This window comes from Betaproteobacteria bacterium (assembly GCA_009377585.1).
In the GTDB taxonomy this organism is placed as follows: domain Bacteria; phylum Pseudomonadota; class Gammaproteobacteria; order Burkholderiales; family WYBJ01; genus WYBJ01.
Map to the genome: position 1 here is coordinate 47,057 of WHTS01000010.1, position 43,496 is coordinate 90,552.

Genomic DNA, 43,496 nt, shown 5'->3' on the forward strand with positions numbered 1-43,496 from the left:
TGTAGCCGAAATCGGAGGCGGTCTGCCGGATCCTGCGCCAGTGTTCCTCGGTTGCGCCGATCGTCCCCAGCATGACGTCGGCGTGACCGACGATGTACTTGGTGGCGGCATGGATCGAGATGTCGACGCCCTTCTCGAAGGCACGGAAGCAGTACGGCGTGGCCCAGGTGTTGTCGGCCAGCACCGGGATCGAGCGCGCGTGCGCCGCCGCGGCGATGGCCGGGATGTCCTGCATCTCGAAGGTGAGCGAGCCGGGCGATTCGCAGTAGACCAGGCGCGTGGTCTCGCGCAGCAGCCGCTCGATCGCGCCGCCGAGCGCGGGATCGTAGAACTCGGTCTCCACGCCCATGCGCTGCAGGCGCCCGAGACAGAAATTGCGCGTGGGCCCGTAGACGTTGTCGGCGACGAGAATATGGTCGCCGCTGCGGGTGAAGGCGAGCAGCGACACGACGATCGCCGCCAGGCCCGAGCCGACCGCGCACACGCGCGCTGCGCCTTCGAGTTGTGCCAGCGTCTCTTCCAGCGCGAAGCGCGTGGTGGTGCCCGAGCGCCCGTAGCGCACGCCGGCGAAGCGGTCGCTTCGATCTTCGTGCGACTCGACGTCCGGATAAAGGATCGTGGACGCGCGGATCACCGGCACATTGACGGCACCGTCGAAACGCTCGGGCGAGCGCCCGGCATGGCTCAGGACCGTGTCCTTGCGCATGTTCGGCGGCGGCTTCTGCCATTTTCCGGCCACGTCTTCGCTCCCCCAATATCCAGGATGCGGTTGACTCGATGTGCGAACGCCGATTGTAGCCGGGATGCGGGCCCGGGTTAACCCGCTTTTAACCCGCTTGCATGGTGCCGAGCGCGCCTACCGCCCGGAACAGGTTTTCGATCGTGGCGCGCTCGATCCCGCGCGTGATGAAGACGATGCGCGAGCGCCGGTCGTCGTCGCTCCACGCCGGCAGCTTGGCGGGCGGATGGAAGATGTGCTGCACGCCCTGCACCACCACCGGCCCCACTTCGCCTTCGACATTGACCAACCCCTTGACCCGCAACAGGTCGGGACCGCGCAGCGACGTGAGCACCGTCATGCAGGTCTCGAACGAGGCCCACGTGAACGGTCTTTCGAACCAGAGGCAGAACGACTCGATGCCGGACGTGTGCCCGGCCTGCGGGTGAAGCCCGCTGCCGCGTTTCGGGCCGGCAAGCGGGCCGATCCAGCGCGAGAGTTTGTCGGCCGAGACGGTGCGCGTCGTGAGGCCGACGTCGATCAGCAACGCCGGATCGACCTCGCCCTGCACGACCTCGATCAGCATCGCCTGAGGATTGATGTCGGCAAGCCGTGCGCGCAGTGCCGTGACCTGCTCCGGCTTGGCGAGATCGGTTTTGCTCAGAAGCAGCCGGTCGGCGATCGCGGCCTGCTTGAGCGGCTCGTTCAGCGTATCGAGCTGCTGCAAACCGTTGACCGCGTCGACCAGTGTGACCACGCAATCGAGGCGGAATTTGTCGGCCAGCAAGGCATCGCTCGCCAGCGTCTGTACCACCGGCGCGGGATCGGCGAGCCCCGTGGTCTCGACGAACACGCGATCGAACTGGATCACCTCGCCATGCAGCCGCTTGGTGAGGATGTCGCGCAGCGTCTCCTGCAGATCGGTGCGCACCGTGCAGCACAGGCAGCCGTTGTCGAGCAGCGCCATGCGCTCCGAGGAGGTTTCGAGCAGCTCGTGATCGATCGATTCCTCGCCGAACTCGTTGACGATCACGGCGGCGTTGCTCATCCCCGGGTGGCGCAGCAGCTTCTTCAGCACCGTTGTCTTGCCGCTGCCGAGGAAGCCCGTAATAACGCTGATGGGAATGCGGCCGGCGAACGGGTCGCGCCCTCCGATTGCCAGTGATGCTTCGCTCGTCATGTCTGCTGGAAGCCTTCCGTTTACCACCCCGTCCGCGACACCGTCGCGTCCCGCCCCTCCTTCGCAGGAGGGGAACTCATCCCCGCTCTTCGGCAGGAGGGGTCACCAACTCCCCTCCTCGTCGAGGAGGGGTGGCGCGAAGCGACGGGGTGGTGGGGGCGGTCCTAGATCTTCATCTCCACCGCGTACAAACCACCCGCGAACCGGTCGACGCAAAACACGATCCCGCGGTCGTCCCAATAGACGTCGTTGATCTGCACTGAGCCCTTGGGGGACATCTTGGGCGCGCCGGGTACAAAGTACGCCACCTCCGCCGGCTGGTACGGGTTGGAGGTGTCGTAGGCCCGCATGCCGCCGTTGAAAAACGTCGCGAGCACGATCCGGTCGTCGCGGTGGGCGCATTTCACCGGCGGGTTCTCGTGCAGGTTGTGCGAACCGAAGCGACCGCCGCGCTTGGCGAACACGTCCACCGGCGGCAGCGGGAAGGTCGCGATCGGCGTCGGGTTGGTCTCGTCGCGATTGTCCACCACCCAGGTCATCTTCGGCCAGTCGGCGCCGTCGTCTTTGGTGCACTCGTCACTGACGATCAGCAGATCGCGGCTGAGCAGCGGCATGACGGTATGGGTGAAGCCGGTGTTCGGCGGCGCGTAGCGCCAGTTCGACACCATCTTCGGATGCGCCTTGTCCGAGATGTCCAGGATCACCGCACCGCCGTCGATGTAGCCGACGTAGGCGCGATCGGGCCGCTCGGGATAGACGTTGGTGTTGTGAGCACGGTATCCAGAATCGAATTTCGGCATGCGCCGAACCGGCGGCTCGCTGTCGCCCTCGCGCGTGCCGGGATACCACCAGCGGCCGACCTCGGTCGGCTTGGTCGGGTTGCGCACGTCGATGATGCGGTAGAACTGGTCGTCCTTGGGGTTGCGCGGCTGGAAGTCAGGGGCGCCGGAGGCCATGTGTATGGTTTCGCCGTCGACGAACCACAGGCAGTGCGTCCCGCGCGAGTGCGGCCCGGAGGCGTCGAAGTGGGCGATCGAGCGCGGCTTTTCCGGCACGCTCACGTCGAACAGCTCGAACCCTGCCGGCTTCACCCCGACCTGCTTGGTCTGGTAGGCCACCGCGAGGATGTCGCCGGAGACCTCGAGCGAATTGGAGCGCATCTGCGCGTGCGGCAGATCGGTCTGCACGACCACCTTCGGCGTGCGCGGATCGGTCACGTCGACCGCGGTGAAGTTCTTCGGCGCCGACTCGTGCGCGAGCCACATGATGCGCCGGCCGTCCTTGGCCATCTGCATCGCCACGCCTTCGCCGACGCCGCCGAAACCGTCCAGCTCGTGATGCGACAGCAGCGTCATGTTCAACGACAAGGTGCGATCGGCCTGGCTGCCGACGTTCATGCTCGTGCTCATGGCATTCATCCCTTTCGAGTTCGTCTGCGTGCTCCCGTCGCCGGACGCGCCACCGAAGGCGCCAACCCGGCCATCTCCTTCAATACCGCGCACACCGCCGCGGTGTCCTGCTTATCCCGGCCCTGCGCCAACGCGGCGCTGTAGATTGCGCGCGACGCATCGAACAGCGGCGTCGGGCAACGCAAGCCCGTGGCGAAACCGCCGATGATGTCGATGTCTTTCTGGTACACATCGCACTTCATGGTCGGCCGTTCGTAGTCGTCCGCCAGCATGAGCGGCCCGCGTATCTCCAGCATACGCGAGGTTCCGGCGCCATTGCTCAGAGCCTCGAGCATCAGCTGCGGCTCGAGGCCCGACTTGATGCCGAGCGTCAGCGCCTCGGCGGCCGCCACGTTGTGTATCGTGACCAGGTGGTTCGCCACGTACTTCAACTTCGACCCGGCGCCGAACTCGCCGACGAACCACACCTTGCGGGCGAAGCCCTCCAGCACCGGCCGGATTCTGCGCACGTCCGCCTCGGGTCCGCTCGCATAGACCGCGACGTCCTTGTTCTCCGCCTGCGCGCCGGTGCCGCTGATCGGACAATCGAGCATGCGAATGCCGTGTTGCGCCAGGCGCTCGCGCGCATCGGTCTTGCGCTCGAGCGGCATGGTGCTCACGTCGGCGACGATCAGGCCGCTGCGGCCCCCCTGCGCGATGTCGCGCCGGCCTCTCTGCGCATTGTCGCGCGCGCCTTTCTGCGCGGTGTCGCGCCGGCCATTCTGCGCGATGTCGCGCCGGCCTTCCTGCGCAATGCCGCCCGGGCCGAAGTACGCGGCCTCGTAAGCTGCGTAGCTCGCCAGCGCGGTGATGACCACTTGGGCCTGCGCCGCAACCGCGGCTGCCGAATCGAGCGGCCGACCGCCGCGGCTGCGCAGCAACGCCTGCTGCGCCGCGTCGGTGTCGAAACCGCAGACATCGAAGCCGGCAGCCAGCAGATGCTTGGAAAACGCGCCTCCGATGATGCCCAGGCCGACGAATCCCACGCGCAAGGCCTGCGGCTGCGCCCGCGACTTCGGCTGCGCCATCGCTCGTCTCGCTCCCCTTTCAGTTCGCCTTGCGCTCGACCCGGGCACGCACCTGCTCTTCGGGGCTCATGGAATCCAGCTTCTGTTCGAGCCAGGCGGTCGAGCACACGGCCGCATATCGGGTCGAAGGCGCGCATGCGGCGAGCGACCAGGTGCTGCCGCGCGGCAAGTGCGCGATGTCGCCCGGGCCGCAGCGCTTGCGCTCGCCCTCGACTTCGATGTCGGCGCCGCCGCGCAGCATGTATACGAAGCGCTCGGGCGCGGCTCCGCTCGACAAGTGCGGCGTGAGCAATCGGCTCTCGAATTGTTCGAAGCGGTAGAAAGGCATGCGGTCGTGTCCTGATGCCAGCGGGCAGGATCCGGCGTCGAGGCCGGAAGGTCGAGCGTGGCGGCACTGTAACACGCGCTGCGGCAGCCGGGCTAGGCGTGCCGGGGTCATGAAGTGCGTGTACGTGCCGGCCACGACGCCAGCCAGGCGTGCTGCCGCCGGATGGTGGTGGACATCGCAGTTCGGCAGCCGCTACCATGCCTCGCCGGAGGGGGCGATGGTTATTTCCTGCGTAGCATCCTGTCTTTGGTCGAAGCTCTTTTCCTGGATTCCCGCTTTCACGGGAATGACGGCATTGCACGGCGATGCTGGAGCGCACGGGCTGCCGCACGTCGAGCGCGACGCCTGCGGCGCGGAGGACGACCCGACATGACGGCGGCCGAGGCGACGCGCGAATTCCTGGTCGGCATCGACATCGGCGGCACCTTCACCGATTGCGTGGTCATCGACCGGCGCGGGAGCGTGCATTCGGTCAAGGTGCCCTCGACTCCGGACGATTTCGCGCGCGGCATGATCGAGGCGTTGACCGCGGGCGCGGCGCTGCTCGATATGGAGCTGGCGACCTTCTGCCGCTCGATCGCGTTTCTTTCCCACGGCACCACCGTCGGCACCAACGCCATCATCCAGAGCCGCGGCGCCCGCGTGGGCCTCATTACCACCCGCGGTCACGAGCATGCGATCCACATCATGCGCGGCTCGCGCGGCTTCACCGGCCGGGACATCCGCAAGGTGGTTCATTTCCCCGAGACGGCGAAGCCCGTCCCCATCGTGCCCAAGCGCCTGATCCGCGGCGTATCGGAGCGGGTTGATTGCTTCGGCCGCGTGGTTGCGCCGCTGAACGAGGCCGACGTCGAAGCGGCCGTGCAGGAGCTCGTGGCGAGCGGCGTGGAAGCGATCGCGCTGTGCTTTCTGTGGTCGTTCAAGAATCCTTTGCACGAACGCCGGGCGGCCGAGATCGTGCGCGCGGCTGCGCCGGATCTCTTCGTGACTTGCTCGATCGACATCGCGCCCAAGTGGGGCGAGTACGAGCGCGTCGCCGCAACCGCCTTCAACGCTCACCTCGGGCCGATCATGTCGGGCTACATCGCCCGGCTGGACGGCGCGCTCGCGCAACTGGGCTATCGGCAAGGACTGCAGATCTCGCAGTGCGGCGGCGGAACCATCCCGGTGGCGCGCGCACTGGAGGCGCCGCTTCTCACGCTCGACTCCGGGCCGGTCGCCGGCGTCACGGCATCGCTCTTTCTCGGCAACATCATGGGTGAGCCCAACGTCATTACGACCGACATGGGCGGCACGTCGTTCGACGTCAGCATCATTCACCAGGGCCGTCCCGCCTATACCTTCCTGAGCAATCTGCGGCAGTACGACTTCTTCCTGCCCAAGGTCGACATCCAGGCGATCGGCAGCGGCGGCGGCAGTCTGGTTCGGGTCGATGCCGAATCGCAGCGCATCAGCGTGGGACCCGACAGCGCGGGCGCGTTCCCGGGGCCCGTATGCTACAGCCGCGGCGGGACGATGCCGACGGTGACCGATGCGCAGCTCGTGCTCGGCTACCTCGACCCGGACAACTTCGCCGGCGGGCGCATGCGGCTCGACCGGCGGGCGGCGGTCGCGGCGATCGACGCCTGCGCCGGACTGCTCGGCATGACGGTGCTCGAATGCGCGGCCGGGATCTGCCGCATCGTCGAGCTGCAGATGGCCGACGTCATCCGCAAGACGACGGTGGAAAAGGGCTTCGATCCGCGCGATTTCGTCCTCTTCGCCTTCGGTGGCGCAGGTCCCGCCCATGCAGGCGTGTTCGCGCGCGAGCTCGGCATCCGACGCGTCGTGGTGCCGCAGAAGAAGGCGGCGTCCACCTGGTGCGCCTTCGGCGCCGCCGTGGCCGACGTGCTGCACATCCTCGAGCATGCCGAGATCCTGGCCACGCCGTTCGAAGCCGCGCGCATCGATGCGATCGCCGCCGCGCTGGAGCACGAGGCACGCGAGCGGCTGCTCAGCGAGGGCGTCGCCACCGAGCGGCATCGCTTCGAGCTCGCCATCGACATGCGCCATCACGGTCAGATCAACGAGGTCGAGGTTGCGCTGGATGCAAGCCGAATGGCTGCCGATTGCGAAAGCGATCTGCGCCGTCGCTTCGTCGCCCGCTACGAGCAACTGTACGGCCGGGGCTCGGCACTCGCAGGCGCTCGCCTGGAGATCGTGACGATCCGCCTGCGAGCACGAGCCCTCACGCCTCGGCCGCAGTTCCTGCCGATGCCGCTTGCCGACGCGGCGCCGCCTGCCGAAGCCCGGCGCCCCGCACGCGACATCTGGTGGCCTGGGGCAAAGGCGCTCGTTCCTACCGCCGTTTACGACGGCGAGCAACTACTGTGCGGCAATGCGTTCGCCGGCCCGGCCATCATCGAAACCCGCGACACCACGGTAGTGGTTCAGCCGGGCACGCGGCTGCGCGTCGACGAGCTCGGCAATTTCGTCCTGACTTTCGAGAGCACGCCATGACGGCTGCCCGCTTGAGCGCCCTGCCCGCCGAGCCATTCGATGGCCGCAATCGGCCGTATGTCCCGCCGCGCGAGCTTCGCATCGCATCGAGTCTCGAGCTGCATCGGGACTGCGCCCCCGAGATCGATCCGGTGACCTACGAGGTCGTGCGCCACGCGCTGTGGAACGTGAACGAGGAGCACGGCGCCACCATCCAGCGCCTCTCCGGCTCGCCGGTGGCGATGTACGCGCTCGACCTGAACCCTTCGATCCTCACCGAGGATGCCGAATTCGTCTTCTTCGGCCCGTACATGCAGTACATGTCGGGCGTCACCGACACGCAGGTGAAGTGGACCCTCGAATACCGCAGCGACAATCCCGGCATCCGCGAGGGCGACATGTTCCTGGCCAACGACCCGTGGGTGGGCGCGGCGCACCAGCAGGACGTGATGCTGCTCTGCCCCGTGTTCTGGGAAGGTGCGCTGTTCTGCTGGGTGACCAACTGCCTGCATCAATACGATATCGGCGGCATCACGCCCGGAAGCTTCTGCCCTGCGGCGCGCGACGCGTTCGACGAGGGCATTCTGATCCCGCCGGTGAAGATCGTCGAAGGCGACCGGGTCAGGCGCGATATCGAGGAGCTGTATCTGCGCGCGTCGCGCAAGCCCGCCTCGGTCGCGCTCGACTTCCGCGCCCAGCTCGCCGGCAACACCACCGCTCGTGACCGCGTTCTCGCACTCATCCGCCGCTACGGAGCGAGCACGATCAAGGCGGTGATGAAACGCATCCTGGACAACGGCGAGCGCGCATTCGTGCGCAAGCTCGGCCGCTTGCGCGACGGCATCTTTCGCGAGCGTACCTACGTCGAATGCTGTCGCCCGGGCGACCGCTCGACCTACCGCGTCTGCCTCGAAGTCGAGAAGCGAGGCGACACGCTGGTCTTCCGCAACGACGGCACCGCGCCGCAGGAAGGCGCCATGAACGCCACCTATTCGGGCTGGCGGGGCTCGATGCTGGTGGCGCTGAACGAGCTGATGTGCTGGGACCAGTATTTCTCGGTAGGCGGCGCGCTGCGTCATTGCGAATTCGATCCCACGCCCGGAACGCTCAACTGCGCGGACTTTCCCGCCTCGGTGTCGACCGCGCCGGTGCAGGCGATGGAGATATCGCTCTATCCCGCCTACAACGTGCTCTCGAAGATGATCTACAGCGATCCCGAGATGCGCGCCGACATCATGTGCATCGGCGGCACCAGCCAATGGCCGGCGACGGTGTTCCGCGGCATCGACCAGTGGGGCGAGCGCTTCGGCTACATCCTGGTGGATCCGATCGGTGGCGCCATCGGCGCCTTCGCCCATGCCGACGGGATATCGACCGGCGGCCAGTCGCGCACCCCGATCTGCAAGCTGCCCAACGTCGAGCATACCGAGCAGTCGTTCCCGGTGCTGTTCCTATACCGCAAGGAGGTGACGGATTCGGGCGGCGCCGGCCGCTGGCGCGGGGGACTGTCGGCCGAATCGTGCTTCGTCGCCCACGGCACGGCCGAGATCGTGCACGACACATTGTCGTCGGGCAATGCGATCCCGACTTCCGCGGGCATGATGGCCGGCTACCCCGGCGCGGTGAACCGGTACCGGTTTGTTCGAGAAAGCGACGTGGCTCAACGGCTCTCGGCCTCGCACCTGCCCGCCGACATCGATGAGCTCGAAGGCACCGAGGAGGTGCTGCAGCTGCGCCAGCAGAATTTCGTCCAGCGGCCCGGCGACGTGTATGCCGTGTTGTGGTCGGCGGCGGCCGGATTCGGCGATCCGCTGGAGCGCGACCCCGAACGGGTGGCGGCGGACGTGGATCAGGACTCCGTCTCCCCCGCTGCCGCGCGCGATACCTACGGCGTCGTCCTGAACCCCGACGGCAGCCTCGATCGGAAAGGAACCGAAGCGTGGCGCGCCGAACTTCGCCGCCAGCGGCTCGCCCAGGCGACACTTCCCGGATCCCCGCCGCAGCGCCTCGACGGCGAAGCGCGGTTTCGGGCCACCGAGAATCTGGCGGTGCGCGTGCAAGGCGGTCAGGAACGATTCAGCTGCGCCGGCTGTGCGACCGACCTGGGCCCGGTCGGCGCCAACTACAAGCTCGCCTGCGCCCGCTACGACGCGCCCATCGAAGCGGCCAATCCGATCGTCGGCGACCCGGCGCGATTCATCGATGCCCGGCCGGTTTTCCGCCAGTTCTTCTGCCCGGGCTGCGGCCGTTTGATCGAGAACGAGGTCGCGCTCGAAGACGAGCCGGAGCTGCACGATATCGAGCTTCTCGCCTGAATTTTTTTGTCCGGACATGGCGCAGGCGCGTGCTACAATTTTTTCCCGTTTCGGATAGCGGCACGGCGCAGCCCCGTACCGCTGCTGATATCGCCCTGACTGGAGGAACGACGTGTCAAATTTCGGGATGGTGGGTCTGGATTGGCAACAGCGGGTCAACTGGGAGCGCCTGCGCAACTACCGCCTCGAGCGCGCGCGCGAGCGCATGAAGGCGCACGGTCTGGGCGCGATGCTGCTCATGTACGACGAGAACGTCCGCTACGTCACCAGCACGCTGACGCCGGGCTGGAATCGGCTCAAGCCCGGCCTGCGCTATGCCATGTTGTGCGGCGACGACAAGCCGGTGCTGTTCGAGCAGGGCGACATCGGTTTCCAGATCGAGCGCCATTCCCCCTGGATACCGAAGGAGAACGTGCGCTGGTCCTACGCCTGGATCAAGGGCGCGGCCGGTCCCGCATCGCTGCAGCAGGTGCGCAAGTTCACCAATGCGATCAAGCAGGAGATGAAGAAGAGCAACGTCGCGGGCATGAAGCTGGGCGTGGACTTCATCGACATCAACATGATCCAGATCTTCAAGGACGAGGGCATCGAGTGGACCGACGGCATGTCGCCGATGATGGAAGCGCGCGCCGTGAAGAACGTCGACGAGCAGGAATGCCTGCGCATGGTCGGAGCGATCGGGGATGCGGCACACTGGGAGTTCATGAAGTTCCTGCAGCCCGGGCGCACCGAAAACCAGCTCACCGCGCACATCATGGAATATCTCTACAACATTCCCGGCATGGAAGACGTCGAGGACGTGATCGTCTCTTCCGGTCCGAACACCTGGCCCAACTGGCGCAACTTCTCGGATCGTATCGTCAAACCCGGCGACATCGTCTTCATGGACCTCGCCGCGCTCACCTGGAACGGCTACAAATCCTGCTACTACCGCACCTACTCCGTGGGCAAGGAGCCGACCCAGGAACAGAAGGACGTGTATGCGACGGCGCTCAAGTGGCTGTACGACTCGATCAAGGAAGTGAAGGTCGGCGCGACCACCCGCGACATCGCCTCCAAATGGCCTTCGGCGATGGACACCTGGGGTTACAAGGACGAGGACCAGGCCGCCGCCAACCTGTGGGGCCACGGGCTCGGACTGGCGCAGTACGATCCGCCCGTCATCTCGCGCATCTGGTCGCTGGACCATCCGATCGACATACAGGAAGGGATGGTCTTCGCGCTGGAGACCCAGCACGGCAAGATGCACCAGTGGGGCGTGCGCATCGAGGAGATGCTGATCGTGCACAAGGACAAGATCGAGATCATTTCCAGCTTCCCGGTGGAGCAGATCACCGTCGTGGATCCGATGCCGGGCTATTCCACCCTCGCCGGACGCTGACCGCACTTTCCTGGCTGACCAGCTCCCCTCTCCCCCCGGGGTGAGGGGCTGGGAGCCGACTCTCCCTCACCCTCGATCCCTCTCCCGGAGGGAGAGGGACGCAAACCTACTGGTCCACAACCTCTCATGTCGAATTACATCCTTCAGCTCGGCTCAGCGGAATCCTGCGACGCAAGCCGCGTCGGCCCCAAGTCCGCCAACCAGGCTGCGCTGAAACGAGCGGGTTTTCCGGTGCCGGGCGGTTTCTGCCTTGCCGCGGACGCGTATCGCGCGCAGATCAAGGCGCTCGGGCTGGAGAATTCGGCACGCAGCGCGTTCGCCACCGAAGACGGAATGCGCGCTCGCCGCTACGCGCTCGACATGAAGCTGGGGCTGCTCGACAAGCCCATCATCCCGGAGATCCTCGAGCCGCTGCTCGCAGCGCGCCGGCGCCTGGCCGACGAAACCGGCGCGCTGCTCGTCGTGCGCTCGTCCGCCCTGGTCGAGGATCGCGAGGGCGCGAGCTTCGCCGGCCAGTTCGAAAGTTTTCTCGGTCTCGAGGACGAGCAGGAGTTCATGACCGCGGTGCGTGCGTGCTGGGGCGCGTTGTGGGCGACGCGGGCGCTGCGCTACATGGCGACGCACGAGCTCGACCCAGCGGATACCGCGATGGCCGTGCTGGTGCAGCCGCTGATCAGCGCGCACGCGGCCGGCGGCGGCATGAGCCAGACGGCCGACGGCGGCATGCTGCTGAGCGCCACATGGGGGCTGGGCTCGTCGATCGCGCAAGGCGAGGTGACGCCCGACCGCTACCAGCTGAGCGCCGAGGGCGAGGTGCTGGAAACTATCGCCGGCCGCAAGGACCATAGCGTCGGCTGCGTGCATCGGGCCGAGCCGATGGCGCAGCTCGTGCCCAAGGCGTTGATGACCACGCCCTGCCTCGATGTGGTCCAGGCAAGCGAGCTCGGACGGATGATGAAGCGCATAGCCGAGCTCATGACCATGCCGGTCGAGATCGAGTGGGCGCTCGACGGCGAAGGGTTCAAGCTGCTGCAGGCGCGCCCGCTGCACATGCGCCCCGCGCAGGAGACGGACAAGGCGTGGCTGCATCATCCGCGGCTCAACGGTCATCCGGCCGGCATCGGCTGGGGCGAAGGCCGCGCCGTGGTCGTCAATTGCGAATGCGAGCTCGCCCGTGTTGCGCCGGGCGACATCCTGGTCACCAAGGTGGCGGGACCTGCGCTGAGCCAGGTGCTGCCGCGCGTTGCCGGGCTCGTCTCCGAGCTCGGCGGCAGCACCTCGCACCTCGCCTCGCTCGCGCGCGAACGCGGCATTCCGATGGTGCTCGGCGTGCACGAAGCGACGCAGCGCATTCCCGACGGCGCCCGCATGGCGGTGGACGGCGTGGCCGGCGTCGTGCGCTGGATGGGCTAGGCAGGCTGACCCCGTCATGCCCGCGCACGCGGGCATGTTGTCGCGCCGACGCGCGCCGTGTCGCGGGCAAGAATTGACGATACAATCGACGCAACTTTTCGAACTCTTTTCTAGCGGCCTCGTAGCATTCGACCAGCGAGCATGCGTCCGAGGATCTACATCACCCAGCCGATCGCGCCCGGCGCGATGGAACGCCTGCGCACCCTGGGCGAGGTCGATCTCAATCCCGACCCACTGCACATCCCGACCGAGCAGGAGTTGATCGCTGCGCTAAAGCGCTGCGACATTCTTCTCTGCCTGCTGCACGATCGGATCACGGCTGCCGTCATCGCGGCCAACCCGGCTCTGCGCGCGATCGCATCGATGACGATCACGCCCGCCAACATCGATGTCGCGGCAGCCACCGAGCGCCGCATCCCCGTGACGGTCATTCCGTCCTCGCTGCTCGACGATTCGACCGCGGATCTCGCCTGGGCGCTGCTGATGACGGTTGCGCGGCGGGTCTCCGAGTCCGACCGCAAGGCGCGCGCGGGCATCATTCCCGGTGCGCAATCGATGTATTTCACGGGCGCGGATGTCTCCGGGCGCACGCTCGGCATCCTGGGTGCCGGCGGCGTGGGCAAGGAAATGGCGCGGCGCGCGCTCGGATTCAAGATGCCGGTGCTGTACCACGATCCCAGGCGCCTCGCGCCCGAGCAGGAACGCAGCCTCAATCTCACCTGGGTGAGCTTCGACGATGTCCTGCGCCGCTCCGATTTCGTGTCGCTGCACGTCGCGCTCACCGAAAAGACGCACCACCTGATCGATGCACGCGCGCTGTCGCTGCTGCAGCCGCATGCGTTCCTCATCAACGCATCGCGCGGGCCGGTCGTCGACGAGCAAGCGCTCATCGCGGCGCTGGAGAACGGGAAGATCGCCGGGGCGGGCCTGGATGTGTTCGAGACCGAGCCCGACATCGATCCTCGCCTGCTTGCGCTTCACAACGTGGTGGTGACGGCGCACATGGGCAGCGCCACCCTACGGCTGCGCGCCGCAATGGCCGATGTGGTGGTCGACAACGTGGCCGCCATCGTCGCGGGACGCCAGCCGCCGAATTGCTGGAACGCCGAGATCTACGCAGGCGCGTGACACGGGAGAGAATATGAGCGACAAGGCGAAGGTGGTGTTGACCGACTACGTCTGGGACTCGCTCGCGGTCGAGCACGAGATCCTGGACGGGGTTGCGCAATTGACCGCGCTGCAAACCAAGAAGCCGGACGAGTTCGTTGCCCAGGCCGCCGACTGCGATGCGCTGCTCAACACCTATGCCGGCCCGATCACGGCCGAGGTGATGGCGCAGATGCCCCGGTGCAGGCTGATCGCCCGCTACGGCATCGGCGTCGACACCATCGACCTGGAAGCGGCCACGGCGGCCGGCATCATCGTCACCAACAATCCCACCTACTGCATCGAGGAAGTGGCCGAGCATGCCATGGCGATGGTGCTCGCCTGCGCCCGCAAGGTGGTGTTCTACGATCGGCTGGTGCGCGACGGGCGCTGGGAAGTGCCGCCCGGAAAGCCGCTTTTCCGTCTCGCCGGCAGCACGCTGGGGCTGGTGGGGTTCGGCAACATCGCGCGCCAGGTGGCGCTGCGCGCGGGTGCGTTCGGCATGCGCGTGCTCTACCACGATCCCTTCGTGCGCGAGACGCCAGCGGGGATTCCGGGCGCGCCGAGCGAGCTCGAGGCGATGCTCGCGCAGGCCGACATCGTCTCGCTACACCCGCCGCTCACACCCCAGACGCGTGGCATGTTCAACGACGCGCTGTTCGCGTGCATGAAGCCGAGCGCCTTCCTGGTCAACTGCTCGCGTGGCCCGATCGTCGATACCCCGGCGCTGGTGCGCGCGCTCGATGCACGCAAGCTTGCAGGCTGCGCGCTGGACACGACCGATCCCGAGCCGCTGCCGAATCCGCATCCGCTGCGCGGGCGCGATAACGTGATCGTGAACCCCCATGTTGCGTGGTACAGCGAACAGGCGATGAAGGGACTGCAGGCGGGCGCGCCGAACGAGGTCCGGCGCGTGCTGCGCGGCGAGTGGCCGCTCAATGTGGTCAACCCGGCAGTCAAGGGACGCAACCGCGCGGGGCTTTGAGCCGGGCCGGCGGCTCCGACTCCGGCAGCACGCCGATCGCATTCGGTCGAGGCAACGAGGTGAGCGCATGATGCAAGCACTGGAACTGCAACCGGCGCTCGATCGCGAGGACGCGCTGGAACGCGCGCGCCGGCTCATCCCCGAGCTCAGGGAGCGCACCGCCAAGACCGAGGCGCTGCGCCAGCTGCCGCCGGAGACGATCCACGAGCTGCATGCCACCGGGCTGTTCCGTATCCTGCAGCCACGGCGAGTTGGCGGCTCGGAGCTACCGTTTCGAACCCTGGTCGAAGTCTGTGCCCTCATCGGCCAGGGTTGCGGGTCGACAGCGTGGGTCTATGCGAATCTCGCCAGTCATCACTGGATGCTGGCAATGTGGGATCCGAAAGCACAGGACGAGATCTGGGACGAGTCGGCGGATACGCTGATTGCCTCCGCCTTCGTTTTCCCCGCAGGTCATGCGTACCGCGTCGACGGTGGCTATCGTCTTTCGGGCCGGTGGAAGTTCTCCAGCGGCATCGACCCGAGCCGCTGGTCGATGCTGGGCGCCGTGGTGCACGACGAGGCGAGCGGCGAAGGCGAGTACCGGATGTTCCTCGTGCCCCAGTCCGATTACCGGCCGATCGACACCTGGTTCGCCGCGGGCCTCAAGGGCACCGGCAGCAAGGACATCGAAGTTCAGGACATCTTCGTGGCGGCTTATCGTACGCTCGCGGTTTCCGATGCGCGCGGCGGCGCGACTCCGGGGTCAGCCGTCAATCCCGGGGCGCTCTACCGGCTTCCCGTGTTCGACATGTTTCCCTACGTGGTCGCGGGCACGTCGCTCGGCATCGCCGAAGGCGCGGTCGCGAGCTTTACCGCCGAGACGGCCAACCGGTTGGCGGCGTATTCCGCCACCCGCGTGGCCGACTATGCGCCGGTGCAGATTCGTCTGGCCGAAGCATCGGCGGCGATCAACGCTGCCCGCCTGGTGATGCTGGACCGGTGCGAGCAAGCAATGGCGATCGCGCGTCAGGGCGAGATACCGCCGCTCGAGACCAAGGTCGCGTTGCGGCGCGACGGCGCCTACGCCGCACGGCTGTGCACGCGCGCGGTCGACTTGTTGTTCGAAGCTTCGGGGGGCGATGCCCTGTACGACCAGCGCGCCATCCAGCGGGCATTTCGCGACGTGCACGCGGCGAACAGCCACAATGCCCTCACCTGGGATGTCGCCGCCTCGCTCTACGGCAAAGTCGCGCTCGGCATTCGCATCGATCATCCGACCATCTGACGAGCGACCATGATTCGCACGCTCGTGGCCTCCTCCCCTGCCCAGCGGATAACCGTAGCAGAAAATCGATGAACGAAGGCAGCGATACGAAATCCGTCGGATTCGACATGCGCGACTTGCGCAATGCGTTCGGCATGTTCGCGACCGGCGTCACCATCGTGACCACGTGCACGCCCGAGGGCCGTCCGGTCGGGCTCACCTGCAACTCGTTCGCCTCGGTTTCGCTCCAGCCGCCCCTGGTGCTGTGGAGTCTGTCGCTCTACTCGCCCAATCTGCAGGTTTTCCTGCAGGCGCCCCGCTTCGCGGTCAACATCCTGGCCTGCGACCAGTTCGAGCTGTCGCGGCGCTTCTCCTCGCCGGTGCGCGACCGGTTCGAAGGCGTTTCCTGGGCGAGCGGTGAAGGCGGCGTGCCGCTCATCCCAGGCGTTGCCGCGCACATCGAGTGCCGCAACGAAACGCGCCACTATTCCGGCGATCACGTCATCCTGATCGGCCAGGTGGTCCGCTACGCGTATCGCGACGTCGAGCCGCTGATATTCTCCCGTGGCCTGTATCGCTCGCTCGGCGCCTGCCTGACCGGTGACGGCTCCTGCTGAAGCGGGCCAGCCCGGATATTTCAACTGGCTCGCAACTCGACTCGCCGTTCGCCGATGCGAACGTATACGTTCGCGAATTCCCGGCGAACTCCCGTGCCCCGATGAAATATCCGGGCTAGGACGCGGGGCGCGGCGCTGCTTTGGGACGCGGCAGCGCGCGCTCGAACCAGTCGAGGATGCGCTCGCCGGTCCAGAACACGACCCCGGGTCGACTTTGCAGCGTCTCGAGCACCTGCTCGAAATACTTGATGCGATGAGGCACGCCCGAGATGTACGGATGCACCGCGATCGCCATGATCTTCGGGCGCGTCTTGCCTTCCTCGTATAAGCGCTCGAACTGGTCCGCACAACGGGAGACGAACTCGGCGGCGGCGTGGTGCTGCACAGGCATCATCGCGATGTCGTTCAGCTCCACCGTATACGGCATCGCGGCCAGCGGCCCATGGGCCGTGTCGATCCAGACGGGCTCGTCGTCGATCACCCAGTCAGCGATATAGCGCACTCCGGCTTCGGCGAGGTATTCCGGGGTGTAGAGCGTCTCGGTGAGCCCCGGGCTCAGCCATCCCACGGGACGCTTGCCGCTGAAGCGCTCCAGGATATCGAGCGAGCGGCCGATCATGGCCCGCTGATCGGACTCGGAATGGATCGGGCGCTGATCGTAGCTGTGACCCATGAATTCCCATTTGCCCTCGCGCGCGGCTGCGGCGACCTGCGGATAGACCTCGCATACGCGCGCATTGCAGGTGAGCGAAGGGACGATGCCGAGCCGATCGAGTGCGGCCTTCATGCGCCAGAACCCGACCCGCATGCCGTACTCGTGCCACGACCAGTGCGGCACGTCGGGCAGTTGCGTCAACCCCGTCGGCGGCGGCAGCACCTGCCGCGGCATCAGGCGGCCAATGTCCCACACTTCGACGTTGACGATGATCCATACCGCCACCCGGGCGTTGCCGGGTAACTTCAGCGACGCTCGCTCGACGATGGGCGAATAAGTCAGTCGGTCTATTGGTTTCATTGCCTGCTCTTTGCGGTCGAATCGAGCCGCAGGCTAGCACGCACGGCTGTTGCAACCAAGCGCTCTTCGCTTGTTCGATGACGAAGCCATGGACATGTTTCGGCACATGCCCGTTGCCGCAACGGTCGCGAGCCTCTATGCTGGGGCGATCGTCAAGTCGGAGGCCAGAACATGATTCGAATCGCCGCGGCAATGATGCTGTTCCTCGCGTCCCCGGTCCTGTATGCACAGAACGCGAAACCCGCCCTCGAGCACATCCGGGACAGCAAGACCATCACGATCGGCTACCGCACCGACGCGTTGCCGTTTGCGTACGCCGATCAAGCGAAACAACCCGCGGGTTACAGCGTGGAGCTGTGCAAGCGGGTCGCTGCCAGCATCGGACGCCAGATCAAGGTCCAGCCGCTCGCCATCAAGTGGGTGGCGACGACGTCCCAGAACCGCCTGGAGCTCGTGCGAGAGCGACAGATCGACATGGAGTGCGGCTCGACCACCGCAACGCTGTCGCGCATGGCGCAGGTCGACTTTTCGAGCCCGATCTTCGTCGACACGACCGGCTTGCTGGTTCGCCGGGCGTCGGGTGTATCCACTTTCGCGGGAGTGGCGGGAAAGAAGATCGCGGTGGTCGCAGGAACCACCAACCAGAAAGCGCTCGAAACAGCGATGAAGCGCCAGGGCGTGAAGGCGACCGTCGTGGCGATGAAGAATCGGGAGGAGGCGGTTGCGGCGCTGGAGGCCGGCTCGATCGATGCGTTTGCCGGCGACAAGATTCTGCTCCACGGGCTTGCCCGGAAAGTGAAGGATCCGGCTCAGTACGGCGTCATGGAGGAGGACCTCGGCTTCGAGCCGTATGCGATCGCGCTGCCGTATGGGGACGCCGCGATGCAGCTCGCGGTGAACCGTGCGCTTTCGGAAATCTACACCAGCGGGGCCATTGCCGAGATCTTCCAGGCTGCATTCGGTCCGGATACGAAACCGACGCCCGTCCTGCTCGTCATGTACGGGATTGCGTCTTATCCCGAATAGCCGGAGAGTAGCCTGCAACGTCGTGCCTCGCGTGCGGCCATCGTCTGCCAGTCTATCGAAAAAAGCCCCGCATCCCGGGGCTTTTTTGTGGCGTAGCTGGCGCATTCAGTGCCGCGAGCGGGCACTCAGTGCTACAAGCTCAAGCTGAACAACTCGCGCTTGAGCACGAACTGGCGCGGGAGGCGCGACTTGAGCTTCTCGAACAGCTCGCCGTGCGCATCCAGCTCCTCTTGCCAGACCTTCGTATCCACGCTCATCAGCTCGTTGAACTGCGCGCGGCTGACGGCCTCCAGCCCCTTCCACTCGATGTCCTCGTAGCGCGGCATCCAGCCAAGCCGGCTTTCCTTCGCTCCCACCTTGCCGTTGACCCGCTCGACGATCCACTTCAGCACGCGCATGTTCTCGCCGAAGCCTGGCCACAGAAACTTGCCGCTCTCGTCCAGGCGGAACCAGTTGACGCCGAAGACCTTGGGCGGGTTCTCCACCACGCGGCCCATGCGCAGCCAGTGATTGAAGTAGTCGCCCATGTGGTAGCCGCAGAACGGCAGCATGGCAAACGGGTCGCGGCGCACGACGCCCACCTTGCCGGTGGATGCTGCCGTGGTTTCCGAGCCCATGGTCGCGGCCATGTACACCCCGTAGTCCCAGTTGAACGCTTCGACCACGAGAGGCACGCCGATACTGCGCCGTCCACCGAAAATGAACGCACTGATCGGCACCCCATCCGGATTTTCCCATTCCGAGTCGATCGACGGACACTGCCCTGCCGGGACGGTGAAGCGCGCATTCGCATGCGCAGCAGGACGGCCGCTATCCGGCGTCCATTCCTTGCCCAGCCAGTCGATCAGGCGCGCCGGCGGCTGTTTGGTCATGCCCTCCCACCATACGTCGCCTTCGGGCGTCAACGCCACGTTGGTGAAAATGACGTTGGCCTTGAGCGTGTCCATCGCGTTCGCGTTGGTGCTGTAGGAGGTCCCCGGCGCCACGCCGAAGAAACCGGCTTCGGGATTGATCGCGTAGAAGCGCCCGTCCTTGCCGGGCTTGATCCAGGCGATGTCTTCACCGACCGTGGTCGTCTTCCAGCCCTCGAACGCCTTGGGTGGAATCAGCATCGCCAGGTTGGTCTTGCCGCAGGCGCTCGGGAACGCCGCCGCGACATAGGTCTTCTCGCCTTGCGGAGACTGCAGGCCGAGGATGAGCATGTGCTCGGCGAGCCAGCCCTGCTCCTTCGCCAGCACGGAGGCGATGCGCAACGCAAAGCATTTCTTGCCGAGCAACGCATTGCCGCCATAACCGGAGCCGAATGACCAGATCGATTTCTCTTCCGGAAACTGGACGATGTACTTCTCCGGATTGTTCGGCCAGATATCGTCCTTCTCGCCCGACTTGAGCGGCCGGCCTACCGAGTGCAGCGCCGGCACGAACTCGCCCTTGTCGCCGAGCACGTCCCAGACGGCGCGCCCCATGCGGGTCATGATGCGCATATTCACCACGACGTAGGGCGAATCAGTGATCTCGATGCCGATATGCGCGATGTGCGAGCCGAGCGGGCCCATCGAGAAGGGAACGACGTACATCGTGCGCCCGCGCATGCAGCCATCGAAGAGCTTGCCGAGCTTCGCCTTCATCTGCGCCGGATCGATCCAGTTGTTGTTCGGCCCGGCATCTTCGCGGTTGCGGCTGCAGACGAAAGTTCGATCCTCCATTCGGGCGACATCCGAGGGATGGGAGCGCGCCAGATAGCTGTTGGGCCGCAGCTTCGGATCGAGCTTGATGAGGACACCGGAGGCGACCATCTGGCTGCACAGCCGCGAGTTTTCGTCTTCGCTTCCGTCCACGAAATGAACGTCGTCGGGCTTGCACAACGCCACCATGTCACCGATCCATGCCCGCGCCTTGGCGTTGACGACATAGTCCGGGAAGCTGACGATTTCTGTGGCGACATGAGCAGCCGCGGTTTTTGGGGTCATGAAACGTCTCCGGATGCGGAAAGTTCTTGCGTTGGCTGAAATAGAATTTTACACCCATCGGCATGCAAAACCAGTGCCGTGATTCACATGTCATTTCAGGGCGTTAGTGCGATGTTTTGATGTGTGCAAAATGCATTTCCCGGGCAGGGGGTGTGCCGCGGCAAAATCCGGAGTCCATTCAATGGTCCTGCTGGCTTGACAACCGCAGAGCTCCTCGAAGCCACGGCAGCGCCGTTGTTAGATGGGGCGATTGTGCCGGTGGGTGGAAAAGAAATTAAGCACCGTTCGTGCCCGCACTTCCCTGCGCGTGCACAAGCTCATACGCCCGAATACGGCGCGCTGGCAGGGCATCCCTCCAGCGCGAAAATCAAAGCCGGTTCGACTCGCTCAGGGCATAGATCTCGGGCAGGTTGCGCCAGGCGCCGTGAACGTCCATGCCGAAGCCGAACACGTATCGATTCGGCAACGTGATGCCGACGAAATCCGCCGCGATCGGCTTGCTGCGCCCGATCGACTTGTCCGCGAACACGGCGCAATGGACATCCTTCGCCCCCTCGGCCACCAGCCCGTCTCGGATCGCGGCCAGCGTGATGCCTTCGTCCAGGATGTCGTCGAGCACGAGCACGGTGCGGCCCTGAACCGGTATGCGCGGGCGAACCTTCCATTCCAGGCTTCCGCCGCGGGTGGTATCGCCGTAGCGCGTCACGTGGACATAGTCGAGCTCCAGCGGGAACGCGAGCAGCGGCAGCAGATGCCCGCTGAATACGACCGCACCGCCCATGACCGTCAGCACCAGCGGCGTGCGATCCGCAATGCGTGCCGCGATCTCGCCAGCAAGGCGCTGCAGGGTGGCGTCGATCTCGGCTGCGCGCACAAGCCGCTCGGCCGAATGCAGTATCCGCCAGGCTTCATCGGGACTCAGCATGCCCTCATCGTCCCAGCAGTTGCAGCAACTGCGCTTCATCGATCACGGCCACACCGAGCTCCTCGGCCCTGGCAAGCTTCGACCCGGGATCGGCCCCGGCCACGACATAATCGGTCTTCTTCGACACGCTGCCGCTCACCTTGCCGCCCGCGCCCTGAATCATGTCACGCGCTTCGTCCCGACTGAGATTGGGCAGCGTGCCGGTGAGCACGAAGGTCTTGCCGGCTTCGGGGCCGTTCGAGCTCGCCTTCTTCGGCTTGCCTTCGGGCCAGGCGACGCCCGCCTTGCGCAGCGCATCGATGACTTCCCGATTGTGCGGTTCGGCGAAGAAGCGCGCGATGCTGGCGGCGATCACGGCGCCAACTTCGGAAACCTGCAGGAGCGCCTCCTCGTCGGCATGCACGATGCCGTCCAGGCTGCCGAAGTGGTTGGTGAGATCGCGCGCGGTCGCTTCCCCGACATGCCGTATTCCGAGCGCATACACCAGCCGCGGCAGGGTCGTGCGGCGGCTGCGGTCGATCGCCGCGCACAGATTGGCGGCGGACTTTTCGCCCATGCGATCGAGCGAGGCGAGCTGATCCACGCTCAGCCGATAGATGTCGGCCGGCGTGTGCAGCATCCCCCGCTCCACCAGCTGATCGACGATCTTCTCGCCGAAACCGTCGATGTCGATCGCCCGGCGCGAGGCGAAATGCAGCAGCGCCTGCTTGCGCTGCGCCGCGCAGACCAGCCCGCCCGCGCAGCGGCTCACGGCTTCATCGGGCTCGCGGTAGACATCCGAGCCGCACACGGGGCAGTGCTTGGGCATGTGGAAGATGCGCGCATCGGCCGGCCGGCGCTCGGTCAGCACGCGCACGACTTCCGGGATCACGTCGCCGGCGCGGCGCACCACCACGCTATCGCCGATGCGCACGTCCTTGCGCCGGACTTCGTCTTCGTTGTGCAGCGTGGCGTTGGTCACCGTCACGCCGCCGACGAACACGGGCTGCAGCCGCGCCACGGGGGTCAGCGCCCCGGTGCGGCCGACCTGCACTTCGATCCCGGTCACGGTCGTGGTGGCCTCTTCGGCCGGAAACTTGTGCGCCAGAGCAAAGCGCGGGGCGCGCGAGACGAATCCGAGTGCCGCCTGCTGGCGCAGCGAATTCACCTTGTAGACGACCCCGTCGATGTCGTACGGCAGCTCGGCGCGCTGCTCGCCGATCTCTCGGTAGTAGCCGAGCAGCCCTTCGACACCGCGGACGACGCGTCGCTCCGGCGCTACGCGGAAACGCAACTCGTGCAGAAATTCGAGCAGATCCGAATGCTTCGCGGGTGGCTCATAACCCTCGGTCGCCCCGATGCCGTAGGCGAAGAAGGTGAGTGGGCGCGCCGCGGTGAGTTTCGGATCGAGCTGGCGCAGCGAGCCCGCGGCCGCGTTGCGGGCATTGACGAAGGTACGCTCGCCGCGCTCGCTCTGGCGCTCGTTGAGCTGCGCGAACGAGCGTTTGAGCATGAGGACTTCGCCGCGAACTTCGAGCAGGCGCGGTGCACGCTTCGAGTCGAGTGTGAGCGGAATGGCCCGGATCGTGCGCAGGTTCGTGCTTACGTCCTCGCCGGTATAGCCGTCGCCTCGGGTTGCGCCCTGTACGAAGCGTCCGCCCTCGTAGGCCAGCGTAACGGCGAGTCCGTCGAACTTCGGCTCGCACGAATACTCGATGCGGCTGGCATCCAGCGCCTCGCGCACGCGCCGGTCGAAGCCCTCGACTTCGTCTTCGCTGAAGGCGTTGCCGAGCGAGAGCATCGGCACGCGGTGCGTGACCGCAGCAAGCTGAGTGAGCGGCGTGGCGCCGACGCGCTGCGTGGGCGAATCGGGCGTGATCCACTCGGGATGGGTCTGCTCGATCGCCTCCAGCTCGCGAAAGAGCGCGTCGTACTCGGCGTCGGTGATCTCCGGCGCATCGAGCACGTAGTAGAGGTAATTGTGGTGCACAATCTCCTTGCGCAGCGCTCTAGCATGACTGCGGCTGAGCCGCGCCCGATCCATCAGGAGAAAAGGCGCGCCGCCAGCGCTCCGCCGGGGGGAATGCCCTGGGCTTCCATAGCGGCGTGCACCGACTTGAGCTGCGCGCGGATGACCTTCAAGCCTGCATCGGTGAGCTCGGCCCGGTTGTCGTCCACCACGACCGCGTCGAGCTTGTGCGCGAGATGGCGCGCAAGCTCGATCATGCGCTCGAACACCCGCGACCCGCCGCTCACGCGCGGGACGTCCATCGAAAGCGTGAAGCCCGCAACCGGGCCCGAGCGCAGCCGTTCCGCGGTGAGTGCGGCGCCCTCGATGTCGTCGGCGCAGAGCAGGATGCGGCCGTCCTCGGCGCGCAGTACGAAGCGTCCGCTCGGTTCGAGCGCGAAGCCCGCCGATTCCAGCAGACCGCGGACCTTGGTGCCGGGCAGCGCAGCGCCGCTGCGCGGTACGACGTTGCAACCGACCGATACGTCCACCTGGCTACAGAAGCGATCGATATCGGCGGCGAGCTTCGCGGCCTGATCGATATCCGCGCAACGGCATGCGCCGCCGATGCGCTCCGCCAGCTGCAGCGCGAGGTCGCGCAAGCTCGACAGCTGCACCCGATTGATCGCGCCGGCGCGATCGGCCAGCTGCAGCGCAGCCTGCACGCGCGTGATCGCCGAGCCGCCGCTGCCGGGCAGCGCGACCCAATCGCCGCCTCGGGCGCTCCACCCATGCACCGCAACCGGCTTGCCGATCGCGTTCACCGCTTTCGCAAATCGCTCCAGCGTCGCCACACCGATCGGTTCCGGTGCTTCGATGCTGCACACATAATCGATCGCCACGTCCACCGGCGGTGCGTCTGGAACGGATACCGCAGCCGCAGCTGTCGCGGTTGTCGTTGCGGCGGATGGGTGCGCATGCATTGCGACGGGCTCGGAGGCCGGCTCGGTAACCGGTTGCAACGACGGCTCAGCGGGCGGTTCGGAAGGCGGCTCGGCAACACCCGCCTCGTCCGCCGGCACGCCGAAGCTCGGCTCTATGCGCTCTTCATCGGCTCGCGCCGTAGGCGTGGTCGGGTCGCCCATCAGGACGTCTTCGGGCGGCTGCGCGAAGCGGCTTTCGACCCGGCGGCGCAGCTGCAGCTCCTGGAAGCGGTTGAACGCGTAAACGCCAGCGACCACCAGGATGCCGACAACGATCAGGCCGAGCTGCAAATCGCTCATGGCGAAGAGTCCTGTCGAAGGATCAGGCTGCTTGTTTCTCGGTGAGCTTCAGAGCCTCTTCGATGTCGACCGCGACGACGCGAGATACTCCCAGCTCCTGCATGGTAACCCCGATCAGCTGCTCGGCGATCTCCATCGTGAGCTTGTTGTGACTGATGAACATGAACTGGGTTTCCGCCGCCATCTTCCTCACCAGGGCGCAGAAGCGCAGCGTATTCGAATCGTCCAGCGGCGCGTCCACTTCGTCCAGGAGGCAGAACGGCGCCGGGTTGAGCTGGAACATCGAGAAGATGAGCGCCAGCGCGGTCAGCGCCTTTTCGCCGCCCGAAAGCAAATGGATCGAGCTGTTGCGCTTGCCCGGGGGCTGCGCGATCACCTGGATGCCGGCATCCAGGATCTCGTCGCCGGTAAGGACCAGCTTGGCATTGCCGCCGCCGAACAGCGACGGGAACATCTCGCCGAAATGCCGGTTCACGGCTTCGAACGTGGCCGCGAGCAGCTCGCGCGTCTCGCGATCGATGCGCCGGATCGCGTTCTCCAGGGTATCGAGCGCCTGCTCCAGATCGGCCGACTGGGTGTCGAGGTAGATCTTGCGCTCGCGCGCGGCCGTGAGCTCTTCCAGGGCGGCCAGGTTGACCGCGCCGAGCGCGGCGATCTCTTCGTTCAGGCGCACGATGTCGGCGTTCAGATGGCTCGAGCGCACGCCCTTCTCCAGCTGCGCGCGCAATGCGCCCTGGTCGGCGCCGGCTTCGGCCAGCTGTCCCTCGAATTGCTCCTCGGTCAGTCGCGCCTCCTGCGCCTTCAGGCGCAGGTCGTTGGTCTTGTCGCGCAACGGATTCAAGCGTTGCTCTGCGCCGAGGCGCTCCTGCTCGATCTGGCGCAGCTCGTTCTCCAGCCCCTGCTGCGCATCGCGCACCTGCGCGAGCGCCTGCTCGCGCTCGCTGCGCACGCTCAATGCGCCTTGCAGTTCGCCGACCAGCGGGGCCTCGTCGAAGCGCGCCTGATCGGCTTCGAGCTCGGCGCGCTGCTGCTGCAGGCGCGCGCGCTGCTGCGCGAGATTTTGCAGCGTCGCCTGCAGATCTTCGATACGCTGGGCACAGGTTCGCTGCGTGAACTGCGCAGCCTGCGACTCCTTTTCTGCCTCCTGCAGCGCTTGTCGTTGCGCCGCGACTTCCTGCTCGCACAGGCGATACGCCGCTTCGGCTTCCTGCATGCGCTGCGTGAGCTCGGCGCGCACCGCTTCCAGGCGTGACAGCTCGGCTTGAGCCGCGCTGCGATGCTCGCTTTCCTGTCCGCCCTGGGTGCCGATCTCGGCCACCTCGGCCTCGATCTGTGCCCCGCGCTGGGTGGTGCGATCGGCCTGTTCCGACAGGCGCAGAATTTCCAGCTCGAGCCCGTGCGCGCGCTCCTGCGCGGTGTCGATCTCGAAGCGCAGCGATGCGATGCGGTTGCGCAGCGCGGCCAGCGCCTGCTCGCGCTCGTCGGCGCTGCGCCGCCGGTCGTTCAGCACCGCCTGCTCGGCTTCGATCTGCGTGCCGATGTCGTCGATCTCGCGCTGGCGCGACATCACCCCGTGCAGCTCGTTGTCCGGCGCATGGAAACTCACGCTGTGGCGGGTGAAGACGTGACCTTCGCGCGTGACCAGGATCGCCCCTGCCGGCGCCTGATGACGCAGCTCCAGCGCCGCTTCGGCCGATTCGGCGACATAGACGGTGCCGAGCCATTCCGGAACGACCGCCGCCACGGCGGCGTCGAGACAGCGCACGAAGGCAAGCAGCGGCTGCAATCCCTGCCACGGTTCCAGACGCGGCGCCTCGGCGCCGTTCTCGGCGCTGAAAATCGCCAGCTTGGCAGGCGGACTTTCGCGCCACCACGATTGGCCGGGCTCCATGCGCTCGACCGCGACGGCGTTCAGGCGCTCTTCCAGCACCGCTTCGAGCGCGTCTTCCCAGCCCTGCTCGATGCGCAAAGATTGCCACAGTCGGCGGTGGCCTTCGAGCCCATGCTGTTCGAGCCAGGCCTTGATGTGTTCGCCGCGCGCAAGCCTGGCCTGCAACGCCGCGAGCGCCGAGCGGCGCGCGTCCAGGGCCGTAACACGGCTGGCGGTAGTCTCGGCCGACTGCTGTGCTTCGCGGGTTGTCTGCTCGCGACCCGGTAATTCGGCCTCGTCGCGCTCCAGTGCTGCGCGCAGCTGCTGCAGCTCGCGATCGACCTCGGTCGACTCGGCGCGCAGGCCGGATAAAACGGCGCCGTCCGGCGCGACCAGGGCCGCGTGCTCCTGCTGCAGGCGAGCGCTGCGGCCTTCCAGCTGCTGCAGCAGCTTGTCGGCGTGCTCGCGACGGGTGGCCTGAACCTGCCGTTCCTGTTCGCAGCGCGCGAGCTCGTCGCGTGCGCCGCGCACGGATTCCTGGGTGTCGCGGAATCTCGCCTCTGCAACCGGCAGGCGTTCTGCCTCGGCCGCCACGCGTGCGGCCAGCCCGTGCGAGTGCTCGTCGGCTTGCGTGAGCTGCGCGCGCCAGTCTTCGCAGCTCGCCTCGGACTGCGCGAGCTGCGCCTCGCACTGCTGCAGATCGGCATCGACCTGCGTGAGCTGCGCTTGCACACGAGCGCGGCTGTCGCGCAGGAACTGCAGTTGCTGCTCCAGCCGTGCGACTTCCGATCCCGCCTGGAAGAACTCCCCCTGGGCCTTCGATACCCGGTCGTTGGCCGCGTAGAACTCGACCCGCAGCGACTCGGAGCGCTTCTGCGCGTCGGCCAAGCGCGCGTTCTCCGCTTCGGTCTCGACCAGGATGCGCTCCAGCTCGCGCGCGAGCCGAGCGCCCTGGGCCTGCGCCTCCTGCTTGCGCACGAACCACATGAGCTGGTGCGTATTGCTCAGGGCGTCCTGCAGGCTGCGATACTTCGCCGCCACCTCGGCCTGGTCCTGCAGTTTCTCCAGCTGCTTGCCGAGCTCTTCGCGAATGTCGGTCACCCGCTGCAGGTTGTCGCGCGTATCGCCGATGCGAAGCTCGGTCTCGCGCCGGCGCTCGCGATACTTCGACACGCCGGCGGCTTCTTCCAGGAACACCCGCAGCTCTTCCGGCTTGGCCTCGATGATCTGCGAGATCATGCCCTGCTCGATGATGCCGTAGGCGCGCGCCCCGACGCCCGTGCCGAGAAAGAGATCGGCCACATCGCGCCGGCGCACGTGGATACCGTTGATGTAGTACTCGGAAGCCCCTTCGCGCTCGAGCACGCGCTTGATCGCGATCTCGGCGTAGGCCGACCATTCGCCCGCGGCCTTGCCGAGGCTGTTGTCGAAGATGAGCTCGACCGAGGCGCGATGGCCGGGCTTGCGCTCGCCCGCGCCGTTGAAGATCACGTCCTGCATGGTTTCGCCGCGCAGGTGCCGGGCCGAGCTTTCGCCGAGCACCCAGCGCACGGCGTCGATCACGTTCGATTTGCCGCAGCCGTTGGGACCGACCACGCCGACGATCTGGCCTGGAATCGGAATGTGCGTCGGGTCGACGAACGATTTGAACCCGGCGAGCTTGATTTCCTTGAGGCGCAAGTGCGTGCTTCTGGACTTATAATGGCGCGGTTGTGGAGCTCGCCCGCGCATGAGCTTTGGCGCATGTATTTTCACCATGGCCAAAGCGGCGGCGCAAAGCAGCGACGTTGAGCGAGGGCGATTTTAACCGATTTGGTTCGCGTGTTAACCCCGAACATTCATGCCGACGCGACCAAGCCGACGCCTGCAGAGCTTTCCCAATCCGCAACCCGCGCGCGACTACCGGGTGCACATGGAAATCCCGGAGTTTACGTGCCTGTGCCCGAAGACCGGGCAACCGGATTTCGCCACGCTCGTGCTCGACTACATCCCCGATCGGCGCTGTGTCGAGCTGAAGAGCCTGAAGCTCTACATCTGGTCGTATCGCGACCGCGGCGCGTTCCACGAAGCCGTAACCAACCAGATTCTCGACGACCTGGTGCAGTCGATCGCGCCGCGCTACATGCGCCTCGAAGCGCGCTTCTACGTGCGCGGCGGTATTTTCACCACCATCGTGGCCGAGCATCGCGCCCGCGGCTGGTCCGCGCCGCCGCCGGTGGCGCTCGATGCCATTTCCCCCCAGCCGAGCGGCCGCGCCGGCTGAGGCCAGAGGGCCACGATGGCGCTCGAGCGGCAAACGCCTCGATGGCACTTCGTCCTCGCGGCTGCTAGCGTGCGTCGGCTGGCCGTGCTCGGCGTCGTGCTTGCCGGCGTTGCGAGCGCAACGACGAGCGCCGCCGAGCGCGTTGCCGCCCGCATCGGCGTGGAGGAGATCCGCTGCGAGGATTTGCACGCGACCGACGCCCGGACATGCGCGGCCGAGCTGCTGCGCGAGATTCGAGACCGAGCCGGGCACCGTTTCGTCGCCACGCAGGGATTGCAGGCAACGGCGGACGAGATCGAAGCGGTGCGCGCCCACGAGCGCGCCTTCGCCCGGCACGATCGGGCGCAACGCGCGCAAAAGCTGGCGGAGCTCGAAGCCCGGCTGGTTCACATGGGCGCCGAAATGAGCGCTGCCGAGCATGAGCGCCTGGTCGAGTTCCGCGCGGTCTTGCGGCGGCTGGCCGCGTACGAGGCCGATGTGGCGCGCGGCGCGCTAGCGCCGCCGGAACTTTCGACGGCGACCGTCGCGCACTGGATCGAACAGGCAAAACTCGACGCCGCCCTGTACCGCCGCTACGGCGGATCCGTCGGCCTGAAAGCAGCCGGCGCTTACGCCCATTCCGCGCGCGCCGAGTTGGTGGCCGACTACATGCGCCACGAAAACATCGAAGTGCCCGATCCGGAAGTCGAGCGCCACCTGCTGGCGGCGCTGTGGGCACCGCCGTCCATCGTTTATCGCGGGGCCACGCCGGATTTCACGCCGTTCTGGATGCGCCCGCTCGTTCCTTCGTACGTCGGGCCGTGACGCCCGAGCCGGGCGCCGCCACGTCGATTCCCGCACGCCGCGCATGGCGGCCCATATAATCGCGCCATCTCCCGCCTCGGCCGAGCGCACGTGAATCCCAGCCTGAACGATCTGCAGCCCTATGCGTTCCAGCGTCTCAACGACCTGCTCAAGGGGGTGCAACCCAATAGCGGCTTAAGCCCGATCCGGCTCTACATCGGCGAGCCGAAGCATCCGACACCACAATTCATCCGCGACGCCCTGAGCGCAGGGCTCGACGGGCTCGCGCTCTATCCCAGCACCCTGGGCGAATCGAGCCTGCGCAAGGTAATCGCTGGCTGGATGGAGAAGCGCTACGGGTTGCCCGGCGTCGACTACCGGACGCAAATCATCCCGGTGAACGGCAGCCGCGAAGCCCTGTTCGGTCTCGCGCAGGCGGTGGTGGACCGGACGCGGCCCGATCCGGTGGTGGTAATGCCCAATCCCTTCTACCAGATCTACGAAGGCGCGGCGCTTCTCGCCGGCGCGCGGCCCGAGTTCTTCAACACCACCGCCGAGGGCGGCTTCGCCACCGCCGAAGGCGCCTTCGCATTGAACCCGGGCCAGATCTCCGATTCAGTGTGGGCGCGCACGCAGCTCACATACGTCTGCTCTCCGGGCAATCCGACCGGCGCAGTCATGACGCTGGCAGACTGGCGGCAATTATTCCGGCTCTCCGACCGCTACGGCTTCGTGATCGCATCCGACGAGTGTTATTCGGAGATCTATTTCGACGAGGGCTCGGCGCCGCTCGGCGGCATGCAGGCCGCGCGCGCACTGGGCCGGGACGGCTTTCCGCGCCTGGTGATGCTCTCCAGTCTCTCCAAGCGCTCCAATTCGCCCGGGCTGCGCTCGGGATTCGTCGCGGGCGATGCGGCGGTGCTCAAGCCTTATCTGCTCTATCGCACCTACCAGGGTGGCGCCATGCCGCCGGCCAATTTCGCCGCGAGCCTGGCCGCCTGGCAGGACGAGGCGCACGTGGTCGAGAACCGGCGCCTGTACAAGGAAAAGTTCGATGCGGTGCTCGAGGTGCTGGGCGACGCGGTTCCGGCCCGGCGTCCGCAGGCCGCCTTCTACCTGTGGCTGCCCACGCCGATCGCCGATACCGAGTTCGCCCGCCGCTTCCATGCCGAATACAATGTCAGCGTTCTGCCGGGGAGCTATCTCGCACGCACGGCGCGAGGCGTGAATCCAGGGGAGAATTACGTTCGCATCGCGCTCGTGGCATCCACCGCGGAGTGCGTCGAGGCTGCGCAGCGGCTGCGCGATTTCTATAAAGGCCTGTAGCCCGCCATGGACGACTTGCAGCGCACGATCGAAGACGCCTTCGAGCAACGAACCACGATTTCCCCGGCCAGCGCCCCCGCCGCGGTCCGCGATGCGGTCGCCACGGTGATCGAGGGCCTCGATCGCGGCGAGCTGCGGGTCGCGGAGAAGTCGGGCGAAGACTGGGTCACGCATCAGTGGATCAAGAAGGCGGTATTGCTTTCCTTCCGCCTCGAGGACAACGTGCTGACCGAAGGCGCTGGCACGCGCTATTACGACAAGGTGCCGTCGAAGTTTGCGCAGTACACGGCCGAACGCTTCTCGGTCGAGGGATTTCGCGTCGTGCCGCCGGCAACCGCGCGCCGCGGCGCGTATGTCGCGCGCAACGTGGTGCTCATGCCCTCCTACGTCAACATTGGCGCCTATGTCGATGAAGGCACCATGGTCGATACCTGGGCCACCGTCGGCTCGTGCGCGCAGATCGGGCGCAACGTGCACCTGTCGGGCGGCGTCGGAATCGGCGGGGTGCTGGAGCCGTTGCAGGCCAATCCGACCATCATCGAGGACGACTGCTTCATCGGCGCCCGCTCCGAGATCGTCGAAGGCGTGGTGGTCGGCGCCGGCAGCGTCATCTCCATGGGCGTTTTCATCGGCCAAAGCACCCGCATCTACCATCGCGACAGCGGCGAGGTGAGCTACGGCAGGATCCCGCTCGGGTCGGTGGTCGTTCCCGGGTCGCTGCCCTCGGCCGACGGCAAGTATTCCTTGTACTGCGCAGTCATCGTCAAGCAGGTGGACGCCAAGACCCGCGCCAAGACGAGCATCAACGAGCTTCTGCGCGGCGATTGAGCGCTTGCCCCGCGCCGGCGCCGCCGCCAGGGCGGGCCTGCGCGGGCGGGCCCGGGCTTCAGTCGCCACGGTCGAGGCCGTTACTGGAGGTTGTCTTGGAACAGCCGGGAAATCGGGAGAACGGCATGGTACTCACGCCTTTGTTCAAGCTCATGGCCGAAAAGCAGGCCTCGGACATGTTCTTCACGGCCGGCTCGCCGATCCAGATCAAGATCCAGGGTGAGGTGATGCCGATCAACGCCCAGGTCCTGGACCCCGCGGCCGTGCAGAAGTTGGCCTACGAATGCATGACCCCGGAGCAGATCAAGATCTTCGAAGCCGAGCTCGAGATCAATTTCTCCCTGATCGAGTCGGGCGTGGGCAGTTTCCGCGTGAACGCGTTCCGTCAACGCGGCGCCGTGGCGATGGTCATCCGTCATATCAAGGTCGCGATTCCGTCCATCGAGGAACTGCGCCTGCCGCCGGTGCTCAAGGACGTGGTGATGGAAAAGCGCGGCCTCATCATGGTGGTCGGCTCCACCGGTTCGGGAAAATCCAGCACGCTGGCGGCGATGATCAATCATCGCAACCAGTCCAAGTCAGGACACATCCTCACCATCGAGGATCCGATCGAGTTCATGTATCGGCACGCCAAGAGCATCGTCAATCAGCGCGAGGTGGGAATCGATACCCGTTCCTATTCCAACGCGCTGGTCAACGCGATGCGAGAGGCGCCGGACGTGATCCTGATCGGCGAGTGCCGCGACCGCGAGACCTTCCAGGCTGCACTCGCCTATGCGCAGACCGGCCACCTGTGCCTCACCACTGTGCACGCGAACAACAGCTACTACGCGCTCAACCGCGTCATCAATTTCTTTCCGCACGATGCCCGCAACAGCCTGCTGATGGACCTGGCGGTAAGCCTGCGCGCGATCGTTTCGCAGCGCCTGGTGCGCGACCTGCAGGGCAAGCTCTGCCCGGCGGCGGAAATCCTGATGAACACCAAGCACATCCAGGAGCTCATCAAGAGCAGCGAGATCGATCAGATCAAGGACGCGATGGAGCAAAGCCTGGCGCCTGGGTCTCAGACTTTCGAGCAATCGCTGTACGGGCTCTACACCCAGGGCGTCATTGCGCTCGATGAAGCGCTTGCACACGCCGATTCGGCCACGAACCTGTCCTGGCTCATCGACAATGCAAAGGGAACGAGCCCCGAATCCAGCCGCAAGACAGCGCAGGCGGACGACCTGTCCAGCATCCGGCTCAACATCTAGCCCGGATCCCCCGTCAGCCGACGCCATCCGCAGGCGCCCGATGCAAGACCGGCTCGGTGCGGTGCGCCTGGAAGACGAGTACAAGGAAGCGGCTGCGCGCTTGCGCACGGTGCGCGACCTGGTCCGCTTCGGTGTCTCGCGCTTCAACGAAGCCCGACTTTCCTACGGTCACGGCACCGACAACGCGCTCGATGAAGCGTTCTACCTGGTGCGCCACGCCCTGCACTTGGCGCCCGCTCAGGCCGAATCGTTTCTCGACGCGCGCCTCGCGCGCAGCGAAGTCCGAGCCGTTGTCGGTCTGCTGCAGCGAAGAGTGCGCGAGCGCCTCCCCGCCGCCTATCTGACGCACGAGGCGTGGATCGGCCCGCATCGCTTCCGCGTCGACGCGCGCGCGATCGTTCCGCGCTCCTACATCGGCCATTGGCTGCTGGGCGAGCTGTCGCCCTGGATCGAGCAACCGGAGCGCGTCGGGCAGGTGCTGGAGCTCTGCACCGGATCGGGCTGCCTGGCGGTGCTGGCCGCGCTTGCCTTGCCGCACGCGCACATCGATGCGCTGGACGTGTCGGCCGAGGCGCTGGAGGTAGCGCGGGACAACGTCGGCGACTACGGATTGAACGAGCGCATCGAGCTCATCCAGGGCGATCTGTTCGCGCCCATCAAGCGGCGTCGTTATGAGCTCATCATCGCCAATCCGCCCTACGTGCGCTCGGCGGTCATGTCGCAGCTGCCGCCCGAGTACCGCCACGAGCCGGCGCTGGCATTGGCGGGCGGCGACGACGGGCTGGATGTCGTGCGGCGCATTCTGGCCGCAGCACGCGCGCATCTGCGCCCGCATGGGCTGCTCGTCATGGAGGTGGGCCATGCCCGGCCCGCTGTCGAAGCGGCCTATCCCCGCACGGCCTTCACCTGGATCGAGCTGGACGGCGTGGACGATGCGGTCTTCGTGTTGAATCGCCCGCAGTTGCCTGCGGCGCGCGCGGGCGGCTGAAGCGCTGCGCCGGCCGTTTTCCTGCAGGCTGCGGCGTCGGGCTCGATGGCTTGGGCTCGAGCTGCTGCAGGGCGCGTTCGACTTCCTGCGCATCGAGCCGCAGCCAGTGACCGCGTTTGAGTCGCGGCGGCAGCTCGAACGGACCGAAGCGCGTGCGCATGAGGCGGCTCACGGTGATTCCGGCTGCCGCGAACATCCGCCGCACCAACCGATTGCGTCCTTCGCGCACGCGCACGCGATACCAGCGGTTGGTGCCCTCGCCGCCCTGCGGCTCCAGCAGCTCGAACCGGGCCGGACCGTCATCGAGCGCGATGCCGCTGCGAAAGCTTCGTATCTGCTCGGGCGTGAGGCTGCCGACGATGCGCACGGCGTAGTCGCGCGGCTGCTGAAAACGCGGGTGCGTCAGGTGATTGGCCAGCTCGCCGGAATCGGTGAATAGCAGCAGGCCACAGGTGTTGAAGTCGAGCCGTCCGACCGCGAGCCAGCGGCCGCGCTGAACGACGGGAACGCGATCGAACACGCTCGGCCGTCCTTCGGGATCGCGCCGGGATACGATCTCGCCCTCGGGCTTGTGATAGAGCACGACGCGCGTCTCGCGCGCCTGGCGCGCGAGACGCGCGAGACGTCTTTGCGCCAGCGGTTCGCCGGCCACCACGATCCGGTCTGCGGGTCCGACACGCAGACCGAGCTGCGCTACCCGGCCGTTAACCATAACCTGACCTGATTGAATGAGCTCTTCCATCGCCCGCCGCGATCCGAGGCCCGCCTCGGCGAGCCGCTTCTGCAATTTGCTGGTGGGCGTCTCCTGGCTCGGATGAATACCGCGTGCTGCCGCCGCGAGCCCAGGGCGATGTCCCTGTCCCGGCCGGCTGCCTGCCGGTGCCGGACCCCGGGGCCGGAAGCGCGCCCGAGCCTGACCCGGTCCAGCGGCTTCGCCTGGTTCGTAAGCTGCGGCGCGGCTCCTTGCCCTGGGGCCGCCCGGGCCGCGCGGAGCATCGGGGCTGCGCTTGGCGGGCCTGCGGAATGGCCGCTTGGACGGCCTGGTCAATGGCCGCTTGGCGTTGCGTGAAGACATGAATGGAGGCGAGCCCAAGGGCGGAGATGCAACCGCGGCGCTTTGCCTTCGGCCGTGCAGCTCGTGGCGGGGGTGGAGGGGTACGGCGGAGAATACCAGATCGAGGCGCCTGCCCCGCCCAGACCCTTTGCCTGATCCTTGGGCGATTGTTGCCTGATCCTTGGGCGATTCTTGCCGGGCCTTACCCAAGCCCCTTCCCCAAGCCGACAATGCAGAATGCACAATAGCTTCCGATTCCCGCTATCTCGTGGCGCTGCCTGCTCTTGCGGCACGCATGTGCCGGCACAAGAGCTCGATCCCTTGCAGGATGCGTGGGGTCGCCCGGTGCAGCGAGCTCGGGTCGACCGTGAAGAGGCGGCCCGACCCGACCGCACGCAGCGTCGTCCACCGCCGCCAACCGGCCAGCGCGTCCGGCCCGTCCGGGATAGCGGCGGCCACGATCGCATCCGGATCGGCCAGCAATACCGCCTCGCGGCTCGGCCGCGGCAGCCAGTGACGGTTTGAGGCGAAGACGTTCACCGCCCCGCAAACGCGCAGCGCATCGGCGATGACGTGCCCGCTGCTGATGGTCAGCAGCGGTCGATCCGCCACCTGGTAGAACACCCGCACCGGAGGTTCACCACCATGCGCGGCCCGGATACGAGCGAGATCGCGGCGAAAAGCCGCAGCGCGAGCTTGCGCCAGCGCCGATGTGCCAGCCAGAACGCCCAGGCGCTCGATGGTGCTCGCAATGGCATCGAGATCCTGCGGCTCGTTCTGGAACACAGCCAGGCCGAGCGCGCGCAGCCGTGCCAGCTGCCGTTGCGGGCTCCCGCTGGTCCATGCCACGACCAGATCGGGCCGCAGCGCGACGATCCGTTCCAGATCGAGCGCGTGCGCATCGCCGATGCGAGGGATGGACCTTGCTGCCGGCGGATGGTCGCTGTAGGCAGCCGCCCCGACGATCGCGCCGCCCGCGCCCGCCTCGAACAGCAGCTCGGTCAAATGCGGCGCCAGGGCGACGATACGTCGCGCCGGCTGCTCGAGGCGCACGCTTCGACCGCTGTCGTCGATCGCTGCGACGGCGGCGGCGACCCCTGTCTCGATTAACGACAGCGCGAGAAGCGGCAGCGTACCCAGCACGACAAACCGGGCCAATCGTCGCGCAGCGATCATGACCATCGCGGCACGAAACCGGACGCATGCGTCGAGTGCGCCCATGCCAACGGAAAGCCGAACAGGTGCGACAGTCGATCCGCATCGAGCACGCTGCGCGCCACCCCGCAGCTGGCGCCTCCCTGCCCGTCCAATAACAGCGCGTGTGTGGCGAAGCGCACAGCCAGGTTGCAATCGTGGGTTGCGAACACGAGGGTGCGGCCTCTCTCGCGCGCGAGCGAAGACAAGTGCTCGAACATGGCCGCCTGATGCGCGAGATCCAGGTGAGCGGTCGGCTCGTCGAGCAGGAACAGCTCCGGGTCCTGAGCCAACAGCGTCGCCAGCGCAACGCGTTGCCGCTCTCCGCCCGAAAGCGTGAGCACGTCGCGCTCGGCGAACCCGCTCAGATCGACCCGCGCCAGTGCATCGGTCGCACGCCGCAGATCGTCCTCGCTTTCCCAGCCGAAGCGGCCGATGTGCGGATGGCGTCCGACCAGCACGGTTTCGAGCACGCCGGCGCTGAACGCGTCGCTATGTTCCTGCAGCAGCAAGCCCCGCACGCGCGCGGCTGCACGCGGATTCCATTGCGCCCACGGGGTGCCGAAGAGCGCGACCGAACCGGCATCGGGTGCGCGCAGTCCCGCCAGGGTATGGAGCAGTGTGGACTTGCCGCTGCCGTTGGGACCGAGCAGGCACCAGCGCTCGCCGCTCCCAATATTCAGGCTCAGACTCTCGATCAGGATCCGAGCGCCAGCGCGCACGCGCAGTTCGTGCATGGCGAGCGCAACGGTCGTTTGGATGCCGTGCGGATTCATGACTGTTGCGGGCGCCGTACGACGAGCCAGATGAAGGCCGGTACGCCCGCCAGCGCCATCACCGCACCCACCGGAAGCTGCGTGGGCGCGACAACCGTCCGGGCCAGCGTATCGGCCAGTACCAGCAGCGCACCGCCGCCCAGCACACAGGCCGGGAGCGCCAGGCGCTGATCGTTGCCGGCCATGATGCGAACGGCATTGGGCACGATCAGCCCCACGAAGCCGATGGTGCCCACGGTGGTGACCGCGAATGCGGTCGCGGCCGAAGCGAGCAGCATGAGGGCGAGGCGCAGCCGATGCACGGAGACGCCGAGCGTGCGGGCCGCATCGGCTCCGCGCATCAGCACGTTGCAGTCGCGGCCGAAAGCCAGCGCCAGAGCGAGCAGCAGCGCCAGCGCGATCGCGGGCGGCGCGAACGCCTCGGCACCGTCGAGATCGCCCATCAGCCAGAACAGCATCCCGCGCAGGCTCGCGTCCGGCGCCAGCGCGAGCACGAGCATGATCGCCGCCGCCCAGCCGGTCGCGAGAGCCACACCGATCAGCAACAGACGCAGCGGCTGATCGGCTTCGCGCCCGGTCGCGGGGACGAGCAGGCTGCGGCTGCCCAGCGTTAGCACGAGCGCGACGGATAGCAGAGCGCCGCTCCAAGCACACCCGATCACCAGCGACGCCTGCAATCCCAGCAGCATGGCGCCGAGCGCCCCCGTCCCCGCGCCTCCGGCGAGCCCGAGCACATAAGGGTCGGCGAGCGGGTTGCGCAACAGGATCTGCATGAGCGCGCCGGCAAGCGCGAGCAACCCGCCGGCCGAGAACGCCGCAAGCGCGCGCGGCAGCCGCAGGCCGAGCACGATATCGGCGTGAATTCCCTTCTCCGAGCCGGTGAGAATGGCGGCGAGCCGATCGAGGGGAATCCACTCGGCTCCGCTTGCGACGGCGAGCGCGAGCGCGCCGAGCGCAGCCAGTGCAGCGATCCCGATGCCTCGCAGCGCCGATGCACGACTCACCGCGGCTCGTTCCTCACAGCCCGTTGTACTCCAGCGCAACCCAGAACGAGCGCTCCGGCAGCGGATAGGCATTGAAGCGATCGGCCACGAACTGGCTGCGTATCGCATAAGCGAAATATTTGCGCTCGAACAGATTCGTGATGCCGATGCTTGCCGCCCATGCGCCCATGCGGTGCTGAAGCTTCAAATCCGCCACCGTGTAGGCGGGAATGCGGCGCCCGAACGTGTTGCCTTCGTCGTTCTCCATGTACTGCGCCGACACGTACGCCGCTCTAGCATGCAGCCGGGTATCGGGCCCGATCCGCCAGTCGAGCGCGAGATCGAGCTTGTGCTTCGGCACCAACGGCACCGTGCGCCCGGCCAGGTCGATGTCGGTCGTGGTGAAGGCCGAGCCCGGCAGCACGCCAGAACGGAAGCGGGCGCGGGTGAAGGTATAACTGCCGAAAATCTGCAACGACGAACCGAGTGCCTGGCGCATCTCCAGCTCGAAACCGGTCCGCCGCAGCGGCGGCAGGTTGCGGTTCCCCACCCCGGTGGAGAACGGGTCCAGGTGGATCTCGTCGTCCACGTCCATGCGAAATATGCTCGCCTGCAGCCACGGCAGCTTCGGACCCAGCGCCATGCCGACTTCGTAGGTCTTCGCGCGCTGCGGGCGCAGGAACTGGAACTGCTGCGTGAACGCGGCCGACGGCTCGTAGATCTCGTCCACGGTGGCGAAGCGGAAGCTGCGCGCAGTGCGAACGATCAGCGCAGCGTCCTTCGCGACGCCGATGCGCAAGCCTACTTCGTAGGCATAACCATGCTGCCGATCGTTTGCCGCGGGGGCACCGGAGCCGAACGCGCCGCCCGGTGCCGTCGCGTCGAACCGGTCGGAAGCCGAGATGCGCATCCGCTCGCTGCGTGCGCCGAGATTGAGCGACACCCGCTGACTCAGCTCGATGGTATCGAGCGCGTAGATTGCATCGTTGTCCTGGGTCGCGTCGATCGTGTTGAACGGTTGGCCGACGTTCGCCGGCGAATTGGAGCGCAGCAGGCGGTAATCCCAGCGCGCGAGGTCGATGCCCAGAACGATCGCATGGCCGGCGCCGAGCGCCCTGCCCTGCCAGCGATAGCGCGGCTGCACGGTGAACACGTCCAGCGCGATGTCGCGGTAATCCGGGAAACCGCCGAAGTCGAAGTACGAGCGCTGATCCTTGTCCCGATAGCCCAGGCCGAGGACGAGCTCGCCGGCCCCCAGCTGCCAGCGCAAGTCGAGCGCCGCCTGGTTACCGTCGCGCTGCGCATAATCGAGCGGCGTCGACGTGCCGCGGCGGTCGCTCTCGAGCTGGTCGATGCCGGCGCTCGGCTGCACCTGGCGTGCGCCCGGCAGGCGCAATCCCTGCCGATCGGCGGCCAGGCGCAGCGTCGCATCCGCCCGATCCCCGATCCAGGTTGCGCGCAAGGCGAGGTTGGTCTCGCGGTTGTGGTTGTTGTCGCGGTAGCCGCCCGACTCGAAATTGCGCGCGAACGCGTGCAACCCGGCGCTCTCGCCGAACGCGTTCAGTGAACCGCTCAGCTCACGAGTATCCCAGCTGCCATAACGCGCAGTAGCGCTCGCGCGGTTGCCACTGCGCGCGGGATGGCGGGTGATGATGTTGATCACGCCGGCGCTGGCGCCGTCGCCGTACTGGACCGCTCCGCTGCCGCGCAAAATCTCGATGCGCTCGATCGCATCCAGCGGGACCGATGACCATTGCACGCCGGACTGATCGATGTCGTTCAGCCGCCTGCCGTCGACCAGGATGAGCGTGTTCTGCGCCGCCGTCGCGCCGAAACCACGCATGTCGACCGCCGCCAGCGCCGCGTTGTTGCCGAAGAGATCGCGGCTGACGAGCCCCGCCCGCGTGCCGAGAAGCTCCGGCAGCGTGCGCGCGGCACTGCGTGCGATGTCTTCGGCTGTGATGACGGATGCATTGACCGCAAGCTGCTCGACCGACTGCTCGAAGCGAGTGGCCGAGACGATCACCTCGGGTGCGCGCTGGGTCTGCGCCGCGTGGCACAACGATACGAGGACGATGGACAGCGCGCCGGCCGCATGACTTACCGCGGCGCGCGAACCGGACTGCTTCATGGTGAACCTCCCTGAACCCGCCAACCCGCGGGCAGTCGTCGTGGCAGAAGGCTCCAGGCCGGTCTCCGGGCTGACGAGTCTTGGTGCGACGCCTTCCCGCGGCCGCGTGGGCGCAGTGGCTGCGGATCGCCTGCGCAATCCGCCGGTCGCACCCGCACTCGCTTACCGTTGCGGGGGCAGCACAGGTTGCCGGCCGGAGCCGGTCCCTGTTTCCCGATTCTCGCCGGCCGCCAAAAGGCGGCAAGCGCACCTGGAACGATCCGATTATAGGGCGATCGGAGCGACCAAGCGGCGCGCGCCAGGCGCCAGCACGTACAATCGAGGTTGATCGATGCGGCTGCGCCTTCGATCGATTGGCCGGCAGGCTGCAAGGGATGAAGCGAAAGACATGACAGAGCGCGTTGTGATCGTGGGTGCGGGGCAGGCGGCCGGAGTAGCGGCGGTGACGTTGCGCGAGCAAGGCTATGGCGGCGCCATTGCGATCGTGGGCGAGGAAGCTTTCGCGCCCTATCAGCGCCCGCCGCTATCGAAGCATTTCCTGGCCGGGCAGATGAGCGCCGAGCAGCTGCTGCTGAAGCCGGAGAAGTTCTACGCCGAGCGCAACATCGAATTGAAGCTCGGCACCCGCGTAGACGCCATCGAGCGCGACGTCATGCGCGTGCGGTTCAATGGCGGCGAAACGCTCGCGTATTCGAAGCTCCTGCTGGCGACCGGAAGCCGCCCGCGCAAGCTATCCGTACCGGGTGCGGACCTCGCCGGCGTGCATTACCTGCGAACCCTCGCCGACGTGCAAGCGATTCGCGCCGACATGGCCGCGGGCAAGCGTGCGGTCGTCATCGGCGCCGGCTACATCGGACTGGAGGCCGCCGCCGTGGCGGCGAAGGCCGGCATGAACGTCGTCGTCCTGGAAGCCGCCGAGCGCATCCTGGGCCGGGTCAGCGGGCCGATCGTCGCCGACTTCTTTGCCGAAGCGCATCGTGCCCAAGGGGCCGAGATTCACTGCGGCATGCGCATCGAGGCGCTGGAAGGCTCGGCGCGGGTCGCGTCGGTCGTCTGCAACGAAGGCCCGGTTGCGGCCGACCTGGTCATCGTGGGCATCGGGATCGACCCCAACGTGGAGCTCGCGGCCGAAGCGGGGCTCGCGTGCGACAACGGCATCGTCGTGGACGAGTTCACGCGCACCGCCGACCCGAATATCCACGCCGCCGGCGACTGCAGCAACCATCCGAATGCGCTGCTCGGCGCGCGCATGCGCCTGGAGTCGGTGCAGAACGCGATCGACCAGGCCCGCGCAGCAGCGTCGAACCTTGCCGGCAAGGAACGCGCGTACGCCGAGCTGCCCTGGTTCTGGTCGAATCAATACGACCTGCGACTGCAGATTGCCGGCCTGTCGCAGGGCCACGATGGAACGCTGATGCGCGGGAGCCCGGCAGCGAGGGCCTTCAGCGTCATGTATCTGCGCGCTGGCAGGCTGATCGCAGTCGATACGGTGAACGCCCCGCGCGACCATCTGGCGTTTCGCAAATTGCTTGCCGCGGGCGGCGAGGCCGATGCGCAGCGGCTGGTCGATCCGGCTGTTGCCATCGGCTGATCAACTGAGGCCGCCCACCCGCGCACTACGCGTCGCGCCTCAAACCGACCACCCCGCCTCCTTCGCCGGCACCCCTCCTCGACGAGGAGGGGGAAGTATGCGAGCTCCCCTCCTGTCAAGGAGGGGCGGGACGCGCAATGCGCGGACAGGGTGATGTGGCATACCGCAGCGAAGTTATGCGAGTTCCCCTCCTGGCAAGGAGGGGCGGGACGCGCAATGCGCGGACGGGGTGGTGTGTGTATCCAGCAACGGCGCATCAAATCCCGCGCCGCTCGATCACGGCCCGCGCGAGCGTGCCGCTATCCACGTGCTCGATCTCGCCGCCGACCGGCAGACCGCGGGCGATGCGCGTGACCTTGAGCCCCCGCGCGGCCAGCATCTCGCCGATGAAATGCGCGGTAGCCTCGCCTTCGTTGGTGAAGTTGGTCGCCAGCACCACTTCCTTCACGCTGCCGTCGAGCGCGCGCTCGATCATGCGATCCAGATGGATGTCCTTGGGCCCGATGCCGTCGAGCGGCGACAGCCGCCCCATGAGGACGAAGTAAAGGCCGTTGAAGCACTGCGCCTGCTCCAGCATCATGAGATCGGCGGGCGTTTCCACCACGCACAGGACCGAGGCATCGCGCTGCGGCGAGGCGCACAAGGCGCACACCGGCGTTTCGCTGAAGCTGTTGCAGCGCTCGCAATGCCCCAGCGTTTGCAGCACCTGCAACAGCGCATTGCCGAGCCGGGACGCGCCCTCGCGGTCGCGCTGCAGGAGATGGAAGGCCATGCGCTGCGCCGACTTCGCACCCACGCCGGGAAGGCAGCGTAGCGCGGAGATGAGCGTCTCGAGGCTCGGCGGATTCTTCATGAAGAGGATCTGTCGTGACGCGGCGCGCTTTGCCGGCCGCGCACGCGCAGGCGGCGCAGCCCATACGACGGCAGTATGTCGCCGATGCCCGGATATTTCATCGGAAGCTTCCCACCCCGGCACACGGAGTTCAATCGGGCCGGCGCACTGAAATATTCGGACCAGGCCGCATCAGAACGGCAGCTTCATCCCCGGCGGCAGGTTGAGGCCGGCGGTGAAGCCCGCCATCTTTTCCTGCGAGGTCGCCTCGGCCTTGCGCACGGCATCGTTGAACGCCGCCGCGATCAGATCCTCCAGCATGTCCTTGTCGTCGGTCAGCAGGCTGGGATCGATGCTCACGCGCTTGACGTCGTTGCGGCAGGTCATGACGACCTTCACCATCCCGGCGCCAGACTGGCCTTCGACCTCGACGCTGGCAAGGCTTTCCTGCACCTTGCGCATGTTGTCCTGCATCTGCTGCGCTTGCTTCATGAGCTGCGCCAAGCCGCCTTTCATCATTTCGACCTCGTCTTTCCGATGCCGCGTGGATATCAGCGTTGCGGTTTGATCGAATCCGGCACGACGCGCGCCCCCAGGTTCTCCACCAGATCGCGCACGAACGGGTCCGCATCGAGCGCTCGGGCCGCACTGGCGAGCTTGCTGCGCCGCTCCTGCTCGTCCATTACCGCCGGCGTCATGCCGACCGGCTGACCGAGCGCGATCTTCAACCGGATTGCGCGTCCCAGATGTTCTTCGAGCGCGCCCCGCAGCCGCTCCTGCGGGCCTTTCTCCAGCAGGTGCTTGTGCCCTTCGGCCAGCCGCAACTCGACTACATCGTTCGATTCTCCCACGAGCTCGCAGTTCTGCGCGAGTTGCCGCGCCATTCCAGAAAGCTTCATCGCGCCCAGGGCGCCGGACCAGTCGGTAAGCGCCGATTGCGGGGCATCGGCCGGATTGGTCCGCGCTGGCTTCTTTCCCTCACCCTCGGTCCCTCTCCCGGAGGGAGAGGGAGGACTAAGGCTCCCCTCTCCCGCCGGGAGAGGGGCTGGGGGTGAGGGAGAGATTCGACCGCTGCCAAGCGCATCTGCGCTATCAATTCCAGCATCTCGCGACACTATCGACGGCCGCGGCGCAGAACGCGCTGCCACGCTGCCGCTCGAACCCACCGCGCTGCCGCTCGAACCCACCGCGCTGC

At 66.7% G+C, this 43,496-nt stretch carries 34 protein-coding genes, 1 pseudogene and 1 riboswitch (1 of these 36 cut by a window edge); of the genes and pseudogenes, 16 read left to right on the forward strand and 19 right to left on the reverse strand.

Going from position 1 to position 43,496, the window contains the following annotated elements:
• From GEV05_05715 to GEV05_05735, 5 genes are all read right to left on the reverse strand, one after another.
• Window positions 1-706, reverse strand: a 706-nt coding sequence (locus tag GEV05_05715; GenBank protein MPZ42891.1) for a cystathionine beta-lyase, incomplete at its 3' end; no start/stop codon positions are given.
• A gap of 121 nt (window positions 707-827) precedes the next feature.
• The gene (locus GEV05_05720; GenBank protein MPZ42892.1) at window positions 828-1,898 is read right to left on the reverse strand and encodes a GTP-binding protein; all 1,071 of its coding nucleotides are present in this window, start codon (window positions 1,896-1,898) and stop codon (window positions 828-830) included.
• A gap of 164 nt (window positions 1,899-2,062) precedes the next feature.
• A complete protein-coding gene (locus GEV05_05725) occupies window positions 2,063-3,253 on the reverse strand; it encodes a hypothetical protein (protein MPZ42893.1) in 1,191 nt (396 codons plus the stop codon).
• A gap of 59 nt (window positions 3,254-3,312) precedes the next feature.
• Complete coding sequence (locus tag GEV05_05730) at window positions 3,313-4,374, reverse strand: NAD-binding protein (GenBank protein MPZ42894.1); 1,062 nt, start codon at window positions 4,372-4,374, stop codon at window positions 3,313-3,315.
• Window positions 4,375-4,393: 19 nt separating this feature from the next.
• Entirely contained in the window at window positions 4,394-4,702 is a 309-nt protein-coding gene (locus GEV05_05735; protein MPZ42895.1) for a hypothetical protein, read from the reverse strand.
• A 114-nt stretch (window positions 4,703-4,816) separates the two neighbouring features.
• On the opposite strand from GEV05_05735, the gene GEV05_05740 reads away from it, so the two are divergent.
• The 8 genes from GEV05_05740 (at window position 4,817) to GEV05_05775 (ending at window position 16,283) form a co-directional block, all read left to right on the forward strand.
• Window positions 4,817-7,201, forward strand: coding sequence for a hydantoinase/oxoprolinase family protein (locus GEV05_05740; GenBank protein MPZ42896.1), 2,385 nt, complete (start codon window positions 4,817-4,819; stop codon window positions 7,199-7,201).
• Entirely contained in the window at window positions 7,198-9,495 is a 2,298-nt protein-coding gene (locus GEV05_05745) for a hydantoinase B/oxoprolinase family protein (protein ID MPZ42897.1), read from the forward strand. The genes GEV05_05740 and GEV05_05745 overlap by 4 nt, the downstream gene beginning before the upstream one ends.
• A gap of 112 nt (window positions 9,496-9,607) precedes the next feature.
• Window positions 9,608-10,876 carry a M24 family metallopeptidase gene (locus GEV05_05750; protein MPZ42898.1) on the forward strand — a complete coding sequence of 423 codons (1,269 nt, stop codon included), beginning with the start codon at window positions 9,608-9,610 and terminating at the stop codon, window positions 10,874-10,876.
• A 126-nt stretch (window positions 10,877-11,002) separates the two neighbouring features.
• A complete protein-coding gene (locus GEV05_05755) occupies window positions 11,003-12,289 on the forward strand; it encodes a hypothetical protein (protein MPZ42899.1) in 1,287 nt (428 codons plus the stop codon).
• A 141-nt stretch (window positions 12,290-12,430) separates the two neighbouring features.
• Window positions 12,431-13,417, forward strand: a complete 987-nt coding sequence (locus GEV05_05760; protein ID MPZ42900.1) for a D-glycerate dehydrogenase — start codon at window positions 12,431-12,433, stop codon at window positions 13,415-13,417.
• Window positions 13,332-14,420 carry a C-terminal binding protein gene (locus GEV05_05765; protein ID MPZ42901.1) on the forward strand — a complete coding sequence of 363 codons (1,089 nt, stop codon included), beginning with the start codon at window positions 13,332-13,334 and terminating at the stop codon, window positions 14,418-14,420. The genes GEV05_05760 and GEV05_05765 overlap by 86 nt, the downstream gene beginning before the upstream one ends.
• 67 nt (window positions 14,421-14,487) lie before the next feature.
• The gene (locus GEV05_05770) at window positions 14,488-15,687 is read left to right on the forward strand and encodes an acyl-CoA dehydrogenase (protein MPZ42902.1); all 1,200 of its coding nucleotides are present in this window, start codon (window positions 14,488-14,490) and stop codon (window positions 15,685-15,687) included.
• A 68-nt stretch (window positions 15,688-15,755) separates the two neighbouring features.
• Complete coding sequence (locus GEV05_05775) at window positions 15,756-16,283, forward strand: flavin reductase (protein MPZ42903.1); 528 nt, start codon at window positions 15,756-15,758, stop codon at window positions 16,281-16,283.
• Between the two features lie 115 nt (window positions 16,284-16,398).
• On the opposite strand, the gene GEV05_05780 is transcribed toward GEV05_05775, so the two are convergent.
• Complete coding sequence (locus tag GEV05_05780) at window positions 16,399-17,298, reverse strand: polysaccharide deacetylase (protein ID MPZ42904.1); 900 nt, start codon at window positions 17,296-17,298, stop codon at window positions 16,399-16,401.
• A 171-nt stretch (window positions 17,299-17,469) separates the two neighbouring features.
• Here GEV05_05780 and GEV05_05785 point away from each other — a divergent pair, with 171 nt between their 5' ends.
• Window positions 17,470-18,324, forward strand: coding sequence for a transporter substrate-binding domain-containing protein (locus tag GEV05_05785; GenBank protein ID MPZ42905.1), 855 nt, complete (start codon window positions 17,470-17,472; stop codon window positions 18,322-18,324).
• Window positions 18,325-18,455: 131 nt separating this feature from the next.
• Here GEV05_05785 and GEV05_05790 read toward each other — a convergent pair whose 3' ends face one another.
• The 5 genes from GEV05_05790 to smc all read right to left on the reverse strand — a co-directional run bounded on the left by GEV05_05790 (window position 18,456) and on the right by smc (window position 27,979).
• Complete coding sequence (locus tag GEV05_05790) at window positions 18,456-20,294, reverse strand: phosphoenolpyruvate carboxykinase (GTP) (GenBank protein MPZ42906.1); 1,839 nt, start codon at window positions 20,292-20,294, stop codon at window positions 18,456-18,458.
• 367 nt (window positions 20,295-20,661) lie between these two features.
• Window positions 20,662-21,219 (reverse strand): hypoxanthine-guanine phosphoribosyltransferase, encoded by a 558-nt coding sequence (locus GEV05_05795; protein ID MPZ42907.1) that lies wholly within the window; start codon window positions 21,217-21,219, stop codon window positions 20,662-20,664.
• A 4-nt stretch (window positions 21,220-21,223) separates the two neighbouring features.
• Window positions 21,224-23,242, reverse strand: a complete 2,019-nt coding sequence (gene ligA / locus GEV05_05800; GenBank protein ID MPZ42908.1) for an NAD-dependent DNA ligase LigA — start codon at window positions 23,240-23,242, stop codon at window positions 21,224-21,226.
• The gene (locus GEV05_05805) at window positions 23,242-24,429 is read right to left on the reverse strand and encodes a hypothetical protein (GenBank protein ID MPZ42909.1); all 1,188 of its coding nucleotides are present in this window, start codon (window positions 24,427-24,429) and stop codon (window positions 23,242-23,244) included. The genes ligA and GEV05_05805 overlap by 1 nt, the downstream gene beginning before the upstream one ends.
• Before the next feature lie 22 nt (window positions 24,430-24,451).
• Window positions 24,452-27,979 carry a chromosome segregation protein SMC gene (smc, locus tag GEV05_05810; GenBank protein ID MPZ42910.1) on the reverse strand — a complete coding sequence of 1,176 codons (3,528 nt, stop codon included), beginning with the start codon at window positions 27,977-27,979 and terminating at the stop codon, window positions 24,452-24,454.
• A 160-nt stretch (window positions 27,980-28,139) separates the two neighbouring features.
• On the opposite strand from smc, the gene queF reads away from it, so the two are divergent.
• From queF to prmB, 6 genes are all read left to right on the forward strand, one after another.
• Window positions 28,140-28,562, forward strand: a complete 423-nt coding sequence (gene queF, locus GEV05_05815) for an NADPH-dependent 7-cyano-7-deazaguanine reductase QueF (GenBank protein MPZ42911.1) — start codon at window positions 28,140-28,142, stop codon at window positions 28,560-28,562.
• 69 nt (window positions 28,563-28,631) lie between these two features.
• Window positions 28,632-29,366, forward strand: coding sequence for a hypothetical protein (locus GEV05_05820; protein ID MPZ42912.1), 735 nt, complete (start codon window positions 28,632-28,634; stop codon window positions 29,364-29,366).
• 90 nt (window positions 29,367-29,456) lie between these two features.
• Complete coding sequence (locus tag GEV05_05825) at window positions 29,457-30,671, forward strand: succinyldiaminopimelate transaminase (GenBank protein MPZ42913.1); 1,215 nt, start codon at window positions 29,457-29,459, stop codon at window positions 30,669-30,671.
• A gap of 6 nt (window positions 30,672-30,677) precedes the next feature.
• Window positions 30,678-31,499 (forward strand): 2,3,4,5-tetrahydropyridine-2,6-dicarboxylate N-succinyltransferase, encoded by an 822-nt coding sequence (gene dapD / locus GEV05_05830; protein ID MPZ42914.1) that lies wholly within the window; start codon window positions 30,678-30,680, stop codon window positions 31,497-31,499.
• 125 nt (window positions 31,500-31,624) lie between these two features.
• Window positions 31,625-32,752, forward strand: coding sequence for a PilT/PilU family type 4a pilus ATPase (locus tag GEV05_05835; GenBank protein MPZ42915.1), 1,128 nt, complete (start codon window positions 31,625-31,627; stop codon window positions 32,750-32,752).
• Between the two features lie 40 nt (window positions 32,753-32,792).
• Complete coding sequence (gene prmB / locus GEV05_05840; GenBank protein ID MPZ42916.1) at window positions 32,793-33,740, forward strand: 50S ribosomal protein L3 N(5)-glutamine methyltransferase; 948 nt, start codon at window positions 32,793-32,795, stop codon at window positions 33,738-33,740.
• On the opposite strand, the gene GEV05_05845 is transcribed toward prmB, so the two are convergent.
• The 5 genes from GEV05_05845 to GEV05_05865 form a co-directional block, all read right to left on the reverse strand.
• Window positions 33,655-34,815: a pseudouridine synthase gene (locus GEV05_05845; GenBank protein ID MPZ42917.1), complete on the reverse strand. Its 1,161-nt coding sequence runs from the start codon at window positions 34,813-34,815 to the stop codon at window positions 33,655-33,657. The genes prmB and GEV05_05845 overlap by 86 nt on opposite strands.
• A gap of 240 nt (window positions 34,816-35,055) precedes the next feature.
• Entirely contained in the window at window positions 35,056-36,015 is a 960-nt protein-coding gene (locus GEV05_05850) for an ABC transporter substrate-binding protein (protein ID MPZ42918.1), read from the reverse strand.
• A complete protein-coding gene (locus GEV05_05855; GenBank protein ID MPZ42919.1) occupies window positions 35,967-36,725 on the reverse strand; it encodes an ATP-binding cassette domain-containing protein in 759 nt (252 codons plus the stop codon). Before GEV05_05855 ends, GEV05_05850 begins: the two co-directional genes overlap by 49 nt.
• 35 nt (window positions 36,726-36,760) lie before the next feature.
• Window positions 36,761-37,840: an iron chelate uptake ABC transporter family permease subunit gene (locus GEV05_05860; GenBank protein MPZ42920.1), complete on the reverse strand. Its 1,080-nt coding sequence runs from the start codon at window positions 37,838-37,840 to the stop codon at window positions 36,761-36,763.
• Window positions 37,782-39,878: a TonB-dependent receptor gene (locus tag GEV05_05865; protein MPZ42921.1), complete on the reverse strand. Its 2,097-nt coding sequence runs from the start codon at window positions 39,876-39,878 to the stop codon at window positions 37,782-37,784. Before GEV05_05865 ends, GEV05_05860 begins: the two co-directional genes overlap by 59 nt.
• 38 nt (window positions 39,879-39,916) lie before the next feature.
• Window positions 39,917-40,147, reverse strand: a riboswitch (cobalamin riboswitch).
• Between the two features lie 119 nt (window positions 40,148-40,266).
• On the opposite strand from GEV05_05865, the gene GEV05_05870 reads away from it, so the two are divergent.
• Window positions 40,267-41,469, forward strand: coding sequence for a pyridine nucleotide-disulfide oxidoreductase (locus tag GEV05_05870; protein MPZ42922.1), 1,203 nt, complete (start codon window positions 40,267-40,269; stop codon window positions 41,467-41,469).
• Between the two features lie 256 nt (window positions 41,470-41,725).
• Here the strand turns inward: GEV05_05870 and recR are convergent, their stop codons facing one another.
• The 3 genes and pseudogenes from recR to GEV05_05885 all read right to left on the reverse strand — a co-directional run.
• Window positions 41,726-42,322 (reverse strand): recombination protein RecR, encoded by a 597-nt coding sequence (gene recR, locus GEV05_05875; GenBank protein ID MPZ42923.1) that lies wholly within the window; start codon window positions 42,320-42,322, stop codon window positions 41,726-41,728.
• Window positions 42,323-42,493: 171 nt separating this feature from the next.
• Window positions 42,494-42,820, reverse strand: a complete 327-nt coding sequence (locus GEV05_05880; GenBank protein ID MPZ42924.1) for a YbaB/EbfC family nucleoid-associated protein — start codon at window positions 42,818-42,820, stop codon at window positions 42,494-42,496.
• Window positions 42,821-42,852: 32 nt separating this feature from the next.
• A pseudogene (locus GEV05_05885) lies at window positions 42,853-43,496 on the reverse strand (DNA polymerase III subunit gamma/tau); it runs 1,234 nt beyond the window's last position.

Coding starts and splice junctions, on each gene's coding strand:
- GEV05_05720 (MPZ42892.1), bottom strand. CDS start 1,898: ATGACGAGCGAAGCATCACTGGCAATCGGAGGGCGCGACCCGTTCGCC.
- GEV05_05725 (MPZ42893.1), bottom strand. CDS start 3,253: ATGACGCTGCTGTCGCATCACGAGCTGGACGGTTTCGGCGGCGTCGGC.
- GEV05_05730 (MPZ42894.1), bottom strand. CDS start 4,374: ATGGCGCAGCCGAAGTCGCGGGCGCAGCCGCAGGCCTTGCGCGTGGGA.
- GEV05_05735 (MPZ42895.1), bottom strand. CDS start 4,702: ATGCCTTTCTACCGCTTCGAACAATTCGAGAGCCGATTGCTCACGCCG.
- GEV05_05745 (MPZ42897.1), top strand. CDS start 7,198: ATGACGGCTGCCCGCTTGAGCGCCCTGCCCGCCGAGCCATTCGATGGC.
- GEV05_05755 (MPZ42899.1), top strand. CDS start 11,003: ATGTCGAATTACATCCTTCAGCTCGGCTCAGCGGAATCCTGCGACGCA.
- GEV05_05760 (MPZ42900.1), top strand. CDS start 12,431: ATGCGTCCGAGGATCTACATCACCCAGCCGATCGCGCCCGGCGCGATG.
- GEV05_05765 (MPZ42901.1), top strand. CDS start 13,332: ATGTGGTGGTCGACAACGTGGCCGCCATCGTCGCGGGACGCCAGCCGC.
- GEV05_05770 (MPZ42902.1), top strand. CDS start 14,488: ATGATGCAAGCACTGGAACTGCAACCGGCGCTCGATCGCGAGGACGCG.
- GEV05_05775 (MPZ42903.1), top strand. CDS start 15,756: ATGAACGAAGGCAGCGATACGAAATCCGTCGGATTCGACATGCGCGAC.
- GEV05_05780 (MPZ42904.1), bottom strand. CDS start 17,298: ATGAAACCAATAGACCGACTGACTTATTCGCCCATCGTCGAGCGAGCG.
- GEV05_05785 (MPZ42905.1), top strand. CDS start 17,470: ATGATTCGAATCGCCGCGGCAATGATGCTGTTCCTCGCGTCCCCGGTC.
- GEV05_05790 (MPZ42906.1), bottom strand. CDS start 20,294: ATGACCCCAAAAACCGCGGCTGCTCATGTCGCCACAGAAATCGTCAGC.
- GEV05_05795 (MPZ42907.1), bottom strand. CDS start 21,219: ATGCTGAGTCCCGATGAAGCCTGGCGGATACTGCATTCGGCCGAGCGG.
- ligA (MPZ42908.1), bottom strand. CDS start 23,242: ATGGATCGGGCGCGGCTCAGCCGCAGTCATGCTAGAGCGCTGCGCAAG.
- GEV05_05805 (MPZ42909.1), bottom strand. CDS start 24,429: ATGAGCGATTTGCAGCTCGGCCTGATCGTTGTCGGCATCCTGGTGGTC.
- queF (MPZ42911.1), top strand. CDS start 28,140: ATGCCGACGCGACCAAGCCGACGCCTGCAGAGCTTTCCCAATCCGCAA.
- dapD (MPZ42914.1), top strand. CDS start 30,678: ATGGACGACTTGCAGCGCACGATCGAAGACGCCTTCGAGCAACGAACC.
- GEV05_05835 (MPZ42915.1), top strand. CDS start 31,625: ATGGTACTCACGCCTTTGTTCAAGCTCATGGCCGAAAAGCAGGCCTCG.
- prmB (MPZ42916.1), top strand. CDS start 32,793: ATGCAAGACCGGCTCGGTGCGGTGCGCCTGGAAGACGAGTACAAGGAA.
- GEV05_05845 (MPZ42917.1), bottom strand. CDS start 34,815: ATGTCTTCACGCAACGCCAAGCGGCCATTGACCAGGCCGTCCAAGCGG.
- GEV05_05850 (MPZ42918.1), bottom strand. CDS start 36,015: ATGGGCGCACTCGACGCATGCGTCCGGTTTCGTGCCGCGATGGTCATG.
- GEV05_05855 (MPZ42919.1), bottom strand. CDS start 36,725: ATGCACGAACTGCGCGTGCGCGCTGGCGCTCGGATCCTGATCGAGAGT.
- GEV05_05860 (MPZ42920.1), bottom strand. CDS start 37,840: ATGCCTATCCGCTGCCGGAGCGCTCGTTCTGGGTTGCGCTGGAGTACA.
- GEV05_05865 (MPZ42921.1), bottom strand. CDS start 39,878: ATGAAGCAGTCCGGTTCGCGCGCCGCGGTAAGTCATGCGGCCGGCGCG.
- GEV05_05870 (MPZ42922.1), top strand. CDS start 40,267: ATGACAGAGCGCGTTGTGATCGTGGGTGCGGGGCAGGCGGCCGGAGTA.
- recR (MPZ42923.1), bottom strand. CDS start 42,322: ATGAAGAATCCGCCGAGCCTCGAGACGCTCATCTCCGCGCTACGCTGC.
- GEV05_05880 (MPZ42924.1), bottom strand. CDS start 42,820: ATGATGAAAGGCGGCTTGGCGCAGCTCATGAAGCAAGCGCAGCAGATG.